This window comes from Streptomyces sp. NPDC048415, assembly GCF_040651675.1.
Lineage (GTDB): Bacteria > Actinomycetota > Actinomycetes > Streptomycetales > Streptomycetaceae > Streptomyces.
Genome location: NZ_JBEZKJ010000003.1, coordinates 170,665 through 226,994, shown reverse-complemented (window position 1 = coordinate 226,994; position 56,330 = coordinate 170,665). Strand labels below are relative to the sequence as shown.

The 56,330-nt window shown below is 70.3% G+C and carries 53 protein-coding genes (2 of these 53 only partly in view); 24 read left to right on the top strand and 29 right to left on the bottom strand.

What is annotated here, in order from left to right; all coding sequences use genetic code 11:
- On the bottom strand, positions 1–978 hold the 5' portion of the coding sequence (locus AB0D27_RS04155; RefSeq protein ID WP_362501789.1) for a Xaa-Pro dipeptidyl-peptidase. 984 nt of this gene lie to the left of the window's left edge; the window shows 978 of its 1,962 coding nt (coding positions 1–978); the start codon lies at positions 976–978; its stop codon lies off the left edge, out of view.
- 182 nt (positions 979–1,160) lie between these two features.
- Between AB0D27_RS04155 and AB0D27_RS04150 the strand changes: the two genes are divergently transcribed.
- Entirely contained in the window at positions 1,161–2,660 is a 1,500-nt protein-coding gene (locus AB0D27_RS04150) for a M1 family metallopeptidase (protein ID WP_362501787.1), read from the top strand.
- A 654-nt stretch (positions 2,661–3,314) separates the two neighbouring features.
- Here the strand turns inward: AB0D27_RS04150 and AB0D27_RS04145 are convergent.
- The 7 genes from AB0D27_RS04145 to AB0D27_RS04115 form a co-directional block, all read right to left on the bottom strand.
- Positions 3,315–3,719 carry a hypothetical protein gene (locus AB0D27_RS04145; RefSeq protein WP_362501785.1) on the bottom strand — a complete coding sequence of 135 codons (405 nt, stop codon included), beginning with the start codon at positions 3,717–3,719 and terminating at the stop codon, positions 3,315–3,317.
- Positions 3,720–3,756: 37 nt separating this feature from the next.
- A complete protein-coding gene (locus AB0D27_RS04140) occupies positions 3,757–5,478 on the bottom strand; it encodes an MFS transporter (RefSeq protein WP_362501783.1) in 1,722 nt (573 codons plus the stop codon).
- 44 nt (positions 5,479–5,522) lie between these two features.
- Positions 5,523–5,969 (bottom strand): MarR family transcriptional regulator, encoded by a 447-nt coding sequence (locus tag AB0D27_RS04135; RefSeq protein WP_362501781.1) that lies wholly within the window; start codon positions 5,967–5,969, stop codon positions 5,523–5,525.
- Positions 5,970–6,459: 490 nt separating this feature from the next.
- Positions 6,460–7,665: an FAD/NAD(P)-binding oxidoreductase gene (locus tag AB0D27_RS04130; RefSeq protein ID WP_362501779.1), complete on the bottom strand. Its 1,206-nt coding sequence runs from the start codon at positions 7,663–7,665 to the stop codon at positions 6,460–6,462.
- Positions 7,662–7,880, bottom strand: coding sequence for a ferredoxin (locus AB0D27_RS04125; protein ID WP_362501777.1), 219 nt, complete (start codon positions 7,878–7,880; stop codon positions 7,662–7,664). The genes AB0D27_RS04130 and AB0D27_RS04125 overlap by 4 nt, the downstream gene beginning before the upstream one ends.
- Before the next feature lie 35 nt (positions 7,881–7,915).
- Complete coding sequence (locus tag AB0D27_RS04120; RefSeq protein ID WP_362501775.1) at positions 7,916–9,154, bottom strand: cytochrome P450; 1,239 nt, start codon at positions 9,152–9,154, stop codon at positions 7,916–7,918.
- Between the two features lie 139 nt (positions 9,155–9,293).
- Complete coding sequence (locus AB0D27_RS04115) at positions 9,294–9,776, bottom strand: MarR family winged helix-turn-helix transcriptional regulator (RefSeq protein WP_362501773.1); 483 nt, start codon at positions 9,774–9,776, stop codon at positions 9,294–9,296.
- A gap of 125 nt (positions 9,777–9,901) precedes the next feature.
- Here AB0D27_RS04115 and AB0D27_RS04110 point away from each other — a divergent pair, with 125 nt between their 5' ends.
- Positions 9,902–10,348: an ATP-binding protein gene (locus tag AB0D27_RS04110; protein ID WP_362501771.1), complete on the top strand. Its 447-nt coding sequence runs from the start codon at positions 9,902–9,904 to the stop codon at positions 10,346–10,348.
- A 346-nt stretch (positions 10,349–10,694) separates the two neighbouring features.
- Positions 10,695–11,957 carry a helix-turn-helix domain-containing protein gene (locus tag AB0D27_RS04105; RefSeq protein ID WP_362501769.1) on the top strand — a complete coding sequence of 421 codons (1,263 nt, stop codon included), beginning with the start codon at positions 10,695–10,697 and terminating at the stop codon, positions 11,955–11,957.
- Positions 11,958–12,137: 180 nt separating this feature from the next.
- Here the strand turns inward: AB0D27_RS04105 and AB0D27_RS04100 are convergent, their stop codons facing one another.
- The 4 genes from AB0D27_RS04100 to AB0D27_RS04085 form a co-directional block, all read right to left on the bottom strand.
- Positions 12,138–13,058 carry an adenosine kinase gene (locus AB0D27_RS04100; RefSeq protein WP_362501767.1) on the bottom strand — a complete coding sequence of 307 codons (921 nt, stop codon included), beginning with the start codon at positions 13,056–13,058 and terminating at the stop codon, positions 12,138–12,140.
- Complete coding sequence (locus AB0D27_RS04095; protein ID WP_362501765.1) at positions 13,055–13,543, bottom strand: macro domain-containing protein; 489 nt, start codon at positions 13,541–13,543, stop codon at positions 13,055–13,057. The genes AB0D27_RS04100 and AB0D27_RS04095 overlap by 4 nt, the downstream gene beginning before the upstream one ends.
- 43 nt (positions 13,544–13,586) lie before the next feature.
- A complete protein-coding gene (locus tag AB0D27_RS04090; RefSeq protein WP_362501763.1) occupies positions 13,587–15,053 on the bottom strand; it encodes an amino acid permease in 1,467 nt (488 codons plus the stop codon).
- A gap of 166 nt (positions 15,054–15,219) precedes the next feature.
- A complete protein-coding gene (locus AB0D27_RS04085; protein WP_362501761.1) occupies positions 15,220–17,355 on the bottom strand; it encodes an AMP-binding protein in 2,136 nt (711 codons plus the stop codon).
- A 141-nt stretch (positions 17,356–17,496) separates the two neighbouring features.
- Between AB0D27_RS04085 and AB0D27_RS04080 the strand changes: the two genes are divergently transcribed.
- Positions 17,497–18,195, top strand: coding sequence for a MerR family transcriptional regulator (locus AB0D27_RS04080; protein ID WP_362501759.1), 699 nt, complete (start codon positions 17,497–17,499; stop codon positions 18,193–18,195).
- Positions 18,196–18,212: 17 nt separating this feature from the next.
- Here AB0D27_RS04080 and AB0D27_RS04075 read toward each other — a convergent pair whose 3' ends face one another.
- The 6 genes from AB0D27_RS04075 to AB0D27_RS04050 form a co-directional block, all read right to left on the bottom strand.
- Positions 18,213–18,950 (bottom strand): hypothetical protein, encoded by a 738-nt coding sequence (locus AB0D27_RS04075; protein WP_362501757.1) that lies wholly within the window; start codon positions 18,948–18,950, stop codon positions 18,213–18,215.
- 100 nt (positions 18,951–19,050) lie between these two features.
- Positions 19,051–21,237, bottom strand: a complete 2,187-nt coding sequence (locus AB0D27_RS04070; protein WP_362501755.1) for a 3-hydroxyacyl-CoA dehydrogenase NAD-binding domain-containing protein — start codon at positions 21,235–21,237, stop codon at positions 19,051–19,053.
- Between the two features lie 40 nt (positions 21,238–21,277).
- Positions 21,278–22,492 carry an acetyl-CoA C-acetyltransferase gene (locus AB0D27_RS04065; protein WP_362501753.1) on the bottom strand — a complete coding sequence of 405 codons (1,215 nt, stop codon included), beginning with the start codon at positions 22,490–22,492 and terminating at the stop codon, positions 21,278–21,280.
- 21 nt (positions 22,493–22,513) lie between these two features.
- Positions 22,514–23,656 (bottom strand): acyl-CoA dehydrogenase family protein, encoded by a 1,143-nt coding sequence (locus AB0D27_RS04060; RefSeq protein WP_362501751.1) that lies wholly within the window; start codon positions 23,654–23,656, stop codon positions 22,514–22,516.
- On the bottom strand, positions 23,653–24,792 hold the full coding sequence (locus tag AB0D27_RS04055) for a CaiB/BaiF CoA-transferase family protein (protein WP_362501749.1): 1,140 nt from the start codon (positions 24,790–24,792) through the stop codon (positions 23,653–23,655). Before AB0D27_RS04055 ends, AB0D27_RS04060 begins: the two co-directional genes overlap by 4 nt.
- Positions 24,793–24,934: 142 nt before the next feature.
- Entirely contained in the window at positions 24,935–25,315 is a 381-nt protein-coding gene (locus AB0D27_RS04050; RefSeq protein WP_362501748.1) for an MmcQ/YjbR family DNA-binding protein, read from the bottom strand.
- 126 nt (positions 25,316–25,441) lie between these two features.
- Here AB0D27_RS04050 and AB0D27_RS04045 point away from each other — a divergent pair, with 126 nt between their 5' ends.
- Positions 25,442–26,614 carry a saccharopine dehydrogenase NADP-binding domain-containing protein gene (locus AB0D27_RS04045; protein WP_362501746.1) on the top strand — a complete coding sequence of 391 codons (1,173 nt, stop codon included), beginning with the start codon at positions 25,442–25,444 and terminating at the stop codon, positions 26,612–26,614.
- Between the two features lie 7 nt (positions 26,615–26,621).
- Here the strand turns inward: AB0D27_RS04045 and AB0D27_RS04040 are convergent, their stop codons facing one another.
- The gene (locus AB0D27_RS04040; protein ID WP_362501744.1) at positions 26,622–26,768 is read right to left on the bottom strand and encodes a hypothetical protein; all 147 of its coding nucleotides are present in this window, start codon (positions 26,766–26,768) and stop codon (positions 26,622–26,624) included.
- Positions 26,769–26,851: 83 nt separating this feature from the next.
- A complete protein-coding gene (locus AB0D27_RS04035) occupies positions 26,852–27,553 on the bottom strand; it encodes an endonuclease V (protein WP_362501742.1) in 702 nt (233 codons plus the stop codon).
- 47 nt (positions 27,554–27,600) lie between these two features.
- On the opposite strand from AB0D27_RS04035, the gene AB0D27_RS04030 reads away from it, so the two are divergent.
- Entirely contained in the window at positions 27,601–27,897 is a 297-nt protein-coding gene (locus AB0D27_RS04030) for a YciI family protein (RefSeq protein ID WP_362501740.1), read from the top strand.
- Between the two features lie 15 nt (positions 27,898–27,912).
- Here AB0D27_RS04030 and AB0D27_RS04025 read toward each other — a convergent pair whose 3' ends face one another.
- A complete protein-coding gene (locus AB0D27_RS04025; protein ID WP_362501738.1) occupies positions 27,913–28,242 on the bottom strand; it encodes a plasmid stabilization protein in 330 nt (109 codons plus the stop codon).
- A gap of 87 nt (positions 28,243–28,329) precedes the next feature.
- The gene (locus tag AB0D27_RS04020; protein WP_362501736.1) at positions 28,330–29,394 is read right to left on the bottom strand and encodes an oxidoreductase; all 1,065 of its coding nucleotides are present in this window, start codon (positions 29,392–29,394) and stop codon (positions 28,330–28,332) included.
- A 288-nt stretch (positions 29,395–29,682) separates the two neighbouring features.
- Here AB0D27_RS04020 and AB0D27_RS04015 point away from each other — a divergent pair, with 288 nt between their 5' ends.
- Entirely contained in the window at positions 29,683–30,099 is a 417-nt protein-coding gene (locus tag AB0D27_RS04015) for an SsgA family sporulation/cell division regulator (RefSeq protein WP_362501896.1), read from the top strand.
- A 9-nt stretch (positions 30,100–30,108) separates the two neighbouring features.
- Here the strand turns inward: AB0D27_RS04015 and AB0D27_RS04010 are convergent, their stop codons facing one another.
- Both AB0D27_RS04010 and AB0D27_RS04005 read right to left on the bottom strand, forming a co-directional pair.
- Positions 30,109–30,942 (bottom strand): isocitrate lyase/phosphoenolpyruvate mutase family protein, encoded by an 834-nt coding sequence (locus AB0D27_RS04010; protein ID WP_362501734.1) that lies wholly within the window; start codon positions 30,940–30,942, stop codon positions 30,109–30,111.
- A 166-nt stretch (positions 30,943–31,108) separates the two neighbouring features.
- A complete protein-coding gene (locus tag AB0D27_RS04005; protein ID WP_362501732.1) occupies positions 31,109–31,756 on the bottom strand; it encodes a GPP34 family phosphoprotein in 648 nt (215 codons plus the stop codon).
- A gap of 298 nt (positions 31,757–32,054) precedes the next feature.
- On the opposite strand from AB0D27_RS04005, the gene AB0D27_RS04000 reads away from it, so the two are divergent.
- From AB0D27_RS04000 to AB0D27_RS03990, 3 genes are all read left to right on the top strand, one after another.
- Positions 32,055–33,689: an ABC-F family ATP-binding cassette domain-containing protein gene (locus AB0D27_RS04000; protein WP_362501730.1), complete on the top strand. Its 1,635-nt coding sequence runs from the start codon at positions 32,055–32,057 to the stop codon at positions 33,687–33,689.
- Between the two features lie 128 nt (positions 33,690–33,817).
- Positions 33,818–34,594: a dimethylargininase gene (ddaH, locus tag AB0D27_RS03995; RefSeq protein ID WP_362501728.1), complete on the top strand. Its 777-nt coding sequence runs from the start codon at positions 33,818–33,820 to the stop codon at positions 34,592–34,594.
- A 213-nt stretch (positions 34,595–34,807) separates the two neighbouring features.
- A complete protein-coding gene (locus tag AB0D27_RS03990) occupies positions 34,808–35,785 on the top strand; it encodes an acyl-ACP desaturase (protein WP_362501726.1) in 978 nt (325 codons plus the stop codon).
- Positions 35,786–36,133: 348 nt separating this feature from the next.
- Here AB0D27_RS03990 and AB0D27_RS03985 read toward each other — a convergent pair whose 3' ends face one another.
- The gene (locus tag AB0D27_RS03985; protein WP_362501724.1) at positions 36,134–36,373 is read right to left on the bottom strand and encodes a WhiB family transcriptional regulator; all 240 of its coding nucleotides are present in this window, start codon (positions 36,371–36,373) and stop codon (positions 36,134–36,136) included.
- Positions 36,374–36,683: 310 nt separating this feature from the next.
- Here AB0D27_RS03985 and AB0D27_RS03980 point away from each other — a divergent pair, with 310 nt between their 5' ends.
- Positions 36,684–37,475 carry a VOC family protein gene (locus AB0D27_RS03980; RefSeq protein WP_362501894.1) on the top strand — a complete coding sequence of 264 codons (792 nt, stop codon included), beginning with the start codon at positions 36,684–36,686 and terminating at the stop codon, positions 37,473–37,475.
- Between the two features lie 358 nt (positions 37,476–37,833).
- Here the strand turns inward: AB0D27_RS03980 and AB0D27_RS03975 are convergent, their stop codons facing one another.
- Both AB0D27_RS03975 and ligD read right to left on the bottom strand, forming a co-directional pair.
- Entirely contained in the window at positions 37,834–38,871 is a 1,038-nt protein-coding gene (locus AB0D27_RS03975; RefSeq protein WP_362501722.1) for a LacI family DNA-binding transcriptional regulator, read from the bottom strand.
- Between the two features lie 303 nt (positions 38,872–39,174).
- Positions 39,175–40,191, bottom strand: coding sequence for a non-homologous end-joining DNA ligase (gene ligD / locus AB0D27_RS03970; RefSeq protein WP_362501720.1), 1,017 nt, complete (start codon positions 40,189–40,191; stop codon positions 39,175–39,177).
- 74 nt (positions 40,192–40,265) lie between these two features.
- Here ligD and AB0D27_RS03965 point away from each other — a divergent pair, with 74 nt between their 5' ends.
- Together AB0D27_RS03965 and AB0D27_RS03960 are read left to right on the top strand one after the other, a co-directional pair.
- A complete protein-coding gene (locus AB0D27_RS03965; RefSeq protein WP_362501718.1) occupies positions 40,266–41,336 on the top strand; it encodes an ATP-dependent DNA ligase in 1,071 nt (356 codons plus the stop codon).
- Between the two features lie 154 nt (positions 41,337–41,490).
- The gene (locus AB0D27_RS03960) at positions 41,491–42,471 is read left to right on the top strand and encodes a DUF3048 domain-containing protein (protein WP_362501716.1); all 981 of its coding nucleotides are present in this window, start codon (positions 41,491–41,493) and stop codon (positions 42,469–42,471) included.
- A 30-nt stretch (positions 42,472–42,501) separates the two neighbouring features.
- Here AB0D27_RS03960 and AB0D27_RS03955 read toward each other — a convergent pair whose 3' ends face one another.
- Positions 42,502–42,966: a MarR family transcriptional regulator gene (locus AB0D27_RS03955; RefSeq protein WP_362501714.1), complete on the bottom strand. Its 465-nt coding sequence runs from the start codon at positions 42,964–42,966 to the stop codon at positions 42,502–42,504.
- A 250-nt stretch (positions 42,967–43,216) separates the two neighbouring features.
- Here AB0D27_RS03955 and AB0D27_RS03950 point away from each other — a divergent pair, with 250 nt between their 5' ends.
- The 9 genes from AB0D27_RS03950 to AB0D27_RS03910 all read left to right on the top strand — a co-directional run bounded on the left by AB0D27_RS03950 (position 43,217) and on the right by AB0D27_RS03910 (position 51,160).
- Complete coding sequence (locus tag AB0D27_RS03950) at positions 43,217–43,999, top strand: CoA transferase subunit A (RefSeq protein WP_362501712.1); 783 nt, start codon at positions 43,217–43,219, stop codon at positions 43,997–43,999.
- Positions 43,999–44,646: a CoA transferase subunit B gene (locus AB0D27_RS03945; RefSeq protein WP_362501710.1), complete on the top strand. Its 648-nt coding sequence runs from the start codon at positions 43,999–44,001 to the stop codon at positions 44,644–44,646. Before AB0D27_RS03950 ends, AB0D27_RS03945 begins: the two co-directional genes overlap by 1 nt.
- Complete coding sequence (locus AB0D27_RS03940) at positions 44,643–45,845, top strand: thiolase family protein (protein ID WP_362501708.1); 1,203 nt, start codon at positions 44,643–44,645, stop codon at positions 45,843–45,845. The genes AB0D27_RS03945 and AB0D27_RS03940 overlap by 4 nt, the downstream gene beginning before the upstream one ends.
- A gap of 10 nt (positions 45,846–45,855) precedes the next feature.
- A complete protein-coding gene (gene pcaH / locus AB0D27_RS03935; RefSeq protein WP_362501706.1) occupies positions 45,856–46,626 on the top strand; it encodes a protocatechuate 3,4-dioxygenase subunit beta in 771 nt (256 codons plus the stop codon).
- A gap of 2 nt (positions 46,627–46,628) precedes the next feature.
- Positions 46,629–47,192: a protocatechuate 3,4-dioxygenase subunit alpha gene (gene pcaG, locus AB0D27_RS03930; RefSeq protein ID WP_362501704.1), complete on the top strand. Its 564-nt coding sequence runs from the start codon at positions 46,629–46,631 to the stop codon at positions 47,190–47,192.
- On the top strand, positions 47,189–48,508 hold the full coding sequence (gene pcaB / locus AB0D27_RS03925) for a 3-carboxy-cis,cis-muconate cycloisomerase (RefSeq protein WP_362501702.1): 1,320 nt from the start codon (positions 47,189–47,191) through the stop codon (positions 48,506–48,508). The genes pcaG and pcaB overlap by 4 nt, the downstream gene beginning before the upstream one ends.
- Positions 48,505–49,632, top strand: a complete 1,128-nt coding sequence (gene pcaD / locus AB0D27_RS03920; RefSeq protein WP_362501700.1) for a 3-oxoadipate enol-lactonase — start codon at positions 48,505–48,507, stop codon at positions 49,630–49,632. The genes pcaB and pcaD overlap by 4 nt, the downstream gene beginning before the upstream one ends.
- Positions 49,633–49,732: 100 nt before the next feature.
- The gene (locus AB0D27_RS03915) at positions 49,733–50,527 is read left to right on the top strand and encodes an SDR family NAD(P)-dependent oxidoreductase (protein ID WP_362501698.1); all 795 of its coding nucleotides are present in this window, start codon (positions 49,733–49,735) and stop codon (positions 50,525–50,527) included.
- Positions 50,528–50,965: 438 nt separating this feature from the next.
- Complete coding sequence (locus AB0D27_RS03910) at positions 50,966–51,160, top strand: hypothetical protein (RefSeq protein WP_362501696.1); 195 nt, start codon at positions 50,966–50,968, stop codon at positions 51,158–51,160.
- 208 nt (positions 51,161–51,368) lie between these two features.
- Here AB0D27_RS03910 and AB0D27_RS03905 read toward each other — a convergent pair whose 3' ends face one another.
- The gene (locus tag AB0D27_RS03905; protein WP_362501694.1) at positions 51,369–54,035 is read right to left on the bottom strand and encodes an AAA family ATPase; all 2,667 of its coding nucleotides are present in this window, start codon (positions 54,033–54,035) and stop codon (positions 51,369–51,371) included.
- Positions 54,036–54,307: 272 nt separating this feature from the next.
- On the opposite strand from AB0D27_RS03905, the gene AB0D27_RS03900 reads away from it, so the two are divergent.
- Together AB0D27_RS03900 and AB0D27_RS03895 are read left to right on the top strand one after the other, a co-directional pair.
- Positions 54,308–55,594, top strand: coding sequence for an MFS transporter (locus tag AB0D27_RS03900; protein WP_362501692.1), 1,287 nt, complete (start codon positions 54,308–54,310; stop codon positions 55,592–55,594).
- Between the two features lie 4 nt (positions 55,595–55,598).
- A protein-coding gene (locus tag AB0D27_RS03895) for an anhydro-N-acetylmuramic acid kinase (RefSeq protein WP_362501690.1) crosses the window boundary here: on the top strand, positions 55,599–56,330 show its 5' portion. The gene runs 447 nt beyond the window's last position; 732 of the gene's 1,179 nt are visible here — the first part of the coding sequence; its start codon is at positions 55,599–55,601; the stop codon falls past the right edge of the window.

Here is a 56,330-nt window from a genome sequence, read left to right as displayed (position 1 = left end):
GCCGTTCTTGGCGAGGGCGTCCCACCACTGGCCGAAGTTCTTGGTGCGCACGTTGAGGTCCTGCATGCCGTGCACGAGGAAGACGCTCGCCTTCACCTTCGAAGCGTCCTTGACGTAATCACGCTCCGTCCACAGCGAGGTCCAGTCGCCGGTGCGCGGCGCCTCGTCGACCAGCTTCCGTTGTACGGCGGCGCACTTGGTCCGGGCGTCGGGGCTGTCCACGTAGTCGGACAGCCAGTCCGGGCCCGAGTCGTAGAGCGGGGCGCCCTTGGCGAAGTAGTAGTCGTACCAGGAGGAGATGGCGCTGATGGGCACGATGGTTTTGAGGCCCTTTACGCCCGTGGCGGCGACACCGTTGGCGATCGTGCCGTCCCAGCTCTTGCCGATCATGCCGGTCCTGCCGTTGGTCCAGGTCGCCTTGGCCGCGGCGGCGCCGGTGCGCGTGGTGTATCCCTTGGCCCGGCCGTTCAGCCAGTCGACGACCGCCTTGGCGGACTGGATGTCGGAACGGCCGCCGACATCCACGCAGCCGTCGGAGCGGTTGGTGCCGGCCAGGTCTACGCCGACGAACGCGTAGCCGCGCGGTACGAAGTAGTTGTCGTAGAACAGCGGCATCTGGACGACGTGACCGTTCGCGTCGTACGTCTTCTTCTGGCTTTCGTTGCCGCGCCCGCAGCAGGAGTAGTACGGGCTGGCGTCCATGATCACGGGTATCTTGCGGCCCTGCTGGGCGAGTTCACGGGGCCGGACGATGTCGACGGCGACGCGGTCGGTCTTTCCGTCGCTGTCACCGTCGAGGCCGGTGTCCACCCAGACGGATTCACGGATCGCGTTCTCGTACGAATAGACCGGGGTGCTCTCCCGTGGGGCGCTGTGAGCGGCGGCGGGAGCGAGGAAGGCGGCCATCAGGGCGGCCGTGGCCGCTGTCGCGAGCGATCTCCAGGTCATGAAGCGCATGCGGCGCGCTGGTATCGGCATGCGCGGAAGGTACCCCGGTCAACTCCCGTACAAAAGAGGGTCGGTGAAAGGGCCATGAGTCGGAATCACTCATGTCGGCCGAATGGCGATCGTGTGACAGGGGCGGCCATGGACATGACCGGGACCACAGGGACTGAATAGGCTCCGGACAGACTTCATGCCCCTACGACTTGGAGCTTGACGTGCACCGCAGACTCATCGCCCCGGGCGCTCTCGCGGCCTCCCTGCTGCTGGCGATCCCGGCATCGGCGGCCAGTTATTCTCCCGGGGCACCGGGCATCGGCGACCCCTACTACCCGGCCTACGGCAACGGCGGATACGACGTCTCGCACTACGACCTACGGCTCAAGTACCAGCCGCAGACGGACGAGTTGGAGGGTACGGCGACCCTTCTGGCCACCACCTCGCAGGATCTGTCACGCTTCGATCTGGACTTCCTGCTCGATGTGAGCGAGGTGCGGGTCAACGGCGCGAAGGCGTCGTTCGCGACCTCGGGCCAGCACGAGCTGGAGATCACCCCGGCGAAGCCGCTGCCCAAGGGCACGCCGATCACGGTCGTCGTCCACTACAGCGGGGTGCCGTCCACGAAGAGCGCGTACGGCTTCTCGACCTGGCACCGCACCCCGGACGGGGCGGTCGCGGCGGACGAGCCCGAGGCGGCGTGGTGGTGGTACCCGAGCAACGACCACCCGCTCGACAAGGCGACGTACGACGTGTCGGTTGCCGTGCCGGACGGAACCCAGGCGATCTCCAACGGGACGCTGCAGTCGACGAGTTCACGGCTCGGCTGGACCCGCTACAACTGGCGGTCCAACAAGCCGCAGGCCACGTATCTCACCACGCTCGCGGTGGGCAAGTTCGACATCACGACCAGCACGTCCGAGGGCGGCGTCCCGGTCATCAACGCCTACAGCAAGGACCTCGGCGACAACGACGGCGCCGCGCGCGCCAGCGTGGAGCGCACCGGGGAAATCGTCGACTGGCTGAGCGGCTACTTCGGGCCGTATCCCTTCAGCTCCGCCGGCGGATACGTCCCCAACACCACCACCGGGTACGCGCTGGAGACGCAGACCCGCGTGTACTACAGCCCACGGCAGTTCGCGAACGGCTCCAACACCTCTGTCGTCGTCCACGAGTTGGCGCATCAGTGGTACGGCGACGACGTGTCGCTGAAGGGCTGGAAGGACATCTGGATCAACGAGGGCTTCGCCCGGTACGCGCAGTGGCTGTGGTCGGAGCACGAGGGCGAGGGGACGACGCAGGAGCTCGCCGACTACGTGTACGCCTCGCACCCGGCGGACGACGCCTTCTGGACGGTCAAGCCCGGCGACCCCGGCGCCGACAACCAGTTCGACATCGCGGTCTACGACCGGGGCGCGCTGGCGGTCCAGGCGCTGCGCAACGAGATCGGGGACGACGCGTTCTTCGCCGTGCTGAAGGGCTGGCCGAAGGAGCACGCCTACGGCAACGCGTCGGTCGGCGACTTCCAGAAGTACGCCGAGCAGGTGTCCGGGAAGTCGCTCGCCTCGCTCTTCGACACGTGGCTGTTCCAGCCTACGAAGCCGGCCGCTCCGGCGGCGCGGACCGCGTCGATCGCTAAGGCCTCGGCGGCTCCCGCGCAGCCGAAGTCGTGGAAGAGGATCGCGGCGACGAACGACCTCCACACGGGCCAGACCAACTAGGCCCGGGTCTCCCCAGGATGGATCGATCGGTCTCACCCATTCGGTACACGCGGCCGTTCGCGTCGGTGACTTCCCTGCAGGGAACGGAAGTCCCTTGCTGTGTTGCTGACATTTCTGTCTTCCCTTGCGTGAAAAGAACTTGGCGTGCGCTCCCTGGGCTTTCTGTCCATGCGGTGGGGTGGAACGGATTCCCATCCCTGCGGCTGGGCCCGGCATGGCCGAGGCCTGGTGGTACGCCATCCGTGCAGCTGGGGTCCGGGGCGGCATCCCGGACCATGACAGCGCGCAGGCGGTGACACAGTGGTGGTGCGGAGCGGATCAAGCCGGTCGACCAACTGCTGCGGCGCCTGGCCGCGCTCAGCACGCCGACGCCTGATCAGGTCGAGTCCGGCGTCAGCCGCCTCCACCAGCACGCACGGCCGGTCGTCGGTGCTTGCGCGGCGGCGCACGAGGCCAACGCGGGTTGGACTGCGGGACGATCAGGGCGGCCCGACGCTGCATCACGTTTCCAAGAGCGTTGCTCGCGGCCGCAAGCACGGCGCAGACCAGTGACACGGCGATCAGCACGACAACCTCCTCTCGGCGGACGGAGGACGAAGGACGAAGGACGGGAAGCGCCCGAGGGCGTACCGCGGTTCCGCGGTACGCCCTGTCTCAGCTTTGCGGCAGGCCGAACCAATACTGGCCACCCTGGTTTTCGAAGACGTAGGGACGCGTCAACTTGTCCCATGCGCCGATCAAGTCGGCGTCGAAGGCGGCGTTCCCCAGCGTGTGAAGGATGTCCCGCACCTCAGGGGAGCGCCTCGGGTTCTCGCCCGCCGGCCAGGTGGTGGTGATCTGTGCCTGGGCGCAGGACAGCAGCCGAAGCTCACGCTCACGGGCGCGGCGGCGCTCACGGCGCAGGACCCATCGCCAGCCCAGAGCGATCCCGCTGCGCCTGCCCAACCGACCCGGTCGTGTCCCGGTATGGCGTCTCAGGGGGACGTTCGCGCAGAGGGCGAGGGCGGTGATCAGCCCCAAGGTCTCCAGCGTGTACGCGATCCAGTTCGTCGCACTCACTGTGGCTCCTCTCGTGCCGGCGCCGTGCCGGTCTCCGTTACGCGCTCTTGGTACGCAGCTCCTCCAGTGACGCTGCCGTCAACCGGTGTGGTGTCCGACCGGGTTCGACCAGGACGACGGTGCAGGCCGCGGCGTGGGTGAGTGCGGCGGTGAAGCTGCCGTCGGTGAACTGTGCCACCGGTCCGCGCGGGGATCGGCCGATCGCGATGGTGTGTGCTTCGACGTCGGCGGCGTGCTGGGCGAGGACCCTGCCGGCTGTGGCGTGGTCGCCGATGCTGGTGAGTACCTGTCCGGTGGCGGTGATGCCGTGTGCGGCGAGGTGGTTGAGGTGGGCGAGCACCGCGGCGCGTGCGTGGTCAGCGTCCTCGGCGTCGATGGCCTGTTCCTCGATCACGACGGTCTCACGAACGTGGACGACCTCCAGCGCGCTGCCGGCGTCGCGGGCGACGGCGGCGGCCTCGTCGACGATCAGGACTGCGTCCTCGGTGCCGCCGACCGCCACGATGAGCGGGCGGTACCCGGGCTCCGGGGTGGCCCCGACGCGCTCGAAGGTCGGGCGCACCGTCTCGCCGTGTGCCTCGTCTTTCTCCGCAGCGTTGACCAGCTTATGGCCCGAGGCGAGGACGAAGATTGCGAGGATGAAGGCGGCGCCGCCGAGGTAGAACGGGACGCTGAGGTTGGTGGCCTCGGCGAGCTTGCCGGCGACGAACGGGGCCAGGCCGCCTCCGATGAACCGGACGAAGCCGTAGGTCGAGGAGGCGACCGATCGCTCGACCGGTGAGACGAGCATGACGGCTTGGGTGGTGAGGGTGTTGTTGATGCCGATGAACGCGCCGCTGACGATGACCGCGACGATCACGGTGGCGGGGCTGTTGACGCCGACGGCGATGACCGTCATGACGATAGCGAGCCCGATCAGATTGCCGTAAAGCACCTGGGCGGTGCCGAATCGTGCTTGCAGGCGGGGCGCGAAGTACACGCTGAAGGCGGCGACCAGCAGGCCCCAGCCGGTGAAGACCAGGCCGAGCTGCTGGGCGTCGAGCTCCATGGGGTACGGCGCGTAGCCGAGCATGGTGAAGAATCCCCAGTTGTACAGCAGCGCCATGATGCCCATGGTGAGCAGCCCGCGGTGCCGCAATGCCTTGAGCGGGGCGGCCAGCGATGTGCGGTGGTCGGGCTTGGGCAGTTCGGGGACGAACGCGATCGTGGCGATCAGGGCGACGGCCATGAGCGCGGCGACGCCGAAGAACGGCCCGCGCCAGCTGATGGTGCCCAGTTCACCGCCGAGCAGTGGACCGACCGCGATGCCGAGACCGAGTGCGGTTTCGTACAGGATGATCGCTCCGCGGAAGCCGCCGCTGGCCGAGGCGACGATGACCGCCAGGCTGGTGGCGATGAACAGGGCGTTGCCCAGGCCCCAGCCGGCGCGGAAGCCGACGATGCCGCCTATCGAACCGGAGGCGCCGGCGAGCGCAGAGAAGACGACGATCAGCACCAGGCCTATGATCAGCGTACGTTTGGCGCCGATCCGGCTGGAAATCCAGCCCACTACGAGCATCGCGACCGCGGTCACGACCAGGTAGCTGGTGAACAGCAGCGACACCTGACTTGGTGTGGCCTGCAGGTTCTTCGCGAGCGAGGGCAGGATCGGGTCGACCAGGCCGATGCCCATGAACGAGATGACGCAGGCGAACGCCACGGCCCACACAGCACGTGGCTGCTTGAACGGGCTCGCCGTTGTCCCATGCGTTGTGCTCATTGCCTATTTTCTCCTGGAAGGTTGTCTCTCATCGATGCCGACGGTCACATGGACGCCTCGGCCTGGATCACTCGGGCGAGCGCGGGGAGGGCGATGGCCGCCGCGGACCGCTCCTGCGGATCAAGCCGGCCCATCAGCTCGCGCAGAGCCTCTGCACGCTCGGCACGCCGCTGTCTGACCAGGTCGGCTCCGGCGTCGGTCGCTTCGACCAGCACGCCTCGCCGGTCGTCGGTGCTCGCGATGCGGCGTACCAGCCCGTCGCGTTCCATACGCGTGACCTGCTGTGTCATTCCGGGCTGGGAGACGCCCTCTGCGCGCGCCAGCTCGGTCAGCCGCTGGGGGCCCTCGCGGCCGATGCGGCCCAACACGGACGAGGCCGCCATGCTCAGACTCCCGGCCGTGCTGACCTGACGCGCATACCGGACCAGCTGCTCAAAGGCGACGACGAGCTCTTCACCGGAGCCACCGGAATCCATAACCCTGTTATGCATAACTGGATTATGGAAGTGGGGTGAGCCGATCGTCAACGTGACCTGGATCTCAGTTCCGATGCGTGAGCGGCTTGAGCAGGCAGCAGTTTGAGCAGGCAGGCGATAGGAGCAGCGGCAGATGACCGACGATGAGGAGCTGTTCGCCGCCGACCTGGTCGGCAAGCAGCTGCTGCGGGTGACCACGACCTGGCACCACTACGCGGAGGACGAGCCTTCCCCTACTGCACCTGTGGCTGCATCTGGAGGGCTGGCTCTGTCCACGAGAACGAACGGACAGCAGATGTTCACCACTTCGGGAGGCACTGCGGTCGGCATCTGTTCGATGTTCACGAAAATGGGTTCTGGCTCACATTCCGCAGAAAGTGAGCCAGAACCCGAAAATGGGCAACACAGCTGTTACGGGCCGGGGCACAAGATCAGGTGTCGGCTGCTTCTGCGGACATGCTCTCATCACTGTTCTCCCTCATTGCTTCCGGCGGGGACCTGGAGGTCAGTTCACGGTTTCCGGGCGGAGCGCGGGTGTGATCGTGAAGGCTTTCCACGACGCGCGTTCGACGACCAGGCGGCGCAGCGTGCGTACCTGGCGGGGGGTGTTCCAGCCGAGTACGCCGACCACCCTCCCGTGGTGGCCGTAGGCGGCTGCGAAACGGCCGTCCGACGGATCGCCGTAGACGATCCGCAGCTCGGCGCCGGGCGGGAAGATGCCGTACGCCTGGATCCTGGTGTCGTACTGGTCGGTCCAGAAGTAAGGCACGGGAGCGAACGGGGTGGCATCACCGAGCAGGTTGCCGGCTGCGGCCATGGCCTGTTCGGTGGCGTTCATCCGGTGTTCCAGCCGCATGCGGGTGCCGAAGTGCGGGTTGTGCCAGGAGGCGACGTCACCGGCGGCGTAGATACCGGGTGCGGCCTGGCACAACGCGTTGCACACCACACCATCCCCCAGGCGCAGGCCCGAGCCGGTCAACCAGTGGGTCGCGGGGGCGGATCCGAGAGCCAGGACGACGACGTCGGCCGGCAGCGTGGTGCCATCACCGAGTTCCACCCCGGTCACCCGGCCGCCTGCATCGCGCAGGCGGCGCACCGGTATCCCGCAGCGCAGGCGCGTGCCGTGGTCGCGGTGCAGGTCGGCGACGAGCGCGCCGATGCGGTCGCCGAACGGGCGACGCACCGGAACGGGCTCCGGCTCGACCACGGTCACCTCCAGGCCCATGGTCCGGGCCGCCGCGGCGACCTCCGTGCCCAGGAATCCGGCACCGACCACGGCCACCCGGGTCCCGGTGAGCAGCGCGGCGCGTAGGGCGAGAGCGTCGTCGAGCGTGCGCAGGACGTGGACCCCGGCCAGATCGCTGTCGGGAAGGCGCCGGGGGGCCACACCGGTAGCGATGATCAGACCGTCGAAGCCGATGCTCTCGCCGTTGCCCAGGCGCACCTGGCCGCCCTCCACGTCGAGGGCGGCGGCGCGCTGTCCGAGCCTCAGGTCGGCCTCCAGCCGCGCCAAGTCCTGTAGGGAGCGCAGGGTAGCCCGTTCGGGCTCCCAGGCGCCGGTGAGGATCTGCTTGGACAGCGGCGGCCGGTCGTACGGCGGATGTGGCTCCTCGCCGATCAGGGTGAGGTCGCCGCCCCAGCCTCGGCGGCGGAGGGTCTCGGCCGCGGTCAGGCCTGCGGCCGAGGCTCCGACGATGACGATCCGCTTCACCTCTTGTCCTCCTGCTTCTCCTGGTCTTCCACCCAGATCGCCTGGGCCGGGCAGAGGGCGGCGGCCTGCCGGACGTCGTCCGCCAGGTCCTCCGGCGGGGTCTCGGTGAGCAGGACGACGATGCCGTCCTCCTCGCGCTGGTCGAACACCTCCGGTGTGGCCAGCACGCACTGGCCGGAGGCGACACACTTGTTCTGGTCGACGATCACCTTCATCGGATCCTCCTGTTCTGCGCGGCACTCGGCCGCGATCACCAAGTGATGGGCAGTTCGTAGACGCCGTAGACAGCCCCGTCGTGCTTGAACGGGATCGCGTCGAGATCTACCACCAGCTGCACGGTGGGGATGCGGCGGTAGAGGGTGCCGTAGACGACCTGCAGTTCCACCCGGGCCAGCGGCTGGCCCAGGCACTGGTGCACACCGAAGCCGAAGGCCACGTGATGGCGGGGGTTGCGGGCGATGTCCAGCCGGTCGGGGTCGGGGAAGGCGGCGGGGTCGCGATTGCCGATGTCGTTGGCCACGATGACGCCTTCGCCGGCGCGGATGGTCACCCCGCAGATCTCAATGTCCTCCAGGGCCACGCGGCGCCGTCCGCTGTGCACGATGTTCAGGTAGCGCAGGAGTTCCTCGACCGCCGAGGCGACCACCTTCGGGTCGTCGCTCTCGCGCAGCCGGGCCAACTGGTCAGGGTGCTGCAGCAGGGCCAGGGTGCCCAGCGCGATCATGTTCGCGGTGGTCTCGTGTCCGGCGATCAGCAGCAGCATCCCCGTGTTGGCCGCTTCACGTCGGGAGAGTTCTCCCGCCCTGACCCGCGCGGCCAGCGTGGAGAGCAGGTCGTCTGCCGGGTGGGCGAGCTTGTCGCCGATCAGCCGGTCCAGGTAGTCGAGCAGCCGCCGGGTGGCCGCCTGCGCCTGCTCAGCCGTCGTGGTACGCGTGACCAGGATCTTGCTGTTGGCCTGGAAGAAGTCGTGGTCGGCATACGGGACGCCGAGCAGCTCGCAGATCACCAGTGAGGGCACCGGCAGCGCGAACGCCTCGACCAGGTTGACCGGTGTCGGTCCGGCGAGCATGGCGTCGATCAGACCGTCAACGATCTTCTGGATGGCCGGCCGCAGCGCCTCCACGTGCTTGATGGAAAAGGGCGCGGTGACCATCCGACGGAGCCGGGCGTGCTCTGGATCGTCCATGTCGATGAAGGACGGCGCCAGCGTCCGGCGCTCCATTTGGGCCGCGCCCGAATACGGGTAGTGCGGGCGAGTGCTGTCTGCACTGATCCGCGGATCGGCCAGCACCGCCCGCTGGTCCTCGTAGCGAGTGACCAGCCACGGGGTGCTGCCGTCCCACAGCCGCACCCGGCTGATCGGGGCCTGGGCCTGCAGCGTGTACAGGGCCGGCGGCGGGTCGAACGGGCAGCCGGCCGCCCGGGTCATGGGGTAGTCCGGTACCTCCGCCGACGACGCGTCAATGCCGGGTGTCGAGATGGTGCTCATGGTTCTCCGCCCTTTCCGGAAGTCCGATATGGGGGCAGGCGCCAGGACCGGGGCCCGGCACGCGTGAGGCGCGACGGGGCAGCGGAGCAGGTCCAGCCGCCTGCAGGAGGAGACACCGAAGAGCGCACCCCCGGGGGGTTCAGGAAGCCGATCCGCCGTCGGTGGTGTGGGGCCGCGGAGCTTCCTGGAGCATGCGCCGGACGATGGGCAGGGCCGTGTGCATGGCCTCGTCCAGCGCCCGCACGTCCTGCTCGGGCAACGCGGCCAGCAGGCCGGCCATCCGGGCATCCCCCGCCCGGCGGCGCTCGGCCAGCAGCTCACGCCCGGCATCCGTGAGGGCGACGAGGCGGACCCGCCCGTCTTCGGGATCACTCACTCGCGATGCCAGGCCCTGGGCTTCCAGCCGCTGCACCAGCACGGTCATCGACGGTTGGGCGATGCCCTCCGCCGCAGCCAGCGCGGTCATCCGGATCGGACCCTCCCGCTCCAGCCTGCCCAGCGTCGCGGCCGTGGTCAGACTCATGCCCTGCCAGCTCGACAAGAGGTGCCAGACCATCCCGGTGACCAGCTCGTGGAGCGCCGCCGCCACCTCCTGGGGACCCTCTTCAGGTGTCTCATCCATATCTCCATCTATAACACACTCTATATAGACTGTCTATATAGACTATGCTATAGATGGTTTTGGGACCGTTAGGGGTTCTGGTCAGAACCAAGGCGCCACCGCGGCGCCGGAAGAAGGTGATCACTGTGACCTACGCCTACGCCCCAGCCCTCTCCCCGCCGCAGGCCGCAACCCGGCCCCCGCGGTCGGGCAGCGCCTGGCCCCTGGCGCACCGCCCGGAAGCCGCCGGAGAAGCCCGCAAGATCACGAAAGAGATCCTCGCCCAGTGGAGGGTCGCCGATGAGGCGGCCGACTCGGTGCTGCTGACCGTCTCCGAACTCGTCACCAACGCTGTGGAGCACGCTCAGCCCCCACTGAACCTCGAACTGAGCCGCGACCCAGGCACCCGGCGGGTGCACATCGAAGTGGTCGACGGAGGCCCTGCCGCCACGGACGGCGACTGGGCAGCCAGCTGCACTCCCGACGAGCACGGCCGCGGGCTGGAGATCATCGACCAGCTCACCGCCGCGCACGGCGACCACCAGGAGCCCGGACACGCCATCCACTGGGCCGACGTGAATGCGCGCGCCTGACCGGACCCATGGCTTGTCGCCCCGCCGAAGTCGCCTCTGCCCCGCACCAGGCGGTTATCGGGTCAGCCCCGACTATCTCCGAGCGCGAGCGGGCCGGCGACGTCGGCGGTCGCCTCCGGAAGGCTTGAAATAGCGGGGGATGCTCGTACCGCGATCCTGCCCCTTCTCAAGAGCCGTCCCTAAGGCGCGGAGCGCACGAAAGCCCTTGGCTCGCAATGCGACCTTCGGGTCGGAATTGGTGCCGATGGACCATTCCGTCGGCGGTAATCGCGCAGGCTTTCCGGAGTCCGGCCTATCGCGCCCCGAACAAGCGGATAGGTCACGGGCCACACTGTAGGGTTGAGGTATGCCTGCGGAGCATCCCGAGGCCGCGAAACAACTGTCCGTGGTCGCGGAGAACATCGGGTCACACCTCTCGGAGGTCAGCCACGACATCGTGGAGCATGTTACGGCCAGGGTCCCCGAGCTCAGGGGGGATACGACCGTCATTAAAATCCTGCAGGCGAGTGTCGCGGAAAATGTCGCCACGGTGCTGCACATTTTCGAGAACCAGATATCTCTGGACAACGTGGAGATGCCTGCAGCTGCTTTTGAGTACACCAGGAGGCTGGCTCAGCGGGACATCCCCCTCAGTGTGATGACCAGGGCCCACAGGATCGGCCACTTGCGTTTTCTGGAATGGTGTCTGGACGAGCTCGACCAACAGGGCGCCGACTACGAGCTCTTCACCGCGACCCACCGGCGCATACTGCAGCTGAGCTTCGGTTACAACGACCGGGTAGCCGAACGTGCCACCATGGTCTACCAACAGGAACGCGATCACTGGCTGCTCAGCCAGACCGCCGCGCGCGCTGCGCGCGTGCGAGACATCCTCACCGAGAAGGACGTCGACCTCAACTGGGCCGAACCAGCCCTTGGTTACCGGCTCCGGCAGAACCACCTTGGGCTGGTGGCCTGGTTGCCCACACTGACGAGTGGGGGCGAGGGACTTGCTCGACTCGACCGGATCACCCATGAGATCGGCCGGGAGCTCGACTGCCCCGCCAGGCCGCTGTTCGTCCCCCGAGACGCAGTCTTGTCCTGGGCTTGGCTGCCGTTCGGCTCGCGCAACGACGTCTCATGGAAACAGCTTTGGAATGTGGTCGAGCGCAGCGATCCTTCCGTGCGCGTGTGCGCTGGGTCCGTTGGGTACGGCATCGAGGGATTCCGCTCCACGCATCGGCAGGCAGTGCGCACGCAGGAACTTGCGGCAGTGGCCAATCCAGCCCCCCAGTTCACCGACTTCTCCACTGTCGCTCCGATCGCCTTGATGGCTACGAACGTCGACGACATGCGCGCGTGGGTGTGGGACGTCCTGGGTCCATTGGCCGTCGATGACGAGAACAGCTCACGACTTCGGGAGACCGTGCAGATATTCCTGGACACCGGCTGCAGTTACACCGCTACCGCCAGCGCTCAAATTCTGCACAAGAACACCGTGCAGTACCGCATCCGGAAAGCCGAGCAAATCATGGGGCAGTCAGTCCAGCAGGGGCACAGCGATCTGGAAGTCGCGCTGCGCGCCGTTCAGTACCTCGGCTCGACGCTCCTTCGCACCAGCCCCGAATGAATACCAGCACCCGGCCGTCGGCCGAACGGTACACACGACGACCCGGGCCGTCGGCGGATCGGTCACCCACTCGGGTCGGGACGGAGGGTCCGTTGCCCGGGCGATCGGGGCGGCGGCAGCCAGGGGCAGGTACGGCCGAGGTCGCTGCGGGCTGCCGAAGTAACCACCGGAACAGGTGGGCTACTTCGATGTCGTCGCCTCTGCGGCGGCCGCCCCGGTCAGGAGTTCGTCGCGGGACAGGGCGGCGGTCTCCGTGGACGGCACCGTGCACGCGTACGCGCCGGCCACCGCGCCGTACTGGGCGCAGCGCCCTGGCGGCTCGCCGTTCAGCCACCCGAAGAGGAAGGCCGCGGCGAAGGCGTCGCCCGCGCTGTTCGAGTCCACCACCGGCGCGGGAGGCGTGACGGCCGGTATGTGGGTCAGCGCGCCGTCGGCCAGCAGGAACGCGCCATCGGCCCCGGCCGTGGCGACGACCACCTCGGCCCGGCCGCGCTCGACGATGCCGCGCACGGTCCGCTCCGGGTCGGTCAGGGCGGCCGCGGACAGAAAGACGACGTCCGCCGCGAAAGCGAACGGCTCGTGGTACGCATTCTCGCCGTCCCAGTTGTGCAGGTCGGTCGAGAGGGTCACCCCGGCCTCGCGCAGCACGGGCAGGGCGAAGGCGCACGGGTGAGTGATGGACACGTGGGCGTGGCGGCTCGACTCCGCCAGCTTCCGGACCACCGGCTCCGGCAGCCGGTCGTCGGCGTGTGCGCGGCTCGTGTCGTAGAGGGACAGCCGTCTGCCGTCGGGGCTGACGAGGTTGACCGCGCGCTTGGTACCGGCAGGCTGCGGGACGGCGGTGAGCGCGATGCCCTTCTCGCGGTGCAGGGCGCGGACCAGGTCGCCCTCGGGGTCGTCGCCGAGCATGTCGACGTGGTGGGTCCGCAGGCCGAGGGCGCTCAGGCCCAGGGCGACGAAGTCGCCGGTCTGTCCGGCGCGGGTGCGGATCCCGGGCTCGATCATGTAGCTGTCGGCGTACGGCAGCGGTAGCTCCGGCACGTACACGATGGTGTCCACGCCCGCCCCGCCGAGCACGAGGACATCGGTGTCACGGCTCAACTCCGGCCCTCCCCAAGCTCGTAGACCGTGACTGCGATCCCTCGCCGCACGAGCCGCTCGGTGATCAGCGGTTCGACGCGGGACCACTTGCCGCCGGCCAGACCGCAGCCTATCCGGGGCATGTGGACGGAGCCGCCCAGTTCCAGCGCCTTGTCGGCGAGGCGGCCGAGGGCCGTGTCGATCGCCTCGTAGCGCACGGGCACGCCCTTGCTGCCCGTGTGTATGCCCCGCTGCCCCACCAGGTTCGCCACCCACACGTACCGCTCGACCTGGATGAACTGGGCCGCGCCCAGGCCGAAGTCGTTGTGCGCGCGGTCCCGGTGCCAGGCGCGGTAGGCCTTCTCCGACTCCGGCCAGCGGCGCGAGACGGCGAGTACGAAGCCCTTCCCCCATCCCCCGATGTCGTTGCAGACATGGGCGATCACCTTGACGCCCTTGCCCAACGGAACGGTGGCGTCACCCCGGACATACGTGATCTCCGACATGACGCCACCGTAGGCGCTGCCACTGACAGTGGCCCGTGACCTGCTACTTCGTGAGCTCGCTCAGCTCCTGGTCCTCGGTCTTCGAGATCCGGCGGCGGAGTGCGAACCAGCCGCCGACCAGCAGGGCCGCGATCACCGGGATGAGGAGCAGCGTCTTTCGGCCGACCTCGGGGTCGTTCCCCATCAGTCCCAGCACGGCGAGCAGGAAGACGATCGTGACGATCTCGGTGACGGGGCTGCCGGGAAGACGGAACGACGGGCGTGTCACCAGCCCCTCCTTGGCGCGGCGCACGAACACCAGGTGGCAGATCATGATGATCACCCAGGTGCTGATGATGCCGAGGGAGGCCACGTTCAGCACGATCTCGAAGGCCTGGCTCGGCATGAGGTAGTTGAGGCCGACGCCGAGCACGCACACCGCGCAGGTGAGCAGGATGCCGCCGTAGGGAACCTGGTTGCGGTTCATCTTCGCGGTGAACTTGGGCGCCGAGCCCGCCATGGCCATGGAGCGCAGGATGCGGCCGGTGGAGTACAGGCCGGAGTTCAGCGACGACATGGCGGCGGTCAGAACGACCAGGTTCATCACGTCACCGGCCGCCGGGACGCCGATCTTGGAGAGGACCGTGACGAACGGGCTCTCGTCGCCGGAGTAGACGGATCCCGGCAGCAGCAGCGCGAGGAGGACGACCGAGCCGACGTAGAAGAGACCCACGCGCCACATGATCGAGTTCACCGCGCGCGGGACGATCTTCTCCGGCTCGGCGGTCTCGCCCGCGGCGACGCCGACCAGTTCCAGGGCGGCATACGCGAAGATCACGCCCTGCATGACGAGGACGACGGGCATCATTCCGTGCGGAAGGACACCGCCGTGGTCCGTGATGACGCTCAGACCGGGCGTCTGGCCACCCACGTCGTGCTGGGTGGCGAGCAGGAAGATGCCGACCAACATGAACGCGACGAGCGTGGCGACCTTGATGATCGCGAACCAGAACTCCATCTCGCCGAAGATCTTCACCGAGATCAGGTTCACGGTGAGGACCACCGCCAGGGCGATCAGGGCCAGCACCCACTGCGGGATGTCGGTGAACAGGCTCCAGTAGTGCGTGTAGAGCGCGATCGCGGTGATGTCCGCGATGCCGGTCGTGGACCAGTTGAGGAAGTACATCCACCCGGCGACGTACGCGCCCTTCTCGCCCAGGAACTCGCGCGCGTACGACACGAAGGAACCGGACGAGGGCCGGTACAGGACCAGCTCGCCGAGGGCGCGCACGACGAAGAAGGCGAACACGCCGCAGACGAGGTACGCGAGGGCGAGGGCGGGGCCCGCGTTGTGGAGGCGGCCACCGGCTCCGAGGAAGAGTCCGGTGCCGATCGCGCCGCCGATCGCGATCATGTTGACGTGCCGGGCCTTGAGGTCCTTGCTGTACCCGGCGTCGCCCGCGTCCGCGGGCGTGCGGGCCGAGTCGGTGCGGGATGCGGCCTTGACCGTGTCTACGGCGTCCTTGCTCACGCGTGGATCTACTCTCTGGTGCCCCCGGCGCACTGCGTACGCGGGTGTCCGGATGTGTCTTGGCCCGGCCACCCCTGACGCGGCACAGACCAAGGCGCCACCTTCCCCCAGAGATCGCCCCGTATGCGATGGCACACGTCACATAGCGGCACATCTCACATGGTGATCACGAGGTGTACAGATCCTCGATGACGTGCTTGTAGTGGGCGCGGATGGCAGCACGGCGCAGCTTCAGAGAGGGCGTGAGCTCGCCGCTCTCGGGACTCCACTCCTCGTCGAGTACGCGGTAGCGCTTGATCTGCTCGGGGCGGCTCAGGCGCGCGTTGGCCCGCTCCACCGCGCCGGCGATCTCCTCGCGCAGCGCGGCCGGCTCGACGGTGGCCGCCAGTTCGGCGTCCGGGACGAGGAGCGCCACCAGGTAGGAGCGGCCGTCGCCGTGGACGTATGCCTGGCCGATGAGTGGGTGCTCCTTGAGCGCGTTCTCGACGAGCGCCGGCGAGACATTTTTGCCCGCCGAGGTCACGATCATTTCCTTCTTGCGGTCGGTGAGCCAGAGGAAACCGTCCTCGTCGATCCGTCCGATGTCGCCGGTGGCGAACCAGCCGTTCGCGTCCCGGGCCTCGTCGAGGGATCCGTCCGCGCGCAGATAGCCGTCGAAGACGGTCGCACCCCGGACGAGGATCTCGCCGTCCTCGGCGACGCGCAGTTCCACGCCGTCGAGGGGCTTGCCCACCGAGCCGAGACGGAAGGCGGCGGGACTGTTGGTGGTCGCGACCCCGATCGTCTCCGTCAGCCCCCACGCGTCCATGATCGCGAAGCCGAAGCCCGCCCAGAACGCCACGACGTCCGGGGGCAGCGGGGCCGAGGCGCTGGCCGTCCACGCCAGACGGTCGAAGCCGGCCAGGGCGAGGATCGGGTCGAGCACCTGCTCCTTCGCCGCGCGGTAGGCCTGCGCAAGCTCGACGGACGGCTCCTCGCCGCGTTCGCGACAGGCCACGCGCGCGCGTGCCGTCTCCATCGCCGCGTCCACCGCCGCACGCCGCTCCTCGGGGAGTCCGGCCACCGCGGCCCGCAGGGCGGACGCGAACTTCTCCCACACGCGCGGAACGCCGAAGAACTGCGCGGGGTGCAGTTCACGGGCCACGGCGCCCACCTGCGTGGGGTCGGGGCACAGGTACACATGCGAGGCGCGGAACACCGGCAGATAGATCCCGAGCATGCGCTCGGCGATGTGCGCGAAGGGCAGGTAGGAGATGTGCTCTACGTGGTCCGGGAGTTCGACGAGGCGGTCGAGGGCGAGCGCGTTGAGGACGACGTTGCGGTGCGTGACGCGTACGCCCTTGGGGTCGCCGGTGGTACCGGAGGTGTAGACGACGGTGAGCGGATCGCCGGAGCGGATCTCCCGCCAAGCCCCGTCGACGCCCGTGCGCCAACCCTCACCGGACGCCTCGCCCCGCCCTCCGCCAACGCCGCCACGCACGCCCCAGTCGCGCGCCTCGCGCCGGTCTTCGTCAACGCCGCCACGCACGCCCCGACCGCGCGCCTCGCGCCGATCCTCGTCACCGCCGCCACACACGCCCCGACCGCGCGCCTCGCGCCGATCCTCGTCACCGCCGCCACACACGCCCCGACCGCGCGCCTCGCGCCGGTCCTCGTCACCGCCGCCACGCACGCCCCGATCGCGCGCCTCGCGCCGGTCTTCGTCGGCGGTGGCGTGCCAGCTCTGTTCGGCGGTGTCGCGCCAGTCCTCGTCGGCAGTGTCACGCCGCGCCTTGCCTGCCGTCTCGCGCCACTCCGTGTCGGCGGTGTCGCGCCGTTTGAGGGAGGCGTACGTCCGGTGGGCGCCCGCCTCCGCCGTCTCGGCGACGACCAGCCGCTCCAGGGATAAGGTCACGTCCCTCAACAGCGGCTCCCAGCGGGCCAGTTCGGGTGCCCCTTCGACGATCGCGAGGCGGGCCCGGCTGTGCAGGGCGATGTGCGCGACCTGTTCGGGGGCCGCCGTGCCGTAGACGGTCACCGGGACGGCGCCCAGCTGGATCAGCGCCAGGTCGCTCAGCCAGTGCTCGGGGCGGTTGCCCATCATCATGAGGACGTGGTCGCCGCGCTGGACGCCGAGGGCCGCGTACCCGGCGGCGAGGACGGCGGCCTCGTGGCGCACCTCGTGCCAGGTGAGCGTGGTCCAGCCGTCGTCCGTACGCCAGGACAGCGCCGGCAGCTCTCCGTGGTCCTCGGCGTTGCGCAGCAGCAGGGCGGGGAGCGTGAGTTCGGAGGGCTCCCCGGGGAGTCGCAGGATCGTGGTCATGACCGCCTCCTGGCGCCGTCGGCTCGGGCGTGCCTGGACGGACGCTTTCACAACACTGGTGAGACAGCAATACTGTTGCACCGCGTCGCCACCGGCCCCGGAGGGCGGACGCCGCACGACCGGGAAAGGCGAGGACCTGCGATGACGACGGACACCGAGGAGCGGACACTCACGGTCGACGAGCTGGCCGCGCGGGCGGGCGTGACGGTGCGTACCGTCCGCTTCTACAGCGCCAAGGGCCTGCTGCCGCCGCCCGTGATAGGCCCCCGGCGCGTGGGCCACTACAGCCAGGAGCATCTGGCCCGGCTCGCCCTCATCGAGGAGTTGCAGCACCAGGGGATGACGCTCGCCGCGATCGAGCGCTATCTCCAGCAGTTGCCACCGGACCTGAGCGCTCACGACCTCGCCATCCACCGTGCCGTCGTGGCCTCCTGGGCCCCCGACGCGGCGGAGGACACATCGCGCGAGGAGCTGGAGCGGCGGGCCGGGCGCGCGCTGAGCGACGAGGACCTGGAGCGGCTCACCGCGATGAACGTCGTCGAGCGGAACGCGGACTCCTTCCGCGTCGACCCGGGGCTGCTGCCGCTCGGCGTACGGCTGCTCGACGTACCGATCGCGCACGAGACGATCCTCGCGGCGCGGTCCGTCCTGCTGGAGCACTCGCGCGCGGCGGCCCACGCGTTGTCCACGCTGCTGCGTGACGCGGTCGGCGAAGGCGAGTCCGTGGCGGCGGTGAAGTCGCTGTCGGCGCACATGCAGCCGCTGGTGGTGCAGGCGCTGTTGACCACCTTCCAGCGCTCGCTGAAGGAGGAACTACGGGAGTGGCTCAAGGAGTCCTGAGCCACCCCCGCGAGGCCCTAGGAAACCTTGAGTGCCGCCGCCGACGCGGTGGGTGTCTCGTCGGCCGCGAGCTGCCGCAACCGCTCGGCATACATCCGGTCGAGCCCGGTCAGCGTGGCCGAGGCGGTGGTCAGGGACACGTTGTCCTGGTCCCGGTGCGTCAGCGTGCCGATGTACTTGCCCCGCAGAATCACCGTCTCCTGGCTGGCCTCGAGCGACGAGGTCCTGTAGTGGAAGGTCATGCTGTGGGAGCCGGATGCCTGGGTGTCGAGCACCTGGAGCTTGCTGTTGTCCTGGGCATACGTCTTCCAGGCGCGGAAGGCCTTGGAGGCCGCCGAAGCGTTGCGGTACACGATGACCTCGAAACGGGCGCCCTCGCCGCGGTCACTCGTGCTGTAGCCCACGTCTCCGCGTGCCACCGCGTTCTTGCACCTCGCGGCGGGATCCTTGCAGCTCTTCGGCCCGCGTGCGCTGGTGTACGGCGTGTCCGCGACCGTGCGCAGTGCGCTCGGCATGTCCTCGGCGGACGGCAGCACGGACTTGGCGGCCTGGGCGCCGGTCAGTGAGGTCCCGCTGGTCGAACCCCCGGTCGTACGGCTGCGGGACGTGGACGACAACCCCCGGCTCTTCTTCTTGTGCTTCTTGCCCTGGCATCCCGTGAGCGCGAGCGACAGGACGAGAACGCCGACTCCGGCTCCTCGCAGCACTCGCTTGGTGGTGCACCGCACGTACGACCCCTCCGTTGGCGTGACCATGACCTACGGCAGCCTAGAACGTACGAGGGCCCCCTGCGGTTGCACCGACGCCGGGTGACGTACGGCCCAGCGATACGTCACCCGGCGTCAGCGAAGGACGTCAGTTCGCGTCGCTGAAGCTCTCGCCCTTCTGCGCCTTCTCGACGAGCAGCGCGGGCGGCGTGAACCGCTCCCCGTAGCGCTCGGCGAGTTCACGCGCGCGTGCCACGAATCCGGGCAGCCCGGCGCCGCCGTCGTACCCGTTGATGTACTGCAGGACACCGCCGGTCCAGCCCGGGAAGCCGATGCCGAAGATGGACCCGATGTTGGCGTCGGCGACGGAGGTCAGCACGCCTTCTTCCAGGAGCCGGACGGTGTCCAGCGCCTCGGCGAAGAGCATGCGCTCCTGCATGTCCTTGAAGGGGATCTGGTGGCCGGGCTTGGTGAAGTGCTCGCGCAGGCCGGGCCACAGCTTGCCGCGCTTGCCGTCCTCGCCGTACTCGTAGAAGCCGGCGCCGCCGCTGCGACCGGTGCGGTCGAACTCCTCGACCATGCGGTCGATGACCGCCTCCGCTGGATGCGTCTGCCAGGTGCCGCCCGCGTCCTCGACAGCCTGCTTCGACTCCTTGCGGATCTTGCGCGGCAAGGTCAGCGTCAGCTCGTCCATCAGGGAGAGGACCTTGGCCGGGTAACCGGCCTGGGCGGCCGCCTGCTCGACGGACGCGGGCTCGATGCCCTCGCCGACCATCGCGACACCCTCGTTGATGAAGTGCCCGATGACACGGGAGGTGAAGAAGCCGCGCGAGTCGTTGACGACGATCGGGGTCTTCTTGATCTGCCGTACGAGGTCGAAGGCGCGCGCCAGTGCCTCGTCGCCGGTCCGCTCGCCCTTGATGATCTCGACGAGCGGCATCTTGTCGACGGGCGAGAAGAAGTGCAGCCCGATGAAGTCGTCCTGCCGCTCGACGCCCTCGGCGAGCACGGTGATCGGCAAGGTCGAGGTGTTGGAGCACAGCAGCGCGTCGGGCTCGACGACGTTCTGGATCTCCTGGAACACCTTGTGCTTGAGTGCCGTGTCCTCGAAGACGGCCTCGATCACCGCGTCGCAGCCGGCCAGGTCGTTCGGGTCGGCGGTCGGCGTGATGCGGGCGAGGAGCGCGTCCGCCTTCTCCTGCGTCGTACGTCCCCTGGAGACGGCCTTGGCGCAGAGCTTCTCGGAGTAGTCCTTGCCCTTGGCCGCCGCCTCGGCCGACACGTCCTTGAGGACGACGTCGATGCCCGCGCGGGCGCACGAGTAGGCGATGCCCGCGCCCATCATCCCGGCACCGAGGACGGCGACCTTGCGGACCTGGCGCGGCTCGATGCCCTTGGGGCGATTGGCGCCGGAGTTGACCGCCTGGAGGTCGAAGAAGAACGCCTGGATCATGTTCTTGGCGGTCTGCCCGGTGACCAGCTCGGTGAAGTAGCGCGCCTCGATGATCAGCGCGGTCTCGAAGTCGACCTGGGAGCCCTCGACGGCCGCCGCGAGGATGTTGCGCGGGGCCGGGTAGGGAGCGCCGCCCAGCTGCTTCCTCAGGTTGGCCGGGAAGGCGGGCAGGTTCGCCGCGAACTTCGGGTTGGCCGGCGTGCCGCCGGGGATCTTGTAGCCCGGTTTGTCCCAGGGCTGCCGCGACTCGGGGTGGGCGTCGATGAAGGCGCGGGCCTTGGCGAGCATCTCCTCGGGGGTGGCGGCCACTTCGTGGACGAGGCCGTTCTCCAGGGCGCGCTGCGGGGAGTACTGGGTGCCCTGGAGCAGCACCTTCAGCAGGGCGTCCGTGATGCCCATGAGGCGGACGGTGCGGGTGACTCCGCCGCCGGCGGGGAGCAGGCCGAGGGTGACCTCGGGCAGGCCGATCTTGGAGCCTGGGGCGTCGAGGGCGACGCGGTGGTGGGAGGCAAGGGCGATCTCGTAACCGCCGCCGAGCGCCGCGCCGTTGAGGGCGGCGACGACCGGCTTGCCCAGGGTCTCGATGCGGCGCAGGGAGGACTTGATGGCCACACCGGTGTCGAAGGCCTGCTGGGCGTTCTCCGGGCCGGCCTGGATCATGTCCTTGAGGTCGCCGCCCGCGAAGAAGGTCTTCTTCGCGGAGGTGTAGATGATCCCGCGGATGGAGTCCTTCTCGGCCTCGGCTCGCTCGGCGATCGCCGCGATCGAGTCCTTGAACGCCTGGTTCATGGTGTTGGCGGACTGGTTCGGGTCGTCCAGGACGAGGGTGACGACGCCGGTCTCGTCCTGTTCCCAGCGGATGGTGGTGGGCTCAGTGCTCATCAGGGGGTGCTCCGTAGATCCGTTGATCCGTTGGGAAAGGTCAGAGACGCTCGACGATCGTGGCGATGCCCATGCCGCCTCCCACGCACAGCGTGGCGAGGCCGTAGCGCTTGTCCTGGCGCTCCAGTTCGTCGACGAGGGTGCCGAGGATCATCGCGCCGGTTGCGCCGAGCGGGTGGCCGAGAGCGATCGCGCCGCCGTTGACGTTGACCTTGTCCAGGGACAGGCCCATGTCCTTCACGAAGCGCAGGACGACCGCGGCGAAGGCCTCGTTGATCTCGACGAGGTCGATGTCGTCGATGGTCAGCCCGGCCTTGGCGAGCGCCTTGCGGGTGGCGGGCGCGGGCCCGGTGAGCATGATGGTGGGCTCGGAGCCGGAGACGGCGGCGGAGACGATCCGCGCGCGCGGGGTCAGGCCGTAGCGCTCGCCGACCTCCTTGGAGCCGATGGCGACGAGCGACGCGCCGTCGACGATGCCGGAGGAGTTGCCCGCGTGGTGGACGTGGTCGATCTCCTCGACCCAGTGGTACTTCTGCAGGGCCACCGCGTCGAAGCCGCCCAGATCGCCGATGTCCGCGAACGACGGCTTGAGCCCCGCGAGCGAGTCGGCGGTGGTGCCGGGCCGCAGGTGCTCGTCGCGGTCGAGGACGACGAGCCCGCTGCGGTCCTTCACCGGGACGACGGACTTGTCGAAGCGGCCGTCCTTCCAGGCGACGGCGGCGCGCTCCTGGGACAGCGCCGCGTACTCGTCCACGTCACGGCGTGAGAAGCCTTCGATGGTGGCGATGAGGTCGGCGCCGATGCCCTGCGGCGCGAAGTTGGTGGCGATGTTGGTCATCGGGTCGGCGAACCAGGCGCCGCCGTCCGAGGCCATGGGCACGCGTGACATCGACTCGACGCCGCCCGCGAGCACCAGGTCCTCCCACCCCGAACGGACCTTCATCGCGGCCAGGTTGACGGCTTCGAGGCCAGAGGCGCAGAAGCGGTTCTCCTGGACGCCGGCCACCGTGTCGGGCAGTCCGGCGGCGATCGCGGCGATGCGGGCGATGTCGGAGCCCTGGTCTCCGACCGGGCCCACGACGCCCAGCACGATGTCGTCGATGGCGGCCGGGTCGAGCCCCGGGAAGCGGCGCTGGACCTCGTGGATGAGCCCGACGACCAGGTCGATGGGCTTGGTGCCGTGCAGGGCGCCGTTCGCCTTGCCGCGTCCGCGCGGGGTGCGGATCGCGTCGTACACGTACGCTTCGGTGCTCACGAGTAAACCTTTCAAGGAGTGTTAGCCAAGGAGCGAGCGGCCGATGATCTCCTTCATGATCTCGGTGGTCCCGCCGTAGATGGTCTGGATACGTCCGTCGGTGAAGGCCCGGGCGACGCGGTACTCCGTCATGTAGCCGTATCCGCCGTGCAGTTGGAGACAACGGTCGGCTACCCGCTTCTGCAGCTCGGTGGCCCACCACTTGGCCATGGAGGCGTGTACCGCGTCGAGTTCGCCGTTGGAGTGATCGACGATGCAGCGGTCGAGGAACGTCCGGGTGACGGCGCACTCGGTGGCCATCTCGGCTATCTCGAAGCGGATGTGCTGGAGCCTCGCGAGCGGCCGCCCGAAGGCCTCGCGCTCCTTGACGTACTCGGTGGTGATCTCCAGCAGATACTCGGCCGCCGCGATCCCGGCGACGGCGATGCCCATGCGTTCCTGCGCGAGGTTCGTCATCAGATGCACGAAGGCGCCGTTCGGCTCGCCGAGCAGGTTCTCCTTGGGCACGCGCACGTCGTGGAAGAACAGCTCGGCCGTGTCCTGCGACTTCTGGCCGATCTTGTCGAGGTTGCGGCCGCGCTCGAAGCCCTCCATGCCGCGCTCGACGACGAGCAGGGAGAGCCCGTGGGCGCCGCCTTCTGGAGTCGTCTTCGCCACCACGATGACGAGGTCGGCGAGAATGCCGTTCGAGATGAAGGTCTTGGAGCCGTTGAGCAGCCAGTACTCGCCCCGGTCCTCGGCGTGCGTCGTGATGCCCTGGAGGTCGGATCCGGCGCCGGGTTCGGTCATGGCGATCGCCGTGATCAGTGAGCCGTCGCAGAAGCCGGGCAGCCAGCGCCGCTTCTGCTCCTCGGTGGCCAGGCCCGTCAGATACGGCCCGATGATGTCGTTGTGCAGCCCGAGCGCGAGCCCGGCGGCCCCCGCGCGCGTGAACTCCTCGGCGAGGACGGCGCTGTAGCGGAAGTCGTCGGTGCCGCCGCCTCCGTACTCCTCGGGCACGGCGAGCCCGAGGAGCCCCTGCTTCCCGGCGGCCCGCCAGGCGTCGCGCGAGACGATGCCGTCCTTCTCCCACTGCTCGTAATGGGGCAGCACTTCCTTGGCGAGGAAGGTGCGCACGGTCTCCCGGAACGCGTCGTGCTCGGCGGTGAAGATCTGCCGCTTCATCGGTCGCCGTCCTTCGTCAGGTGGGGTACGCCCCAGTCGCGGGCCACCTCCGCCGTGTCGGCGCCCGGCTGGGCGGGGCCACTGCGGACGGCGGTGTGGGTGAGGGAGAAGCGGGGCGCGGGGGCCGGCTGGGTGATGCCGCCGTGGTCGACGAAGGTGCCGCGGGCGGCGAGATGCGGGTGGGTGGGCGCCTCGCGAAGCGACAGAACCGGGGCCACGCACGCGTCCGAGCCCTCGAAGACGGCGGTCCACTCGTCCCTCGTACGGGTCCTGAATCGCGCCGCGACCGCCTCGCGCAGCTCGCCCCAGCGGGCCAGGTCCTTGCGGGCGGGGGCCAGTTCCTCGATGCCGAGCAGTTCCACGAACTCGTCGTAGAACTGCTGCTCGAGGGCGCCCACCGCCATGTACTGCCCGTCGGCCGTCTCGTACGTCCCGTAGTAGGGACAGCCGCCGTCGAGGAGGTTGGCGCCGCGCCGGTCCTGCCAGCCACCGGCGGCGAGCATGCCGTGGATCATCGCGGCGAGGTGGGCGGCACCGTCGACGATGGCCGCGTCCACGACCTGTCCGGCGCCGCTCGCGCGCGCATGGTGCAGGGCGGCGAGGACGCCGACGACGAGGTACAGCGAGCCGCCCGCGTAGTCGCCGACGAGGTTCGCCGGGACCGTGGGCGGCTCCTGCGGCCTGCCGATCATGCCGAGGGTTCCGGTCAGGGCGATGTACGCGATGTCGTGCCCGGCGCGCTGGGCGAGCGGCCCTTCCTGGCCCCAGCCGGTCATACGGCCGTAGACGAGCCTCGGGTTGCGGGCGTGACAGGTCTCGGGGCCCACACCGAGGCGCTCGGCGACGCCGGGGCGGTAGCCCTCGATGAGGATGTCGGCGCGTTCGACCAGGTCGAGGACGCGGGCAGGGCCGTCGTCGGCCTTCAGGTCGATGATCACGGACCGCTTGTTGCGGTTGGTGACGTCGTACTCCGGATTGATCGCGAGCCCGGCGCCACCGGGCCGGTCCACGCGGACGACGTCCGCGCCGAGATCGGCGAGGAGCATGGCGGCGAACGGGCCGGGGCCAATGCCCGCCAGCTCAACCACGCGCACCCCGCCGAGCGGGCCGTGCCCCGGTGTCCCTGCCTCTGCCATCAAGCCCCCAGCACTGTGACACTACTGATGTGACATCAGCGATGTTAAGAACGCGTTCCACGACGGGCAAGCCCTTGACGAGCAAGCGCTTAGTTAAATTACGGGTGGTGAACCGGGCCGAAAGGTGCGGGAAGAGGGGCGGTCAGCGCCCTTCCAGCTCCGCGATCAGCTTCGTCGGCGCGATCGTCCGGTAGCTCTCCTCGACCCATTCGCACAGCAGCTCCGCGGCTGGAGCGCCTTGCTCCGCCAGGGGTATGCGCACCCAGCCGGACTTGCCTAGGCCGTATGCAGCGGGCTCCGCGCCGGGCGACGTCAGCGCGTGGGCGTGCGCCTCCTCGTCCTTGAGCTTCACCGTCACACCGAGCGGATGACTGCCGTCGTCGACGCCGAGGAACACGAACACCTTCTTGTTGACCTTGGCGACGGTCTCACCCCAGGGGAACTCCTCGGTGGCGACGGGCAGCCCGAGGGCGAACTCGCGCACCATCTCCCACTTTTTCAGGGCGTTCCTCGGCACGGCCACGGCTACCTCCGACCTGTCTGTTCGGCTGCTCGTACCTCACGCTAGCCTCAGCCACCGACAACGGCGCTTCGCGCATGGCAGTGGGGGCCCCACCCGCTCGAGCGCAGCCGAGAGTGGGGGAGTGTCATGAGCAGGCCAAACGGGACCGACCGCACGTACGACATCGTGCTCTTCGGAGCCACGGGGTTCGTCGGGGAACTCACCGCGGAGTACCTCGCCGCGCACGCGCCCGAAGGGCTGCGGTGGGCGATCGCGGGGCGCAGCGCGCAGAAGCTGGAGCGGCTTCGGGAGCGGCTCGACGGCGCGCCCGGTGTGCTCCTGGCGGACGTGTCCGACGCGCGGTCGCTGCGTGAACTCGCCCGCCACGCGCGCGTGGTGGCCACGACGGTGGGGCCGTACATCACGTACGGCGAGGAACTGGTGGCCGCCTGCGCGGACGCCGGGACCGACTACGTGGACCTCACGGGTGAACCCGAGTTCGTGGACCTGATGTACGTCCGGCACGACGCCCGGGCCCGGGAAACCGGGGCGCGGCTCGTGCACTCCTGCGGTTTCGACTCGATTCCGCACGACCTGGGCGCGTACTTCACGGTGAAGCAGCTTCCCGAGGGGGTGCCGCTGCAGGTCGACGGATTCGTGCGCACCCAGGCGATGTTCTCGGGCGGCACCTTCGCCTCCGCGCTCACCCAGTTCTCCCGCGGGCGGCACCTGCTGGCCGCGGCGCGGGACCGCAGGCGGCACGAGCCGCGGCTGATGGGGCGGCGGGCGCAGGCGCCACTGAGCGCTCCGCGGTTCGCCAGGGAGGTCGGTGCGTGGGCGCTGCCGTTGCCCACGATCGACGCCCAGGTGGTGCAGCGGTCCGCGCGGGCCCTGGAGCGGTACGGGCCCGACTTCCGCTACCGCCATTACGCGGCCGTCGAGCGGCTGCCGTTCGCCGTGGGCGGGGTCGCCGCGGTGAGCGCGGTGTTCGCCGCGGCCCAGCTGCCGCCCGCGCGCCGCTGGTTGTCCGAGCGGGTCAAGCCCGGGGAGGGGCCGAGTGCCGCGCGGCGCGCGAAGAGCTGGTTCTCGGTGCGGTTCGTGGGCGAGGGCGGCGGCCGACGCGTGTTCACGGAGGTCTCGGGCGGCGACCCCGGCTACGACGAGACCGCCAAGATGCTCGCGGAGTCGGCGTTGTCCCTCGCCTTCGACGACCTGCCGAAGACGTCCGGGCAGGTCACGTCGGCGGTGGCGATGGGCGACGCGCTGACCGACCGCCTCCGCGCGGCGGGGATCACCTTCCGGGTGGCCGCTGTTCTGTAGCGGCCCGTCAGGACGCCCAACCCGTGACCGTGTAGATCATCCCGCCTATCCAGGCGAGTCCGGCGATCACGGCGAGGACCAGTGCGGCCGTCACCGCTCGCTCAATGGGCTGGGTCGGGTTGGCCACGGGCTTCGGTGCGCGGTGCGTCGTCATGCGGCACAGCCTGCCGATCACGAGGGTGCCATCACATCCGTACGGCTACTCAGAACACGTACTCAGTCAACGGGCGACGTACGTCAGGGGGTTGCTTCCTGGAGCGCCCGTCTGCAGAGGGAGTCCGCCCTTCGGGTGGACTCCGGGAGGCGGTACTCAGGGGTGAGCGCGAGCGTGTGCGCGCACGCGTTGTCGAGGCTCACCCGGTGACCCACGGACACGAACACCGGCTTGACGCCGTCCCGTGTGCGCAGCACGCGGCCGACCTCCTCGGCACCCGCGGGTCCCTGCGCGAGGAGCGGGGAGGCGCTGCCACGCCGGGCGTCCGGCTCCTCGTAGGAGAAGGTGAACGGGTTCTTGGCCACGCCGATCGTGGGGAGCCCGGTGAGGACGCCCAGGTGGCTGGCGAGGCCGAAGCGGCGCGGGTGAGCCAGGCCGTAGCCGTCGCAGACGACCAGGCCGGGCGCGCAGGGCAGGGCGTCGAGGGCGGCCAGGACGGTCGGGATCTCGCGGAAGGCCAGCAGCCCGGGAACGTAGGGGAAGGAGACCTGTCCGACGGCGGTGGCCTCGGCGACGACGTCGAGGGTCGCCGCGTCGAGCACCACGGCCGCCGCCACGACGAGGTCCCGGTCGTCGTCGTAGGCGACATCGACCCCGGTCACCCGGCCGCTGCCGGGCGGCGGGCCCGGCTCGTCGAGCGCGACGCGCCCCCGCAACTCGTCCTGCGCGGCACGCGCCTGCTCTTCGGTGGCGGGCCAGCCCGCCGGAATCCTCACGGTCCTCATGGTGGGGACGAGCCTAGGGCCTGTCGGCCAGGGGTAGGCTCGTGATCATGTTCGTACTGGAGCTGACCTACACCGCGCCGCTCGAGGCCGTCGACGCCGTGCACGAAGCGCATGTCGCCTGGCTCGGCGAGCACTACGCCGCGGGTGTCTTCCTCGCTTCCGGGCGCAAGAACCCCCGCGACGGCGGGGTGATCCTCGCCGTCGCGGGGGGTCGTCCACAGATCGAACAGATCGCGGCGGGCGACCCGTTCGTCCTCGCGGGAGTGTGCGCGTACCGCATCACGGAGTTCGTGGCCACGAAGACGGCGCCCGCCCTCGATCAGTACCGCGAGACGCTCGGCTGAGCCGGGCGTCCGTACTCAGCCCTTATTGCCCAGAGCCCGCTTGAGCTGGCTCTTGTTCATGTCCGAACGGCCGTGGATGTTGCGCTTCTTGGCCTCCTCGTAGAGCTGGTCGTAGGTGGGTCCCTCGGAACCCGAGTGCGAGCGCTGGCCACCGCGTTTGCTGGACGACATGTCCTGGGTGGAGGTACGGCTCGCCGTCTTGGACTCGCCCGAACGGGCACGTTCCTTGTTCACGGTCCGTGCGGCGATCTCCTTGGCGCGCTCGGTGCTCTCTCCGCGGTCCTGAGCACTGTCCTTGATGTGCTCGTACTGGCGTTCCCGCTTTGAGCTGGAGCCACGGGGCATAACTGCTCACTTCCTTTCTTCGCGTGGGACGAGTACCCCTGTCCAACGCAAACACGGCACTCTCTCCGCCGCACGGCGAGCGGCAGCTCACGGCTCCAGGCGTGCCACCCGGCCCTTCTCTCCCGAGGCCCAGCAGCCAAGGTCCTGGGCGCAGTCCACGGTGTCGTACGAGCCGGTGTCGACGGTGTGCCAGGTGCTGCCGCCGTCCGTGGTCACGTCGGTACCGGTGGGGCCGACGGCGAGCGCGGCGGTGCGGCTGTGCGGGAACCAGGTGACACCGGAGCGGTAGGCGGGCGGGGGCTGGGCGGCGGGCGACCAGGTGCGCCCGCCGTCGGGGGTGAGTGCCGCCGCCCGGGGTGAGGTCTGGTCGGCTCGGTAGTCGCCGCCGACCGCGAGTCCGTGGGTGCGGTCGCGGAAGGCGAGGGCGAAGACGCCGCGCGCCGGGTCGCCGGCCGGGATCGGCGTGTCGGCGGCGGTCCACGTCAGTCCGCGATCCGAGGAGTGCAGCACGCGCGCGCGTGCGCCTCCGCCGGTCGCCAGCCACACATCGCGCGACCCCGAACTGACCAGGCACTGCCCGCTCGCCGCGAAGCCCGCCTCGCCGTCCTGCGCGGCGGGCATCCCGTCGCTGGGCAGCACCGTCCAGGACCGGCCACCGTCACTGGTCGACAGGATGCGGAACTTGCCGTCCACCGGATCGCTCATCGCCAGGCCGTGGCGCCGGTCGAAGAAGGTGAGGCAGTCGTAGAAGGCCTTCGCGTCGGTGTTGCGGAACGACTCCGTCCAGGTCGCGCCGCCGTCGTCGGTCCTCAGGACACGGGAGGCCTCACCCTCGCCGATGGCCAGCACCACCGCCCGCCGCGCGTCGAACGCCTCGATGTCACGGAACTCCAGGTCCGCGCTGTTGGGCGGCGAGACGTTTCGCCAGTCGGCGCCGCCGTCGGTCGTGCGCAGCACGATGCCCTTCGAGCCGGCCACCCAGGCCGTGTCCCGGCTGACGGCCGACAGTCCGCGCAGCCGTACGTCGGTGCCGCTGTCCGTCAGGCCCCAGTGCGGGGCCTTCGCCGCCTCGTGCGCCTGCGCGGGCACCGCCGCCGCGAGCGCGGTCGTGAGCGCGAACGCGCACAGTCCCACGGCGACCGTCCGACTCATACGTCTCGACTTCCCCAAGCCCCTCATGGCGGGCGAAGCTAGTCCACTCCCCCGGTGCCGTCCAGATGGCGTCGTCCGGGAACCCGGAGGCCTCGACTGAGTGTCCTCTCGGATGTCCGGCGAGCAAGGGGCGAAAAATGGATCACCAAGTGGATCACCTCACTGCATGAACTCGGTGACAGAGGTCACTCGGGTTTCAGGTGCACGCACTGGCTCGTTTCTTCGTCTCTTCAATTGACCGGTCCCATCCGCCCGGAGTTCGTCCAGCCGTCCCAAGGGAGCAAGGCGTTGTCCACCGTCATCGAGCAGCCCGTAGAGGCCCGCCTCGTCGCCGCCGCGCCGCGGATGCCGAGCATTCCCGCAACGCTCCACTACGACCGGAGCGATCCCTTCGCGGTCCGTATGACCTTCCCCGCGCCGGCCACGCTGGAGGGCGTGGAGGTCTGCTGGACCTTCGCGCGTGAGCTGCTCGCGTCCGGCCTCGAGGAGTCGGTGGGCCGGGGCGACGTACGGGTGCGGCCGTACGGCTACGACCGCACCGTGCTGGAGTTCCACGCCCCCGAGGGCACCGCCGTGGTGCATGTGCGCTCGGGTGAGGTGCGGGACTTCCTGCAGCGCACGACGGAGCTGGTGCCCGTCGGCCTCGAGCACCTCCAGGTGGACCTGGACCAGGATCTGGCGGAGCTCATGCGGGGCACCTGCTGAGCGGCGCCCTCAGCGGCTGTTCCCCATGAGGGTGTTGAGCTCGGCATAGTCGAGCCCGTCGGTCAGCGAGTCGTAGGTCCCCGCGCTCAGCAGCTCCCGCGCGGCGCGCCGGACCACGGCATGCGCCGCCTGGGCGATGCCCGAACCCGCGCTGATCCGGGCGACACCGAGCGCGGCCAGCTCGGCGACGGACGGCGCGCCCGGACCCACCATCACGTTCAGCGGCGCTTCGACGCCCTCGACGAGTGCCTTCACGGTCACCGGATCGACGGCTCCGGGGACGAAGACACCGTCGGCTCCGGCGGCGAGGAAGGCCGCGGCCCGCTCCAAGGTCTCCTCGATCCCGCCCACGCCCCGCAGAAACGTGTCGATGCGGGCGTTGACGTACAGCGGCACGCCGGCCCCGTCGGCGGCCGCCCTGGCCGCGGCGATGCGCTCGGACTGCTCGGCGACCGGGCGCAACGGCGCGGTGCCGTCGTACAGCGCGTCCTCGATGTTCACCCCGACGGCGCCCGCCGCGAGCACCGCGCGGATCGTGCCTCCGACGCCCTGGGCGTCCCGCGCGTAGCCGCTCTCGATGTCCGCGCTGACGGGCACGCGGACCACGGCTGCGATCCGTCCCACCGCCTCGATCGCCCTGTCCCCGTCGAGCCGGTCACCGTCCGCCGCCCCGAGTTCCCAGGCGAGTCCCGCGCTGGTGGTCGCCACGGCGGACGCGCCCGCCTCCTCGACGATCCTGGCGCTCGCCGTGTCCCAGGCGTTCGGGAGCACGAGCGGGGTGCCGGGCACGTGCAGGGCACGGAAGGCGAGGGCGGTTTCGCGAAGGGGGTTCTGGTTCGTCATGGGGCCGAGCCAACCATCGGACGGTAGTCGGGTCTGGCGGAAATTCGACATGTACGTGGGACGCGGGCGCCCGCGGCGAGCTGGCGAGCTGGCGAGCTGGCGAGCTGGCGAGCTGGCGAGCTGGCGAGCTGGCGAGCTGGCGAGCTGGCGAGAGGACTCTGGGGCCTCAGCTCCCCGTGGCCGCCTCCGCCGACGCCGCGATCGCCGCCGTACGCACCTCCTGGATGATCTTCTTCAGGGCCGGAGCCGCCGCGGCGCCGCGTTCGGTCAGTTCGTCGATGCGGTCCCTGGCCCATACGAAGGCCGGGACTTCGGCGGCGACGGCAAGGGCGACGAGGGCCGCGTCACGGTCGCAGACATCGGCGACGGGCCGCGGGCCTTCCAGCACCTGCCGGGCCTCCGCGCGCAGTGCGTCCACGGCGGACGCCCGCTCCATCCCGTATCCCGTGGATGGGAAGAGCCCGAGGATCCGCTTGCGCTCCGTCCGGAGAAATCCCTCGGCCGCCAGCTGCGCGCATACGGCGTCCAGGGTGACGCGAGCCCGCGGCGTCACCCATTCCCCCCATGTCCGCGGCCGGGACTCCTCGACGAGTTCCAGGAGCCCGTCGAGGACGACGTCCCCCGCGCGGGAGTCGGGGTCGACGGGGGTGACGATGCCGTCGTCGTCGATGAGCAGTCCGCGCTGGGCGAGTTCGGTGAGGGCGCCGGCGCGCACCAGAAGGTGAAGCGGGGCCGTGCCGGTGGCCTCGAGCCGCGAGGTGTCCCAGGCGAGGAGGCAGAGCCGGGCGGGCAGCGAGAGCGGGCCGTTCGGCACGGGATCTCCTTCGCGTCGTCGGGGCACGTTAATCCTTTGACAGCCTCCAGGGCCGCCCCTAGCGTGTTCAGCGGTCCTGTTGCCGTCGATTGGAGAAGGACGTTGCTCGTCTGAGGTCTGAGACACCGCGTCACACACAGCCTGCTCTGCCTGGCGTCCGTGTGCGCAGCGTGCGACCTCGGTGTACGAGCCGTCCTCCGGTGCGGGGCCTTTCCGTTGCCCTCCGAACTGGATCGTCGTCACCTCGCGGTGTCCCGAACGCGTGCTCCTGACCGCATCCAGCAACCGCGAGGCCCTCATGTCTACCTTCCCCACATCCATCACCTGTACCTCCCTCTCCTTCGCGTGGCCCGACGGCACCGCCGTCTTCGACGACCTCCAGGTCGCCTTCGGCCCCGGCAGGACCGGGCTCGTCGGTATCAACGGATCAGGAAAGTCAACGTTGTTGAAGCTGATCGCCGACGAGCTCATCCCGACCGACGGCACCGTCCGGGTCGCGGGCGAGGTCGGTTATCTGCCGCAGAACGTCGCGCTCGACACCGGTCTGAGGGTCGACGAGGCGCTCGGCATCTCCGCCACCCGCGCCGCGCTGCACGCCATCGAGGCGGGCGACGTGGCCGAGGAGCACTTCGACGTCGTCGGCGACGACTGGGACGTCGAGGAGCGGGCGCTCGCGACGCTCGGCGAACTCGGGCTCGGCCACATCGCGTTGGACCGCACCATCGGCGAGGTGTCGGGCGGCGAGTCGGTGCTGCTGCGCCTGGCCGCGCTCCTGCTGCGCCGACCCGACGTACTCCTGCTCGACGAGCCCACCAACAACCTCGACCTGTACGCGCGACGGCGGCTCTACGCGGCCGTCGAGGCGTGGTCCGGGGTCATGGTCGTGGTCAGCCACGACCGCGAACTCCTCGACCTGGTGGACCAGATCGCCGATCTGCGCTCCGGGGAGGTCACCTGGTACGGCGGCACCTTCTCCGCGTACGAGGAGGCGCTCGCCGGTGAACAGGAGGCGGCGGAGCGCATGGTGCGCGTCGCGGAGGCCGACCTGAAGAAACAGAAGCGCGAACTGGTCGACGCGCAGGTGAAGTTGGCCCGTCGCAAGCGGTACGGCCAGAAGATGTTCGAGCAGAAGCGCGAGCCGAAGATCGTCATGGGTGCGCGCAAGCGGGCGGCCCAGGAGTCCGCGGGCAAGCACCGCATCATGCACGAGGAGAAGCTCGCCGAGGCGAAGGAGCGGCTCGGCGACGCGGTGGAGGCCGTACGGGACGACGACGAGATCCGCGTCGATCTGCCGTACACCGCGGTGCCGCCCGGCCGCACCGTACTCACCCTGGAGAACCTGAAGCTGAGGTACGGCGCCCGCGTGGACGGCGTGTTCGAGCTGCGCGGGCCGGAACGGATCGCGCTGATCGGACGCAACGGCGCGGGCAAGACGACACTGCTGCGCACGATCGCCGGGGAGCTGGAGGCGGTGGCCGGCGAGGCGCGCGCCCATGTGCCGCTGCGGTTTCTGCCACAGCGGCTCGATGTCCTCGACGACGAGTCGACCGTCGCCGAGAACGTGGCCCGGTACGCCCCTTCCGCCACCAACAACCGGATCCGGGCGCGGCTGGCCCGGTTCCTGTTCAAGGGGGCGAAGGCCGACCAGCGGGCGGCGACGCTCTCCGGAGGCGAGCGCTTCCGTGCCGCGCTCGCCGCGCTGATGCTGGCCGAGCCCGCGCCCCAGCTCCTGATGCTCGACGAGCCGACGAACAACCTCGACATGGCGAGCGTCCGCCAGCTCACCACAGCCCTGGACTCCTATGAGGGCGGCCTGATCGTCGCCAGCCATGACGTGCCGTTCCTGAAGTCGATCGGAATCACGCGCTGGCTGCTCCTGGAAGGAGGAGAACTGAAAGAAATCGCTCCGGAAACTGTCGGGTCTCCCGCCTAGTGCCGGGCCCGGGGACGGCCTAGCGTCGGGTGCAGGTGTTTGCCCGACGTCAGGCCGGGGGCTTTTGCGCGCGCGAGCAGCGCTGCATGATGTGCGCCGACACCCCCTGCCGATTCGGAGATCTTCCCGTGCCCAGCCAGAAAGCCCTCATCCGCAGGCCCAGTCCCCGTCTCGCCGAGGGGCTGGTGACGCACATCGAGCGTGCCACGGTGGACGTCGACCTGGCGGTCGAGCAGTGGGAGGCGTACGCGGAGGCGCTGCGCACCCACGACTGGGAGACCGTCGAGGTGGACCCGGCGGACGACTGCCCGGACTCCGTGTTCGTCGAGGACACCGTGGTCGTCTTCCGCAACGTCGCCCTGATCTCCCGCCCCGGCGCCGAGTCCCGGCGCGGCGAGACGGCCGCGGTCGAGGAGGCCGTGGCCCGCCTGGGCTGCTCGGTGAACTGGGTCTGGGAGCCGGGCACGCTTGACGGCGGTGACATCCTGAAGGTCGGTGACACGGTGTACGTGGGCCGCGGAGGGCGTACCAACGCGGCCGGGGTCCAGCAGCTGCGGGCGGCCTTCGAACCGCTCGGGGCGCGGGTCGTCGCCGTACCCGTGAGCAAGGTGCTGCACCTGAAGTCGGCGGTCACCGCGCTGCCCGACGGGACGGTTATCGGCCACGAGCCGCTGGTGGACAACGCGTCGCTGTTCCCGCGTTTCCTGCCGGTGCCGGAGGAGTCCGGCGCGCACGTGGTGCTCCTGGGCGGCGGAAAGCTTCTGATGGCGGCGAGCGCCCCGAAGACGGCGGAGCTGTTCGCGGACCTCGGCCATGACCCGGTCCTCGTGGATATCAGCGAGTTCGAGAAGCTCGAAGGCTGTGTGACATGTCTCTCGGTACGACTTCGGGAGCTGCACGGCTGAACAAGTGATCGTGACCCATTCGGCGCTGGGACCTGGGCTTCCGGGAAGCGGCCCGGGCGCGTCCCTGAGACTGCGCGGATTCCCTTCGGAACCGCCGCTGATCAGGGGGTCTTTACAGCACACTTAACCTACGGTTTCGTAACCTACGGATACGTAGCCTACGATGCCGTAGGTTTCTCCCCCGCTTGGCATACACGTCCCCCTGGAGCATCTGTGACGATCACTTCTCCGCACCTCGCCAGCCCGTCCACCGCCTGGACCGACGCTCGGCTGCTGTACGCGTTGGAAGAAGTGGTCGAGACGGAGCTCAATCGCCACCTGAAGGTGGCCAAGGACTGGATGCCGCACGAGTACGTGCCGTGGAACGACGCCCGTAACTTCCCCGGTCTCTTCGAAGACGGCGAGGCCTGGGACAAGGAGCAGTCCAAGGTCACCGAGATCGGCCGGATCGCGCTGGTCGTCAACCTCCTCACCGAGGACAACCTCCCCAGCTACCACCACGAGATCGCCTCGCTCTTCGGCCGTGACGGCGCCTGGGGCACCTGGGTGCACCGCTGGACGGCGGAGGAGGGTCGGCACGGCATCGTGATGCGCGACTACCTGCTCGCCTCCCGCGCCGTCGACCCGGACAAGCTCGAAGAGTTCCGCATGCAGCACATGAGCGAGGGCTTCGAGTCGGACAACCGCCACTCGATGCTGCACTCCGTGGCGTACGTCGCCTTCCAGGAGCTGGCCACCCGCATCTCGCACCGCAACACCGGTCACCAGTCGGGTGACCCGATCTGCGACCGCATGCTGGCGCGCATCGCGACGGACGAGAACCTGCACATGGTCTTCTACCGCAACCTCCTGAAGGCCTCGTTCGAACTGGCTCCCGACCTGACCATGCAGGCCGTGCGCGATGTCGTCGTCAACTTCCGGATGCCCGGTCACGGCATGCCCGGCTTCGAGCGCGCCGCCGCGCAGATGGCCATCGGCGAGGTCTACAACATGCGCATCCACCACGACGACGTGCTGCAGCCCGTGCTGCGTCACCTCAAGGTCCTCGAGATGGACGGCCTCGGCCCCGAGGGCCTGAAGGCTCAGGAGGAGCTCGGCTTCTTCATGGGCGGTCTGGACGCGGAGGCCTCGAAGTTCGACGCGAAGCTCGCCGCCCGCAAGGCGCGCATGGCGGCACGCGCGGGCGCGTAGTCCCACGGTTTCCTCCTGCGCCGTCACCTGGTCCAGCGCCGCGTCCCCCACGTCGGCCACCGGGTGGCGGCGCAGTGTTGTCAGCTGCGCCCGCCAGGGCGCGGCCCTCGGCGAGGGCGGCCGCCAGCTCCAGCCGGCCGGGCTCCGCTCCCAGGTCCATGTGGAACGCAGTGATCGTGGCGGCCTACGCCCGGATGCGCCGCCCGGATCCCAACCGCACGCCCGCGGGCCATTGCGATGAGAGCGCGGCGGGCTCGTCTCGGCGCCGTGGCGGTGTCCGGGGTGAGCGTCGCGGGGTACCTGCCGGGACATGGCGGTTCGGTTTCGTACGCCTGACGAGGCGCCCCGTCACTCCTGGATGCGCCGAAGGCCCAGGCGCTCCTTCTCGGAGAGACCGCCCCACACCCCGAAGCGCTCGTCGTTGCTCAAGGCGTACTCGAGGCACGCGGAGCGCATCTCGCACATACCGCAGATGCGCTTCGCCTCGCGCACCGAGCTGCCCGGCTCGGGAAAGAAGAAGTCGGCCCCAGTCTGCGCGCACAGCGCCTGCTCCTGCCAGGCCATGTCGGACGCGGTGATCGTTTCCATGGCAAGAGCGTGCCTCGCGGCGAAAAACGTTCGATCAACGCGGGATCAACGGCGCGCTCCGAGGGCGCCGGCGGCCCCTGATGATGGTCCCGCCGCACGGGTCAGGGCACGGCGGCGCGCGGGGAGCGCGCGAACAAGCGAGCCGCACCGCCGACTCGTCGCCCAGCCACAGTGCCGCGCGAACCATCCTGGCGACTGGAGCGACCGCGACCGCCACTCGAGCCCGCGCCACGCGTCCCGGCAGCGGTTGTCAGTGGGCGGTGCGAGACTCGGCAGTGCACGCAACGGGACCCTTTGGAGGAGGGCAATGATGCTCACCACCCGTTTTGTCAACGGCGCGCCGAACTGGCTGGATGTCGGTACGTCCGACATCGACGGCGCCATCTCCTTCTACGGAGGCCTCTTCGGCTGGCAGTTCCAGTCGGCGGGGCCCGACGCCGGCGGCTACGGCTTCTTCCAGCTCGACGGAAAGACCGTGGCCGGCGGTATGCAGACCACGGCGGAGCAGGGCCCGCCCTCCTGGACCGTGTACTTCCAGAGCCCTGACGCGGAGGCCACGGCCAAGGCGGCCGAGCAGGCCAAGGGCGCCGTGCTCATGCAGCCGATGGACGTGATGGGCGAGGGCCACATGGCGATCCTCGCCGACGAAGCGGGCGTGCCCTTCGGCATCTGGCAGCCGGGCCGGACCAAGGGCCTGGACCTGGCCGGGGACCCGGGCTCGCTGTGCTGGGTCGAGCTCTACACCGCGGACATCGCCGCGGCCGCCGCGTTCTACAACTCCGTGTTCGGCTGGGAGACCTCGGCGGTGCCGTTCCCGGGCGGTACCTACACCTGTATCAACCCCGCGGGGACGGAGCAGGAGGACATGTTCGGCGGCGTCGTCCCGCTGGCCGACGACCCGACCGAGGCCGAGTCCGGAGCGTACTGGCTGCCGTACTTCGAGGTCACCGACACGGACGCCGTAGTCGCCAAGGCCCAGGAGCTGGGCGGCAAGGTCCGCATGCCCGCGACGGACATGGAGGGCGTGGGCCGCATGGCGAAGCTGTCCGACCCGTACGGGGCACGCTTCGCGGTGATCAAGAGCGCCCCGCAGCAGAGCTGAGGCTTCGACCCGGCAGGCGCCGCGGGTGGCTGCTCGGATCGGCAGGGCGCTGGAAAGGTACGGCTCATCGCCAGGGCGCTGGAAAGCTACGGCTCGGATGCCAGGGCGCGGGAGAGTACGGCTGGAACCGGGAGGCGCGGGAGAGCAACGGCTCCGGACCGGGGAGCCGCGGGAGAACCACTGCTCCGGACCGGGGAGGCGCGGAAGAGCCACGGCTCCGACCGGGGAGCCGCCGACGCGGGGGCGCCCCGCCGACCCGTCGTCAACCGGACATCGGGACGCACGCCTCGCTGACGCCCTGGATCAACTCCGCGATGCCCGGGGGAACTTGGACCCGCGCCGAGAGCGACGCAGACGCCTACGCGGAAGCCCGTCGCACCAATGTCGTCGGCAGCACCACGCTGGGCCGGGTACCCCCCGAACCGTCTTCGCCCGCCCCGCGGTCGAGTCGGCTCAGCAGCAGCCGGGTCATCAAGCGACCCATTTCCTCGATGTCCTGACGGACCGTCGTCAGGGCCGGGTCCGTCTGCTCGGCGACCGGCAGCATGTCGTCGAAGCCGATCACCGCGACGTCGTCCGGCACCCGTCGTCCCTGCTCACGAAGGACGCGCAGGGCACCCGAGGCCGACAGGTCGTTCGCGACGAACACCGCGTCCACGTCCGGGCGGCGCTCCAGCAGCTCCCGCATCGCGCGCTCGCCGCCCGCGGGCGTGAAGTCGCCCGTCACCACGAGCGTCGGATCGACGTCGCCCATGACGTCCCTGAACCCCTCCAGCCTGTCGACCGCCGACGTCTGGTCGAGGGCGCCGGTGATGTGGGCGATGCGCGTACGTCCGAGCCCGGCGAGGTGGCGTACGGCCTCGCGGGCGCCGCCCCGGTTGTCGCAGTCGACGTACACGGCCTCGCGGACGCCGTCTCCCCAGCCGGGCCGGCCGCCGAACACGGTCGGCACGCCCGCCCCGTGGATCAGTCCGGGCAGCGGGTCGTCGAGGTGCAGCGAGAAGACGAGGGCGCCGTCGACGTGGCCCCCGGCGAGATAGCGCCCGACGCGTGCGTGGTCGTCGCGGCCCTCGGTGAGCAACAGCACGAGCTGTGAGTCATGTGCCGTCAACTCCTTGCTGATACCTCGGAGTTGGAGCGCGAAGAAGGGGTCCGCGAAGACCCTGGTCTCCGGTTCGGCGATGACCACGGCCACCGCGTCGTGGCGCCGGGTGACCAGGCTGCGCGCGGCCTGGTTCGGCACGTACCCCAGTTCTTCGACGGCTCGCCGCACCCGCTCGACGAGCGGCTCGCGCACCCCGTCGCCCCCGTTCACCACACGCGACACGGTGGCCCGGGAGACCCCGGCCCGCGCGGCCACGGCCTCCAACGTGGGGCGCGACGCTGTCTCGGTCACCTCTGGGCACCTCCTGGGCGGTTGCGGATCAGGATAACCGCGCCGTCGCGCACCGCGTGAGAGCGCTCCCCGATCATTGAAGCCAACCTGCGCCGAGGCACGCGACGAGCCGTTCGTCGGCCTCACCCGAATCCGTCGTTCGTCGCCTCACCCGAATCCGTCGTTCGTCGCCTCACCCGGACCCGTCGTTCGTCCGCCTCACCCGGACCGTCCTTCGTCCGCCTCACCCGAACCCGTCGTTCGTCCGCCCCACCCGTAACCGCCCCTGCTCGGCGGCTGTTTGCCCCGCTGCGGAGTCGGCGGCTAACCGTCCTCGTGCCTGGCTCGGCTCGGCTGTACGCGTTTCGGCTCGCCCGGCATCTTCGGGTACTCGGGCGGGTATGGCAGGTCGCCCAGGCCGTGGTCGTGTTCGTCACGGCTGGCGAGTTCCAGCAGGGCCTCCAGGGAGAAGGCGTGGTCGTCCATGTCGGCGTGTACATCGCCCAGTTCGGCGAAGCGCCTCGGCATGGTCGCCAGGTCGAAGTCCTGGGGCTGGGCGTCGCCCACCTCGTCCCAGCGCAGGGGGGCGGAGACGGGGGCGTGCGGGCGGGGGCGTACCGAATAGGCGGAGGCGATGGTGCGGTCCCTGGCGGTCTGGTTGTAGTCCACGAAGATCTTGTGGCCCCTTTCCTCCTTCCACCAGGCGGTGGTGACCTGGTCGGGCATCCGGCGTTCCAGCTCGCGGCCGACGGCGATGGCGGCCCGGCGCACCTGCGTGAAGGTCCAGCGGGGCTGGATGGGCACGAAGACGTGCAGTCCCCGGCCGCCGGAGGTCTTGGGCCAGCCGCGCAGATCGCCGTACTCGTGGAGAACGGCGCGCAGTTCGTGGGCGGCGCGTACCGCGTCGGCGTAGTCCGTGCCGGGCTGCGGGTCGAGGTCGATGCGGAGTTCGTCGGGGCGGTCGACGTCGTCGCGGCGGACCGGCCACGGGTGGAAGGTGAGTGTGCCGAACTGCGCGGCCCACAGGACGGCGGCGGGCTCGGTGGGGCACATCTCGTCGGCGCTGCGGCCACTGGGGAAGGTGATGTGGGCGGTCGGGATCCAGTCGGGCATGTTCTTGGGCGCCCGTTTCTGGAAGAAGGACTCGCCCATCACGCCCTCCGGGTAGCGCTCCAGGGTGGTGGGGCGGTTGCGTAGGGCGCGCAGGATGCCGTCGCCGACGGCGAGGTAGTACTGGGCGAGGTCCAGCTTCGTGAAACCGCGCTCCGGGAAGAAGACCTTGTCCGGGCTGGACAGACGTACGGTCCTCCCGGCTGCCTCGAGTTCCACCGCGTCACCCATGCGAGCCACGGTAGGCGCAGCGCGCATACCTCGCACACCGGGCGAACGCCGTCATGACCGCGCAGAATCGGAGCATGGATCTGCCGGTGATGCCGCCCGTGAAGCCGATGCTCGCCAAGTCCGTGGCGAAGATCCCGCCGAACATGCACTACGAGGCGAAGTGGGACGGTTTCCGGGCGATCGTGTTCCGCGACGGCCCCGAGATCGAGATCGGCAGCCGCACCGGGAAGACGCTGACCAGGTACTTCCCCGAGCTGGTCGAGGCGCTGCGGGAGCGGCTGCCGGAGCGCTGTGTGATGGACGGCGAGATCGTGATCGCCGGGCAAGGGCGGCTCGACTTCGACGCGCTCACCGAGCGGATCCACCCGGCGGACTCGCGGGTGCGGATGCTCGCCGAAAAGACCCCGGCCTCCTTCGTGGCGTTCGATCTGCTGGCGCTGGCCGACGAGTCGCTGCTCGACGTCCCGTTGGGTGACCGGCGGGCGCTGCTGGTGATGGCGCTGTCCGGGGTGACCGCACCGGTCCATGTGGCGCCGGCGACCACGGACCGTGAGGTGGCCGAGCGGTGGTTCGAGCAGTACGAGGGCGCGGGCCTCGACGGGGTGATCGCCAAGCCGCTCGCGCTGCCCTATCTGCAGGACGAGCGCGCGATGTTCAAGATCAAGCACGAGCGGACGGCCGACGTCGTCGTCGCCGGGTACCGCTTCCACAAGAGCGGGCCGATCGTCGGTTCCCTGCTGTTGGGCCTGTACGACGACGGGGGCACCCTGCAGCACGTGGGGGTGAGCGCCGCGTTTGCGATGAAGCGGCGCGCGGAGCTGGTGGAGGAGCTGGAGCCGCTGCGGATGGAGGAGGTCACGGAACATCCCTGGGCGGCCTGGGCGCAGGAGTCGGCCCACGAGAGCGCGCGGTTGCCGGGCGCGCCCAGCCGGTGGTCGTCGAAGAAAGACCTCTCCTGGGTGCCGGTGCGGCCCGAGCGGGTGGCCGAGGTGGCGTACGACCACATGGAGAACGGCGTGCGGTTCCGCCACACGGCCCGCTTCCGTCGCTGGCGCCCCGACCGCACCGCCGAGAGCTGCACATACGGCCAGCTGGAGGAGCCGGTGGGTTACGACCTCGCGGAGATCTTCGGACCACAGGACTGACCAGGCCCCCACAGGACTGAACGCACCCTTCCCGGGATCGTCTCACTGAGCCGATCAGACCAGTCAACGCGCGCAATCAGAATCGATCGGGTATGGCCACCGATGAACCTATGAGCGCACAATCAATGACACGGGACAGGGTGGCACGGTGGGCATGCGACAGATGGCGCGGGTGCGGCGCGGCGCGATGACGGCCGCGTTGCTGGCCATCTCGGTGACGGGCTCCCTGATGACGGCCTGCACCTCGGGCGGCGGCGCGACCGACGACGGGCGCGGCCATGTACCAGGACCGGCCCACAGCCACGGCACCGCGGCGAGCAGCGGCTCGGTGCTCGCCGTGAAAATAGACAACGCGCCCGCTGCCCGCCCCCAGACGGGCCTCGACGCGGCGGACGTCGTGTACGCGGAGCAGGTGGAGGGCGGTCTGAGCCGGCTGATGGCGGTCTACGCGAGCAAGCTCCCCAAGGCGATCGGGCCGGTGCGCAGCGCCCGCGAGTCGGATCTGGAGCTGCTGCGCCAGTTCGACGAGCCGACGCTCGCCTACTCGGGAGTCCAGCACAAGCTGCTTCGCCTGGTCGACCAGGCTCCGCTGAACTTACGGCCGCCGGACAAGGTGCCCGCCGCCTACTACCGGGGCACGGACAACGCCGCGCCGCACAATCTGTATCTGCGCCCCCAGCGGCTGATGGGGTCCGCCGCACCGGGCAGCGCCGCCCTCACCACCGGCTTCCGCTTCGGTGCGGCGCCCTCGGGCGGCAGCCCGGAGACCTCACGCACCGTGCGCTTCCCGGCGGCTCGCTTCACCTTCACCTGGTCCGGCAGCCGGCAGCGCTGGCTGGTGGCCATGGACGGCACGCCGGCCGTGACGGCCGAGGGCAGGACGGTGGCTCCGGCGACCGTGGTCGTGCAGTACGTGAAGGTGCGCACGTCCAAGTACCACGATGTCCTCGGCAACAAGACGCCGTACACGGAGACGGTGGGCTCGGGAACGGCGAAGGTGCTGCGCGACGGCCGTGCCTTCGATGTGAACTGGGCGCGCCCCAAGGCAACGGACGGCACGCGGTTCACGACGGCGGACGGCACGCCGATGAACTTCGCGCAGGGCCAGGTGTGGGTGGTCTTCGCGAAGGCGTGACCGGCCGGGGTCGCGGCCCGGGCCGGAGATCTAGCGCTGGACGGCGACGGGCTCCGCCGGATTGCGGAGCCCTTCCGCGGCGTCCGAGACCCGCTGAATGAGGTCGAAGAACATGGCCTGTTCCTCGGCGGAGAGCGGGGCGAGGAAGACCTGGTTCATGCGCGCGGTGCGGACGGTCAGCTTGCGGTGCGTGCGCAGCCCCTCGTCCGTGAGGCGCAGCAGAAAGCGCCGGCCGTCCTGCGGGTCGCGCACCTTGTCGAGCAGACCGCGCCGCCCCAGCCGGCTGATGACCTCGGCGATCGTGGACCGGTCAAGCCCCACCCGCTCCCCCACCGTGCGCTGGTCAAGGCCCGGTTCGGCGACGAGCGCGTTCAGGACCGCGAACTGCGGTGAGGTGATCTCCTCGGAGACCATCGTGTTCCACAGCAGGTAGTGCGCCTGCTGCAGTCGCCGGGCCAGGTGCCCGGGGTGGGTGGAGAGGTCCACCGCGGCCATGTGCGCTCCTCGGATCCACGTACGCGCGACCAACGGCGGCGTACAGGGCTTCGTATTCGTTGGTGTACTGAACGATACCCGGCCCTCCCGTCACCTGTCTCGCCGCGTGTCGCCACTTCCACCTCGACACTTCAAGGAGGTCTTGACTGACCAGGGCCGGGATGGCAGCGTGTTCAACACCTCGAAGAAATAATCAGTGCCCTGACTAATTGGGTCGCGCTGGACGCTCGGGAGAGATGGGGCTTCACGGATGGACAAGGTGGTCGCCACGGCTCTGGAGGCGGTGGCCGATGTGCCGGACGGTGCGACACTCGCGGTCGGTGGATTCGGCTTGAGCGGGGTGCCGAACGTGCTGATCGAGGCGTTGTACGAGCGGGGGGTCAGCGGCCTGGGTGTGGTTTCGAACAACTGCGGGGCGATGGATTCCGGCCTGGCGGTGCTGCTGGCGGCCGGGCGGATCGGCCGCGTCACCGGCTCATACATCGGTGCGAACAAGGAGTTCGCGCGGCAGTATCTGACCGGTGAGCTGGAGGTGGAGATGATCCCGCAGGGCACGCTGGCCGAGCGGCTGCGCGCGGGCGGCGCCGGGATCCCCGCGTTCTACACCCCGGCCGGGGTCGGCACGCAGGTCGCGGAGGGCGGCCTGCCGTGGCGCTACGACGGTTCGGGCGGCGTCGTGCTGGCCTCGCCGCCCAAGGAGGTACGGGAGTTCGAGGGCACGGAGTACGTGCTGGAGCACGGCATCCGCACCGACTTCGCGCTCGTGCGGGCCGCCAGGGGCGACCGGCACGGCAACCTGGTGTTCAACAAGTCCTCCCGGAACTTCAACCCGCTCGCGGCGATGGCCGGCCGGGTGACGATCGCCGAGGTGGAGGAGCTGCTGGAGCCCGGTGAGATCGACCCGGACGCGGTGCATCTGCCGGGGATCTTCGTGCAGCGCGTCGTCGCGCTGACGACCGAGCAGGCGAACGCCAAGATGATCGAGAAGCGAACGGTTTCGGTACCCGCGGCGGATGGAACGGTGAGCGAGTAATGGCCTGGAGCAGGGAAGAGATGGCCGCCCGCGCCGCGCACGAGCTTCAGGACGGCCAGTACGTCAACCTCGGCATCGGGCTGCCCACGCTGATCCCCAATTATCTGCCCGCCGGGGTGGAGGTGATCCTGGAGTCGGAGAACGGCATCCTGGGCACCGGCCCGTATCCGACCGAGGACCAGGTCGACCCGGACCTGATCAACGCGGGCAAGGAGACCGTCACGGTCCTGCCGGGCGCCTCCTTCTTCGACTCCGCGCTGTCCTTTTCGATGATCCGCGGCGGTCACATCGACGTCGCCGTGCTCGGCGCGATGCAGGTGTCAGCGGGCGGCGACCTCGCCAACTGGGCGATCCCCGGCAAGATGATCACCGGTATCGGCGGGGCGATGGACCTGGTGCACGGCGCGCGCACGGTCATCGTGGTGATGACGCATGTGGCCAAGGACGGTTCGGCGAAGATCCTGGAGGAATGCGGACTGCCGCTCACCGGCAGGGCGTGTGTGAACCGGATCATCACCGACCTCGGCGTCCTGGACGTCACCGACGAGGGCCTGGTGCTGGTGGAGTGCGCGCCGGGTGTCGCGGTCGGGGAGATCGTGGCGAAGACCGCCGCGAAGGTGCGCATCGCCAAGGAGATCCAGTCATGAGGGACGTCTACGTCGTCGATGCGGTACGGACTCCGATCGGTAAGTACAGCGGCTCGCTGGCGTCCGTCCGCCCGGACGACCTGGCCGCCCATGTCATCCGTGAACTCCTCGCCCGCAGCCCGGACTTGGACCCCTCCCGGATCGAGGACGTCTACTTCGGCAACGCCAACGGCGCGGGCGAGGAGAACCGCAACGTGGGCCGGATGGCCGCCCTCCTCGCCGGTCTGCCCACCTCCGTGCCCGGCGTGACGGTCAACCGGCTGTGCGCCTCCGGCCTGGAGGCGGTCATCCAGGCCGCCCGCGCCATCGCCGTCGGGGATGCCTCCATTGCCCTGGCCGGCGGGGTGGAGTCGATGACCCGCGCCCCCTACGTGCTGCCCAAGAGCGACAGGCCCTTCCCGGCCGGGCACGCCGAGCTGTACTCCACCACGCTGGGCTGGCGCATGGTCAACCCGGGGATGGATCCGCAGTGGACCGTCCCGCTCGGCGAGTCCGCCGAACTCATCGCCGACAAGCACAAGATCAGCCGTGAGCAGCAGGACGAGTTCTCCCTTGCCAGCCACCGCAAGGCGGCCCGGGCCCAGGCGGACGGCCTGTTCGACGGTGAGATCGCCCCGGTGCCGATCCCGCAGCGCAAGGGCGCCCCGGTCGTCTTCGACGCCGACGAGTGCGTACGCGCTGATGCGTCCCTGGCCGCCATGGCCAGGCTGAAGCCGTCCTTCCGCACGCACAACGGCACGGTCACGGCGGGCAACGCCTCGCCCCTGAACGACGGGGCGGCGGCCCTGCTCCTGGTCGACGAGGAGGGCCTGAAGGCCACCGGCCGCGAGCCCCTCGCCCGCATCTGTGCCACCGGCGTCTCCGCGATCGACCCGCACTACTTCGGACTCGCCCCCGTCGAGGCCGTCCATCGCGCACTGGCCAAGGCGGGCAAGGGATTTGGCGATCTGTCGACGCTGGAACTGAACGAGGCCTTCGCCGCCCAGGTCCTCGGCTGCGTCGCCGAATGGCCCGAGTTCGACCCGGCGATCCTCAACCCGCAGGGCGGAGCCATCGCCCTCGGTCACCCCCTCGGCGCGTCCGGCGCCCGGCTCGCCGCAACCGTCGCCCACCAACTCGCCCGCAAGGGCAGTGGAGTTGGTGTCGCCACCCTCTGCATCGGCGTGGGCCAGGGCCTCGCCCTCGTCCTCGAACGATAGGAAGTCGACCATGGCTCTCACTCAGTCGGACATCGACATCGAGATCAAGGATCTCCAGGACGCGTACGACAAGGCGGTCGCCGGCGGCGCCCCCGTCCTGCACCATCCGCCGCGCGACTACGCGCCGTACCGCAGTTCCACACTGCGCCACCCCAAGCAGCCGCTGGTCGCCATCAACGGCGGCGACCCGGAGACGATCGAGCTGTCGGGGCCGGTCTTCGGCGTCACCGACATCACCGAGATAGACAATGACCTGACCCTCCAGCACCGAGGCGAGCCGATCGGCGAGCGCATGACCGTCTCGGGCCGGCTGCTCGACCGTGACGGCCGTCCGGTGCGCGGCCAGCTCGTCGAGATCTGGCAGGCCAACGCCGCCGGCCGCTACGCCCATCTGCGCGAACAGCACCCGGCGCCGCTGGACCCCAACTTCACCGGCGTGGGGCGGACGCTGACGGATGATCAGGGCCGGTACGCGTTCACCACGATCAAGCCGGGGCCGTACCCGTGGGGCAACCACACCAACGCCTGGCGGCCCGCGCACATCCACTTCTCGGTGTTCGGTACGGCGTTCACCCAGCGGCTGGTGACGCAGATGTACTTCCCGAGCGATCCGCTGTTCCCGTACGACCCGATTCTGCGGTCCGTGACCGACGAGGCGGCTCGCAACCGCCTGATCGCCACCTACCACCACGACCTCTCGGAGCCCGAGTTCTCCATGGGCTACACATGGGACATCGTCCTCGACGGTCCCTCCGCCACCTGGATCGAGGAAGGCCGTTGACCATGACCGAGCGGTTGCTCCCCACCCCGTCCCACACCATCGGCCCCTTCTACGGCCACGCGCTGCCCTTTCCGGGGGGCGGCGACATCGCACCTTTGGGCCACCCCGACGCGATCACCCTGCACGGATACGTGTTCGACGGGGCGGGCAGGCCGATCCCGGACGCCCTCCTGGACTTCTGGCAGGCCGCGCCGGACGGCTCCCTGAAGGGCGCTCCCGGCTCGATGCGCCGTGACCCGGCGACGGGTGGCTTCCTGGGTCGCAACGGCGTCGACTTCACCGGCTTCGGCCGGGTCGGCACGGACGCCGACGGGCACTACGCGCTGCGCACGCTGCCGCCGGGCAACGCCGGGCTGCCGTACGTCAGCGTCTGTGTGTTCGCCCGTGGTCTGGTGCACCACCTCTTCACCCGCGCCTACCTCGCCGACGGCGCCGACCCCCTGCTCGACTCGCTCCCGGCCGACCGGCGCGCCACGCTGATCGCGGCCGAGGGCGCGCACCGCACGTACCGTTTCGACATCCGCCTTCAGGGCGAAGGCGAAACGGTCTTCCTGGAGTTCCAGTGACATTCGGTGCCTCCGACGCCCTGCTCGCCCCCGGGTGGGCGGGCTCCCCCGCGTCCTCCGCGACCTCCGACGAGGCCTTTCTGCGAGCCCTGCTCGACGCGGAGGCCGCGCTGACACGGGCCTGGGCCGGGCTCGGCCTGGCTCCGGCGGAGGCCGCGGCGGCGGTGAACGCCGCAGCCGCCGCCGACCTCGACGTACAGGCGATCGCGCTGGAGGCCAGGGACGGCGGCAATCCGGTGATCCCGCTCGTCGCCCGTCTGACGGAGGCGGTCGGCGAGGAGTACGGCTCCTACGTCCATCGCGGCGCGACCAGCCAGGACGTCATGGACACGGCGCTGATGCTGGTCGCCCGCCGCACACGGGCTCTCGTCCTGGCGGACCTGGAGCGGGCGGCGCGGGCGCTCGGCCGGCTCGCGGGCACCCACCGTGACACCGTGATGCCGGGGCGGACGCTGACCCAGCACGCGGTGCCGACGACCTTCGGTCTGAAATCGGCCGGCTGGCGGTCGCTGCTGCTCGACGCGCGCGACCGGCTCACCGGCGTACGACTTCCGGCCCAACTGGGCGGAGCGGCCGGGACGTTGGCGGCCTTCACGGCCTTCGGTGCCGCGGATCCTCAGGCCCTCGTGACCGCGTACGCCGGTGAACTCGAGCTCGCCGAACCGGCGTTGCCCTGGCACACCCTGCGCACGCCGATCGCCGATCTGGCCGGAGCACTGGCCTTCTCCGCCGGAGCCCTCGGCAAGATCGCCGCCGACGTCCTCACCCTCTCCCGTACGGAGATCGCCGAGGTCGCCGAGGGCAGTGGCGGTGGATCGTCCGCGATGCCGCACAAGGCGAATCCCGTGACGGCGACGATGATCGCCGCCTCGGCCCGGCGTGCCCCGGGTCTCGCCGCCACGCTGTATGCCTCGATGGTCGCCGAGGACGAGCGGCCGGCCGGGGCCTGGCATGCCGAGTGGGAGCCGCTGCGCGATCTGCTGCGGCTGGTCGGCGGCGCGGCCCGCAACGCCGCCGGACTGGTCGAAGGGCTCCGGGTGAACGCGGACACCATGCGTGAACACCTCGGTCTCACCCATGGGTTGATCGTCTCCGAACGGCTGGCCGTCGAGCTCGCTCCCGTGCTCGGCCGGGCCCGCGCGAAGGAGCTGCTGACGCGGGCCGCCAAGCGCGCCGTCGCCGAGAACCGGAGCCTCGTGGATGTGCTCGGCGAGGAGCCGGAGCTGAAGGAACTCGACCTCGCGGAACTCACCGACCCCACCCGTTACACGGGCTCCGCGGGAGCCCTGACCGACCGCGCCCTGGAGCGACGTTGACCCACAAACTGCTCAACCACCGCGCCGAGGGTCCACCCACCGCTCCCCCGCTGCTCCTCGGACCCTCGCTCGGCACGTCGTACGCCATCTGGGACAAGGTCGCGCCCGAACTGTCGATCACTCACCGGGTGGTTCGCTGGGACCTTCCCGGGCACGGTGGTTCGCCGGCCGATCTGATCGGCCCCGGGGCGACGGTCGCCGAGCTGGCCGGGCTGGTGCTGGCGCTGGCCGACTCGCTCGGCATCGAGCGGTTCGCGTACGCCGGGGTGTCGCTCGGTGGTGCGGTGGGCCTGCACCTGGCGGTCCACCATTCCGAGCGGATCTCCTCCCTCGCCGTCATCTGTGCCTCCGCCCACTTCAGCGGCGCCAAGCCATGGCAGGAGCGCGCCGAACTGGTGCGCCGCGAAGGTCTCGGGACCCTCGCCGCGACCGCCGACTCCCGCTGGTTCACGCCCGGTTTCACCGTGCCGGAGCTGGTGGCGGATCACCGGAACGCGGATCCGGGGGCGTACGCCGCCTGCTGTGACGCCCTGGCCGCGTTCGACATCCGGGACCGGCTGACGTCGATCGCCGTGCCGACGCTGCTGATCGCCGGGCGCGAGGATCCGGCGACGCCGCCCGCGCATCTGCGGGAGATCACGGACGCCGTGCCCGGTGCCGCGCTCGTGGAGATCCCGGGCGCCTCGCACCTGGCGCCCGCGCAGTGCCCGGAGGCCGTGCTGACGGCATTGCGGGCGCACTTCTCGGGAGTCGCCCGGCGCGGCATGGAGGTACGCCGGCAGGTGCTCGGCGACGAGCACGTGGACCGCGCGCAAGCACGGCAGACCCCCTTCACCGCCCGGTTCCAGGACTTCATCTCCCGCTACGCGTGGGGCGAGATCTGGACCGATCCGACGCTGAGCCGCCGCGAACGCAGCATGATCACGCTGACCGCGCTGGTGGCGCACGGCCACTACGACGAGCTGGCCATGCATGTCCGCGCGGCGCGGCGCAACGGGCTCACACCCGAGGAGATCGGCGCCGTGCTGCTCCAAACGGCCGTGTACTGCGGTGTTCCGGCCGCCAACTCGGCCTTCGCGGTGGCCCAGCGCGTGCTCGCGGAGGAGGACGCGGAGGGCGCCTGACGCTCAGGGTGACCCTGCGGGGCGTAGTGACAGCAGCACCTCGTACGGGCTGTCGCCGCTGCCTAGGCTGGAGGGAGATCCCCGGCCCGAAGGAGCCCTCGTGCCCACTGTCCTGATCACCGGCGCCACCTCCGGCCTCGGCCGTTACGTCGCCTTCGAGCTGGCCCGCTCCGGTTACGTCGTCCTCGCACACGGACGCGACCGGGGGCGCACGGACGCGCTTGTCACGGAGCTGCGGGCGCAGGACGGCGAGGCGCACGGGTTCGTCGCGGACCTGGCCTCGCTGGCCCAGGTGCGACGGCTCGGCGAGGAGGTGGCCGCCGCGCACTCCCGCCTCGATGTGCTGATCAACAACGCGGGGGTGGGCGCCGGCCCACGCGGTTCAGGGCGTGAGGTGAGCGCCGACGGTCACGAGCTGCGACTCGCGGTCAACTATCTCGCACCGGTCGCCCTCACCCGCGCACTTCTTCCCACGCTCCGCGCGAGCGCCCCCTCCCGCGTCGTCAACGTCGGCTCGGCCGGTCAGGAGCCCCTTGACTTCGCCGACCCGGAGCTCACGCGGGGCTACGGCGGCATGTCCGCGTACTGCCGCAGCAAGTTCGCGCTGGCGGCGTACACCTTCGCGCTGAGCGAGGAGTTGGCGGGCAGCGGTGTCTTGGTGAACGTCCTGCACCCGGCCACCTACATGGACACCACGATGGTCCGCGAGGCCGGTGTCACGCCCTGGTCCACCGTCGCCGACGGCGCGACGGGCGTCGTCGCCCTGGCGACACGGGAGTCGGGCACCGGCGGGTACTTCGACGGTACGAACCCGTCGCGGGCGCACGCGGAGACGTACGACCGGGAGACCTGGAAGCGCCTGCGAGCGACGACGGACCAGCTGCTCGGCGCTTGACCCGGAGCTGCGGCCCTCCACCGGCGAGGCCGCCTGGCCGACGAAGAACGCCTGGCCAGCCGGAGTGGCCGAGCGGCCAGAGACGCCCGACGGAACCAAGACGCCGACCGCCGGATCGGCCGCGGCGCTCGGACGAACCCCATCGCGGCGCGGGACGCCTGCGAGACGAAGGCGGGGCGGGAAGCCTGCAAGACGAAGGCGGAACGCGACGCCCGCAAGGGAAGGCGGCGCGGGACGCCCGCAGGACGAAGGCGGAACGCGACGCCCGCAGGACGAAGGCGGCACAGGACGCCTGCGAGACGAAGGCGGCGCAGAGGTCCTCGGAGACGAAGCGGCACAGACGTCCTCGGAGACGAAGGCGGCGCGGGACGCTCCCAACCCGGAGGTTGGCGGGGACGCCCCCGAGGCGGGGGCGCGCGGGGCTCACCCGAGCCCGAAGTGGCGCCCCCGAACCCGGCGCGGCGCGGCGTCCGCAGCGGAGTGCCCGAGACCGCGCCGGCCGAGCAGCCGGCTGCCTATGGCCTGCTCTCCCGCATGCCGGCCGGCTTCCTCGCCCTCTACATCCTGAACGTCGCCGTCGAGGCGGCCGTCGGCGGCTGGGAGCCCAGACGCCCCCAACCCGACGTGACCTAGGCGCCCCCAAACCCGGCGAAACCCAAAGCACCCCCACACGGCGGCCAGAGCGCGACGTAGCCCACGCCCCCGGCGAAACCCAAAGCGCTCCTGCCCGCGCCCCCGGCTAGGCCGAAGGCGCCCCTGCTCGGCGGCGACGCCGACGTGGTGTGGGGGCCGGCCCGCGACGGCAGCGTCGTTGATAGCGCCTCGCCCCCGCCGCGCCTCGCTAGAGGTGCGCCATCGCCGCCTGCGCCCGGGCCGCCAGCCCGTCCGCTCCGCACGAACGCGCCAGCGTCAGGCCCTTGTTGATCTCCGAGGCCGAGCGGGCTGCGATGCCGTACTCGACGCGGGCCGCCGCGTGTTCGTACTGGCAGGGGGAGGCTTCCAGGTAGGTGACCGCCTGGGCGGCCAGCCGTACCGCGCGCTGGCCCGTCTCGAGAGCCGCGGCGCAGCGCAGGGCCTCGCCGATGGCCGTGTCGGTGCCGAAGCGCTCGGCCTGCCGGCGGGCATCGGCGGCCAGGGCGGCGGCGCGCGCCGGATCCTCCGTGGCGAGGGCCTTGGCGAGGTCGAACGCCCACGGGGTGAGCACCGTGTTGTGGTGCCCGCGCGCGGTGGCGGCCTTCTCCGCTGCCTCCAGTTCGTTGATGCCCTCCTTGGCGCGGCCTGCGGCGAGCAGCAGGCGGCCGCGTACGGAGCGGGTGTCCGGCAGGACGATGGTGGACGGGTACGGCGGTGCGAAGCCGTACCGGTCGGCGATCTCCGCGGCCTCCTGGATGTGGCCGCGGGCGAGCAGCGTGTCGATGAGCCCGCAGGTCGCGGACCAGTACAGGGGCAGCCCGCGGCCGACCCGCTCGGCGAGACGCAGGGACTCGCGCTGGTAGTGCTCGGCGTCGGCGAGGCGGCCTCGTCGGCGGTGCGCGAGGCCGAGATAGGCGTTGGCCAGGGAGAGATGGCCGCCGCTCCAGCCGGCCTTCACATAGGCGCGCAGAGCCTCGCTGAACAGGCTCTCGGCCCGGTCGAGCCGGTCGGCGTAGGCGTACGCGCTGCCGAGCATCAGCAGCAGTTCGACGCCCCACTCGGTGTCGGTCCAGCCGAGTCCGGGTGCGAGGCGGCCGTTGACGAGGGCGCGGTCGCACAGTTCCAGGACCTCCTCGGCGTTCTCACCGCGGGTCATCGCGTCGAAGCCGCGCAGAATGAGCAGCGCGCGCTCGGAGTTGTCCCGGCCGGTACAGGTCTTGACGAGTTCGGCGAGACCGCGCGAGTGTCCGGAGCGCTCCTCGCCCGCGTGGATGCCCTCCCACATGTAGTGCACGGCCTGCAGCCGCAACCGGGCGGGTCCCGGTGCGAGCCGGGCGACCTCCGCGTCGACCGTGCGGACGGCCTCGTCGAGCTGGTCGTTGTGGAGCAGCGCCTGGGAGAGCCGGAAGACGGCGTCCACCCGCACCTCGTCCTCGAGGCCGGGCCGTTCGAGCGCGGCGCGCAGATGACCGATCGTCGTGGAGGGCGCGGTCAGGAGCGTGGCGCAGCCCAGTTCGTAGAGCACGCGCGCGTGCACCTCGGGGAGCGGGGGCTCCGCCAGCGCGCGTTCCAGGCAGCGCCGGGCCGCGTCGGGCGCGCCGACGGCGAGGTGTTCGCCGGCGGCCTCGCGCATCTGCTCGACGAGTTCCGGATCGTCGTCCGGGTGCACTTCGAGGAGGTGGCGGGAGGCCGCGGCAGCTCCGCGCCCTGACTCGGTGACCGCCCACGCGGCCTGGCCGTGCATGGCGGTGCGCAGGGCGTCGGGTATCGAGCGGTAGACGGCGGTCGCGATGAGCGGGTGCACGAACTCAAGGTCGCCGTCGGTGACCTGGCCGTTCGTGGGCTGGGTCCTGGTCAGGATGCGGGCGGCCCCGAGGAGTTCGGCGCAGCGCAGGGCCTCGTCGTCCTGCATTCCGGCGAGTTGGGCGGCGAGGTCGAGGGAGATCCCGGTGCCGAGGATCGCGGCCGCCCAGGCGAACCGCGTGGCGTCGACGCCGAGTCCTTCGAGGCGGGCGACGAGTCCGCGCCCGCGGGCCGAGCGGTTCAGGTCGCGCAGTTCGGCGGCCGAGCCCTCGGCCGGCTCCAGCTCGCTGTCCTGCACCTTGGCGAGCAGCTCGACGGTCTCGTAGGGATTGCCGCCGGTGACCGCCCACACTTCACGGCAGAACGGCGCGTCGGCGTGCTCCCCGAGCGTGGCGCGGGTCAGCCCGGCGGCCGCGGCCGGTGTCAGCGCGTTCAGTGTGGCGACCGGACGGGCCGCGGTGGCGACCGCGTCGAGCAGGCGCGCACTGTCACCGCTGACGCCGCCGGGGCGGCGGGCGACCACGACGAGGACGGACAGGTCCTCGATGCGCTCGGCGAACGCGGCGAGCCAGCGCAGCGTCTCCTGGTCGGCCCAGTGCGTGTCGTCGATGAGCAGCACGAGCGGCCAGTCGCGCTTGGCGAGCCGCCGCACCGCCGCGACGAGCCCGTCGCACACGCCCTGCGGGTCGGGCTGGCGCTCACCCGGTTCCGTTATGCCGAGGGCGGGGCCGGCGATGTCGTACCAGTCGCCGAGGTATTCGCGGGCCTCCTCCGGCAGCAGCGAGACGAGGGCGGGCTGCAGCAGTTGCCGTACGACATTGAAGGGGACGGACGTGACGGTCTCGCCGCCGCGTGCCGACCACACCGCACAGCCACTGCTCTCCGCGATCCGGCGCGCCTCGGCGAGGAGCGCGGTCTTGCCGAGGCCCGCCTCGCCGCTGAACACCAGGAGGCTCCCCGACGACGCGGCATCCGCGCGTAGCGCGGCGATCGCCTCCTTGAGGGTGGCGACTTCCTCATCGCGCTCCCACAGGGAAGCCGAGGCGGCCGTTCCGGGCCGTGCCTCCGTCATCCCGCTACCTCCCCAGGTCGCCCAAACGACGTACAGGCAACGAGCGTAGCCGCCTGGAAGCCACGGTGGAGGCGGGTCGGGGCACCTGTTGCCGAGATGAGTGACAGCGGCGCCCCGAAGGCGACGCGGCGACGCGCCCACCAGCCCGTGTGCAAGGTTGTTGACAGTCAACAGACCCGGATTTGAAGCTGAATTTCCCCATCAGTCTCCGCATCAGTCTCCGCCGTCCGCCGGGACCGCCCCCGGCCCCGGCACGTCCCGGGAGGAACCGCATGAGCGCCCCCGCGCACGACTCGGACCTGCGTGCCGCCCCGCCCGAGCGCTCCCGCAGAGCCCTGCTGGCGGGCGCAGTGGGCAACTTCATCGAGTGGTACGAGTTCGGGGTCTACGGCTATTTCGCGACGATCATCGCGGCGCGCTTCTTCACTCCGGAGGGCGGCAGCGAGGTCGAGGGCCTGGTGAGGACCTACGCGTCCTTCGCACTGGCGTTCTTTTTCCGGCCGGTGGGCGCCGCGCTGTTCGGGCGGCTCGGCGACCGGATCGGGCGGCGCCCGGTGCTGATCCTGGTGATCGCCTTGATGACGGCCGCGACGACGCTGATCGGCGCGCTGCCCACGTACGCCACGGTCGGCGCCCTCGCCCCGTGGCTGCTCACCTTCCTCCGGATGCTCCAAGGTCTCTTCGCGGGCGGGGAGTTCGGGGGCGCGGTCTCGGTGATGACGGAGTTCGCGCCGCCCGGCAGACGCGGGCTGTACGGGTCGTTGCAGTCGTTCACGGTGGCGCTCGGGCTTCTCGGCGGCGGGGGGTTGGCGGCGCTGCTGGCCACGGTGCTGGACTCCGGGGACCTCGAAGCCTGGGGCTGGAGGCTGCCGTTCCTGCTGACGCTGCCACTCGGGCTCGGCGCGCTGTGGCTGCGGCTGCGCCTGGATGAGACGCCCTCCTTCCGGGAGGAACGGGAGCTGGAGCGCCCGTCCGGCCGCGAGGCCGCCAAGGCCATCGCGCTCGGCGCCACGCGCATCATGGGCTGGGCGGCGGCCGGTTACACCTTCCTCGTCGTGCTGCCCTCCTACCTCCAGAGCACGCTGAACGCCACCTTCCAGCAGGCGCTGGTCGCCACGGTCCTCGCCAACCTCGGTTTCGCCGCCACGATCGTCCCGGCGGGACTGCTCAGCGACCGGATCGGGCGGCGCCCCGTGATGCTGACGGGCGCCCTGCTGGTCACCGTGCTGGCGATTCCGTTGCTCAACGTCCTTCAGGGCAGCGAGACTTCGAACGTCGTGAAAGGGGTCGCCGTGTTGACGGCGGGTGCCGTCGTCGGGCTGATGGCGGGGCCCGGTCCCGCGATGCTCTCCGAGATGTTCCCGACGAGCGTGCGGTACACGGGGCTGGGACTCGCCTACGCCCTGTCCAATGCCGTGTTCTCGGGCTGTGCCGGGCTCATCATCACGGAGACGATCAAGCGGACGGGAAGCGTGGACATCCCCGCGTACTACGCGGCGGCGACCTGCGCGGTGAGCGCGCTGGCGCTGGCCACACTCCGTCCTGGACAAGGGAGTTGAGCGAGTGCGGGTGATCGGCCTGATGTCCGGAACGTCGTACGACGCGATCGACGCGGCGGCCGCCGACCTGGCCCTCGACGGGGACCAACTCGTCCTGCGGCCGCTCGGGCTCGTCAGCGACGCGTACGACGAGACGCTGCGGGACGCGCTCGCGGCGGCGCTGCCCCCGGCCGCCACCAGCCTCGCCGAGGTGTGTCGCCTGGACACCCTGATCGGACGGGCCTTCGCGGCGGCTGCTGTCCGGGCCGACCGCGAACTGTGCGATGACAGCGGCGAGTTGGTCGCCTCGCACGGCCAGACCGTCTACCACTGGGTGCAGAGCGGGCGGGTGCACGGCACCCTCCAGCTGGGGCAGCCCGCGTGGATCGCCGAGGCCACCGGGCTGCCCGTGGTCGCCGACTTCCGCCCGCGTGACATCGCCGCGGGCGGCCAAGGGGCGCCCCTGGTGAGCCTGGTCGACCTGCTGTGGCTGCGCGGCAGGCCGGGGACGCCGGTGGCGCTGAACCTCGGCGGCATCGCCAACGTCACCGCGCCGGACGGCACCGCCTTCGACACGGGGCCCGCGTGCGCCCTCGTCGACGCGGCGGCGCGGGGACTGAGCGGAGGACGCCTCGACTACGACGTGGACGGAGTCCTCGCCGCTCGCGGCACGGTCCACGAGCCGCTGCTCCGGCGGCTGCTCGCGGAGCCGTACTACGCGCTGCCCGCGCCCAAGACCACCGGCAAGGAGCTCTTC

Bases quoted from the DNA above. Each gene is read 5' to 3' on its own strand.
- AB0D27_RS03905 (WP_362501694.1), bottom strand. From the start codon at position 54,035: ATGACGGAGGCACGGCCCGGAACGGCCGCCTCGGCTTCCCTGTGGGAG.
- AB0D27_RS03900 (WP_362501692.1), top strand. From the start codon at position 54,308: ATGAGCGCCCCCGCGCACGACTCGGACCTGCGTGCCGCCCCGCCCGAG.
- ligD (WP_362501720.1), bottom strand. From the start codon at position 40,191: ATGGGTGACGCGGTGGAACTCGAGGCAGCCGGGAGGACCGTACGTCTG.
- pcaG (WP_362501704.1), top strand. From the start codon at position 46,629: ATGACCGAGCGGTTGCTCCCCACCCCGTCCCACACCATCGGCCCCTTC.
- AB0D27_RS04120 (WP_362501775.1), bottom strand. From the start codon at position 9,154: ATGAGCACCATCTCGACACCCGGCATTGACGCGTCGTCGGCGGAGGTA.
- AB0D27_RS04030 (WP_362501740.1), top strand. From the start codon at position 27,601: ATGTTCGTACTGGAGCTGACCTACACCGCGCCGCTCGAGGCCGTCGAC.
- AB0D27_RS04105 (WP_362501769.1), top strand. From the start codon at position 10,695: ATGCCTGCGGAGCATCCCGAGGCCGCGAAACAACTGTCCGTGGTCGCG.
- AB0D27_RS04080 (WP_362501759.1), top strand. From the start codon at position 17,497: ATGACGACGGACACCGAGGAGCGGACACTCACGGTCGACGAGCTGGCC.
- AB0D27_RS04035 (WP_362501742.1), bottom strand. From the start codon at position 27,553: ATGAGGACCGTGAGGATTCCGGCGGGCTGGCCCGCCACCGAAGAGCAG.
- AB0D27_RS04140 (WP_362501783.1), bottom strand. From the start codon at position 5,478: ATGAGCACAACGCATGGGACAACGGCGAGCCCGTTCAAGCAGCCACGT.
- AB0D27_RS04085 (WP_362501761.1), bottom strand. From the start codon at position 17,355: ATGACCACGATCCTGCGACTCCCCGGGGAGCCCTCCGAACTCACGCTC.
- AB0D27_RS04000 (WP_362501730.1), top strand. From the start codon at position 32,055: ATGTCTACCTTCCCCACATCCATCACCTGTACCTCCCTCTCCTTCGCG.
- AB0D27_RS04025 (WP_362501738.1), bottom strand. From the start codon at position 28,242: ATGCCCCGTGGCTCCAGCTCAAAGCGGGAACGCCAGTACGAGCACATC.
- AB0D27_RS04095 (WP_362501765.1), bottom strand. From the start codon at position 13,543: ATGTCGGAGATCACGTATGTCCGGGGTGACGCCACCGTTCCGTTGGGC.
- AB0D27_RS03950 (WP_362501712.1), top strand. From the start codon at position 43,217: ATGGACAAGGTGGTCGCCACGGCTCTGGAGGCGGTGGCCGATGTGCCG.
- AB0D27_RS04010 (WP_362501734.1), bottom strand. From the start codon at position 30,942: ATGACGAACCAGAACCCCCTTCGCGAAACCGCCCTCGCCTTCCGTGCC.
- AB0D27_RS04020 (WP_362501736.1), bottom strand. From the start codon at position 29,394: ATGAGTCGGACGGTCGCCGTGGGACTGTGCGCGTTCGCGCTCACGACC.
- AB0D27_RS04045 (WP_362501746.1), top strand. From the start codon at position 25,442: ATGAGCAGGCCAAACGGGACCGACCGCACGTACGACATCGTGCTCTTC.
- AB0D27_RS03980 (WP_362501894.1), top strand. From the start codon at position 36,684: ATGCTCACCACCCGTTTTGTCAACGGCGCGCCGAACTGGCTGGATGTC.
- AB0D27_RS04060 (WP_362501751.1), bottom strand. From the start codon at position 23,656: ATGAAGCGGCAGATCTTCACCGCCGAGCACGACGCGTTCCGGGAGACC.
- AB0D27_RS03965 (WP_362501718.1), top strand. From the start codon at position 40,266: ATGGATCTGCCGGTGATGCCGCCCGTGAAGCCGATGCTCGCCAAGTCC.
- pcaH (WP_362501706.1), top strand. From the start codon at position 45,856: ATGGCTCTCACTCAGTCGGACATCGACATCGAGATCAAGGATCTCCAG.
- AB0D27_RS04125 (WP_362501777.1), bottom strand. From the start codon at position 7,880: ATGAAGGTGATCGTCGACCAGAACAAGTGTGTCGCCTCCGGCCAGTGC.
- AB0D27_RS03940 (WP_362501708.1), top strand. From the start codon at position 44,643: ATGAGGGACGTCTACGTCGTCGATGCGGTACGGACTCCGATCGGTAAG.
- AB0D27_RS04135 (WP_362501781.1), bottom strand. From the start codon at position 5,969: ATGCATAACAGGGTTATGGATTCCGGTGGCTCCGGTGAAGAGCTCGTC.
- AB0D27_RS03985 (WP_362501724.1), bottom strand. From the start codon at position 36,373: ATGGAAACGATCACCGCGTCCGACATGGCCTGGCAGGAGCAGGCGCTG.
- AB0D27_RS04040 (WP_362501744.1), bottom strand. From the start codon at position 26,768: ATGACGACGCACCGCGCACCGAAGCCCGTGGCCAACCCGACCCAGCCC.
- AB0D27_RS04075 (WP_362501757.1), bottom strand. From the start codon at position 18,950: ATGGTCACGCCAACGGAGGGGTCGTACGTGCGGTGCACCACCAAGCGA.
- AB0D27_RS03945 (WP_362501710.1), top strand. From the start codon at position 43,999: ATGGCCTGGAGCAGGGAAGAGATGGCCGCCCGCGCCGCGCACGAGCTT.
- AB0D27_RS04070 (WP_362501755.1), bottom strand. From the start codon at position 21,237: ATGAGCACTGAGCCCACCACCATCCGCTGGGAACAGGACGAGACCGGC.
- AB0D27_RS04055 (WP_362501749.1), bottom strand. From the start codon at position 24,792: ATGGCAGAGGCAGGGACACCGGGGCACGGCCCGCTCGGCGGGGTGCGC.
- AB0D27_RS03955 (WP_362501714.1), bottom strand. From the start codon at position 42,966: ATGGCCGCGGTGGACCTCTCCACCCACCCCGGGCACCTGGCCCGGCGA.
- AB0D27_RS03960 (WP_362501716.1), top strand. From the start codon at position 41,491: ATGCGACAGATGGCGCGGGTGCGGCGCGGCGCGATGACGGCCGCGTTG.
- AB0D27_RS04115 (WP_362501773.1), bottom strand. From the start codon at position 9,776: ATGGATGAGACACCTGAAGAGGGTCCCCAGGAGGTGGCGGCGGCGCTC.